The organism is Synechococcus sp. W55.1, from assembly GCF_047461655.1.
Lineage (GTDB): Bacteria > Cyanobacteriota > Cyanobacteriia > Thermostichales > Thermostichaceae > Thermostichus.
Map to the genome: position 1 here is coordinate 115,343 of NZ_JANSHN010000001.1, position 57,671 is coordinate 173,013.

The 57,671-nt window shown below is 58.3% G+C and carries 51 protein-coding genes (2 of these 51 running past the window's edge); 31 read left to right on the forward strand and 20 right to left on the reverse strand.

From position 1 onward, the window contains the following. The 4 genes from mutY to lpdA form a co-directional block, all read right to left on the reverse strand. Window positions 1–25, reverse strand: partial view of an A/G-specific adenine glycosylase gene (gene mutY / locus NW816_RS00475; RefSeq protein WP_414407956.1) — the start only. 1,049 nt of this gene lie to the left of the window's left edge; the window shows 25 of its 1,074 coding nt (coding positions 1–25); its start codon is at window positions 23–25; the stop codon falls past the left edge of the window. Window positions 26–110: 85 nt separating this feature from the next. After that, the gene (locus tag NW816_RS00480) at window positions 111–248 is read right to left on the reverse strand and encodes a hypothetical protein (RefSeq protein ID WP_011432392.1); all 138 of its coding nucleotides are present in this window, start codon (window positions 246–248) and stop codon (window positions 111–113) included. Between the two features lie 233 nt (window positions 249–481). Next, entirely contained in the window at window positions 482–1,810 is a 1,329-nt protein-coding gene (locus tag NW816_RS00485) for a class I SAM-dependent methyltransferase (RefSeq protein ID WP_414407862.1), read from the reverse strand. A 163-nt stretch (window positions 1,811–1,973) separates the two neighbouring features. Then, on the reverse strand, window positions 1,974–3,356 hold the full coding sequence (gene lpdA, locus NW816_RS00490; protein WP_414407957.1) for a dihydrolipoyl dehydrogenase: 1,383 nt from the start codon (window positions 3,354–3,356) through the stop codon (window positions 1,974–1,976). Window positions 3,357–3,475: 119 nt separating this feature from the next. Here lpdA and NW816_RS00495 point away from each other — a divergent pair, with 119 nt between their 5' ends. From NW816_RS00495 to NW816_RS00555, 13 genes are all read left to right on the forward strand, one after another. Continuing rightward, complete coding sequence (locus NW816_RS00495; RefSeq protein ID WP_414407863.1) at window positions 3,476–4,255, forward strand: HAD family hydrolase; 780 nt, start codon at window positions 3,476–3,478, stop codon at window positions 4,253–4,255. Then, a complete protein-coding gene (locus tag NW816_RS00500) occupies window positions 4,255–5,109 on the forward strand; it encodes a M28 family peptidase (protein ID WP_414407864.1) in 855 nt (284 codons plus the stop codon). Before NW816_RS00495 ends, NW816_RS00500 begins: the two co-directional genes overlap by 1 nt. 246 nt (window positions 5,110–5,355) lie before the next feature. After that, window positions 5,356–6,117 carry a ChaB family protein gene (locus NW816_RS00505; RefSeq protein WP_414407865.1) on the forward strand — a complete coding sequence of 254 codons (762 nt, stop codon included), beginning with the start codon at window positions 5,356–5,358 and terminating at the stop codon, window positions 6,115–6,117. Between the two features lie 153 nt (window positions 6,118–6,270). Then, the gene (locus tag NW816_RS00510; RefSeq protein WP_414406420.1) at window positions 6,271–7,206 is read left to right on the forward strand and encodes a DnaJ C-terminal domain-containing protein; all 936 of its coding nucleotides are present in this window, start codon (window positions 6,271–6,273) and stop codon (window positions 7,204–7,206) included. Continuing rightward, on the forward strand, window positions 7,203–7,484 hold the full coding sequence (locus NW816_RS00515; protein ID WP_011432385.1) for a chaperone modulator CbpM: 282 nt from the start codon (window positions 7,203–7,205) through the stop codon (window positions 7,482–7,484). Before NW816_RS00510 ends, NW816_RS00515 begins: the two co-directional genes overlap by 4 nt. A 36-nt stretch (window positions 7,485–7,520) precedes the next feature. Further along, a complete protein-coding gene (locus NW816_RS00520) occupies window positions 7,521–8,279 on the forward strand; it encodes a photosystem reaction center subunit H (protein ID WP_414349974.1) in 759 nt (252 codons plus the stop codon). 285 nt (window positions 8,280–8,564) lie between these two features. Continuing rightward, complete coding sequence (gene rplU, locus NW816_RS00525; protein ID WP_011432383.1) at window positions 8,565–8,990, forward strand: 50S ribosomal protein L21; 426 nt, start codon at window positions 8,565–8,567, stop codon at window positions 8,988–8,990. A gap of 76 nt (window positions 8,991–9,066) precedes the next feature. Then, window positions 9,067–9,336: a 50S ribosomal protein L27 gene (gene rpmA, locus NW816_RS00530; protein ID WP_011432382.1), complete on the forward strand. Its 270-nt coding sequence runs from the start codon at window positions 9,067–9,069 to the stop codon at window positions 9,334–9,336. Between the two features lie 226 nt (window positions 9,337–9,562). Then, complete coding sequence (locus NW816_RS00535; RefSeq protein WP_414407866.1) at window positions 9,563–11,065, forward strand: cellulose synthase; 1,503 nt, start codon at window positions 9,563–9,565, stop codon at window positions 11,063–11,065. Window positions 11,066–11,553: 488 nt separating this feature from the next. Continuing rightward, entirely contained in the window at window positions 11,554–13,365 is a 1,812-nt protein-coding gene (locus tag NW816_RS00540) for an MBL fold metallo-hydrolase (protein WP_414407867.1), read from the forward strand. A gap of 54 nt (window positions 13,366–13,419) precedes the next feature. After that, window positions 13,420–14,175, forward strand: a complete 756-nt coding sequence (locus NW816_RS00545; protein WP_414407868.1) for an ABC transporter ATP-binding protein — start codon at window positions 13,420–13,422, stop codon at window positions 14,173–14,175. Between the two features lie 196 nt (window positions 14,176–14,371). Next, entirely contained in the window at window positions 14,372–14,947 is a 576-nt protein-coding gene (locus NW816_RS00550; protein ID WP_414407869.1) for a TIGR04376 family protein, read from the forward strand. A gap of 191 nt (window positions 14,948–15,138) precedes the next feature. Then, a complete protein-coding gene (locus NW816_RS00555) occupies window positions 15,139–15,435 on the forward strand; it encodes a PipX family protein (protein ID WP_414407870.1) in 297 nt (98 codons plus the stop codon). Window positions 15,436–15,502: 67 nt separating this feature from the next. Here the strand turns inward: NW816_RS00555 and pheS are convergent, their stop codons facing one another. Continuing rightward, window positions 15,503–16,504: a phenylalanine--tRNA ligase subunit alpha gene (gene pheS / locus NW816_RS00560; protein WP_414407871.1), complete on the reverse strand. Its 1,002-nt coding sequence runs from the start codon at window positions 16,502–16,504 to the stop codon at window positions 15,503–15,505. A 128-nt stretch (window positions 16,505–16,632) separates the two neighbouring features. Then, a complete protein-coding gene (gene nrdJ / locus NW816_RS00565; RefSeq protein ID WP_414407958.1) occupies window positions 16,633–21,144 on the reverse strand; it encodes a ribonucleoside-triphosphate reductase, adenosylcobalamin-dependent in 4,512 nt (1,503 codons plus the stop codon). A gap of 638 nt (window positions 21,145–21,782) precedes the next feature. On the opposite strand from nrdJ, the gene NW816_RS00570 reads away from it, so the two are divergent. From NW816_RS00570 to NW816_RS00585, 4 genes are all read left to right on the forward strand, one after another. After that, window positions 21,783–22,997, forward strand: coding sequence for a site-2 protease family protein (locus NW816_RS00570; protein WP_414407872.1), 1,215 nt, complete (start codon window positions 21,783–21,785; stop codon window positions 22,995–22,997). 194 nt (window positions 22,998–23,191) lie between these two features. Further along, window positions 23,192–24,496 (forward strand): M16 family metallopeptidase, encoded by a 1,305-nt coding sequence (locus NW816_RS00575; protein WP_414407873.1) that lies wholly within the window; start codon window positions 23,192–23,194, stop codon window positions 24,494–24,496. Between the two features lie 60 nt (window positions 24,497–24,556). Continuing rightward, complete coding sequence (locus NW816_RS00580; protein WP_414407874.1) at window positions 24,557–25,867, forward strand: M16 family metallopeptidase; 1,311 nt, start codon at window positions 24,557–24,559, stop codon at window positions 25,865–25,867. 317 nt (window positions 25,868–26,184) lie between these two features. Next, entirely contained in the window at window positions 26,185–27,303 is a 1,119-nt protein-coding gene (locus tag NW816_RS00585) for an o-succinylbenzoate synthase (RefSeq protein WP_414407875.1), read from the forward strand. Here the strand turns inward: NW816_RS00585 and prfB are convergent. Further along, window positions 27,300–28,431 (reverse strand): peptide chain release factor 2 gene (gene prfB, locus NW816_RS00590; RefSeq protein ID WP_414407876.1). Its coding sequence is split into 2 segments (ribosomal slippage): window positions 27,300–28,358 and window positions 28,360–28,431, totalling 1,131 coding nucleotides; the frame shifts between segments, so codons are not numbered across the junction. The two genes, NW816_RS00585 and prfB, sit on opposite strands and share 4 nt — an antisense overlap. Before the next feature lie 245 nt (window positions 28,432–28,676). On the opposite strand from prfB, the gene NW816_RS00595 reads away from it, so the two are divergent. After that, window positions 28,677–29,078 (forward strand): DUF4359 domain-containing protein, encoded by a 402-nt coding sequence (locus NW816_RS00595; protein ID WP_414406723.1) that lies wholly within the window; start codon window positions 28,677–28,679, stop codon window positions 29,076–29,078. Between the two features lie 60 nt (window positions 29,079–29,138). On the opposite strand, the gene NW816_RS00600 is transcribed toward NW816_RS00595, so the two are convergent. Then, on the reverse strand, window positions 29,139–30,260 hold the full coding sequence (locus tag NW816_RS00600) for a methyl-accepting chemotaxis protein (RefSeq protein ID WP_414407877.1): 1,122 nt from the start codon (window positions 30,258–30,260) through the stop codon (window positions 29,139–29,141). A 282-nt stretch (window positions 30,261–30,542) separates the two neighbouring features. Further along, window positions 30,543–31,760 (reverse strand): HD domain-containing phosphohydrolase, encoded by a 1,218-nt coding sequence (locus tag NW816_RS00605; protein ID WP_414407878.1) that lies wholly within the window; start codon window positions 31,758–31,760, stop codon window positions 30,543–30,545. A gap of 187 nt (window positions 31,761–31,947) precedes the next feature. Between NW816_RS00605 and pth the strand changes: the two genes are divergently transcribed. After that, the gene (gene pth / locus NW816_RS00610) at window positions 31,948–32,622 is read left to right on the forward strand and encodes an aminoacyl-tRNA hydrolase (protein ID WP_414355608.1); all 675 of its coding nucleotides are present in this window, start codon (window positions 31,948–31,950) and stop codon (window positions 32,620–32,622) included. A gap of 307 nt (window positions 32,623–32,929) precedes the next feature. Continuing rightward, window positions 32,930–34,396, forward strand: a complete 1,467-nt coding sequence (locus tag NW816_RS00615) for a cation:proton antiporter (protein ID WP_414407959.1) — start codon at window positions 32,930–32,932, stop codon at window positions 34,394–34,396. Window position 34,397: 1 nt separating this feature from the next. On the opposite strand, the gene NW816_RS00620 is transcribed toward NW816_RS00615, so the two are convergent. Then, window positions 34,398–34,985, reverse strand: a complete 588-nt coding sequence (locus NW816_RS00620; RefSeq protein ID WP_414407879.1) for an FHA domain-containing protein — start codon at window positions 34,983–34,985, stop codon at window positions 34,398–34,400. A gap of 214 nt (window positions 34,986–35,199) precedes the next feature. On the opposite strand from NW816_RS00620, the gene NW816_RS00625 reads away from it, so the two are divergent. The 4 genes from NW816_RS00625 to NW816_RS00640 all read left to right on the forward strand — a co-directional run bounded on the left by NW816_RS00625 (window position 35,200) and on the right by NW816_RS00640 (window position 37,556). Further along, entirely contained in the window at window positions 35,200–35,424 is a 225-nt protein-coding gene (locus NW816_RS00625; protein ID WP_011432364.1) for an NAD(P)H dehydrogenase subunit NdhS, read from the forward strand. Window positions 35,425–35,458: 34 nt separating this feature from the next. Then, entirely contained in the window at window positions 35,459–36,202 is a 744-nt protein-coding gene (locus NW816_RS00630; protein WP_414407880.1) for a low-complexity tail membrane protein, read from the forward strand. A 108-nt stretch (window positions 36,203–36,310) separates the two neighbouring features. Further along, window positions 36,311–37,105, forward strand: coding sequence for a hypothetical protein (locus tag NW816_RS00635; RefSeq protein ID WP_414407881.1), 795 nt, complete (start codon window positions 36,311–36,313; stop codon window positions 37,103–37,105). Between the two features lie 193 nt (window positions 37,106–37,298). Further along, the gene (locus NW816_RS00640) at window positions 37,299–37,556 is read left to right on the forward strand and encodes a DUF2949 domain-containing protein (protein ID WP_011432361.1); all 258 of its coding nucleotides are present in this window, start codon (window positions 37,299–37,301) and stop codon (window positions 37,554–37,556) included. 63 nt (window positions 37,557–37,619) lie between these two features. Here the strand turns inward: NW816_RS00640 and NW816_RS00645 are convergent, their stop codons facing one another. Then, the gene (locus NW816_RS00645; protein WP_414407882.1) at window positions 37,620–40,829 is read right to left on the reverse strand and encodes an efflux RND transporter permease subunit; all 3,210 of its coding nucleotides are present in this window, start codon (window positions 40,827–40,829) and stop codon (window positions 37,620–37,622) included. A 118-nt stretch (window positions 40,830–40,947) separates the two neighbouring features. Beyond that, window positions 40,948–42,231: an efflux RND transporter periplasmic adaptor subunit gene (locus tag NW816_RS00650; RefSeq protein ID WP_414375006.1), complete on the reverse strand. Its 1,284-nt coding sequence runs from the start codon at window positions 42,229–42,231 to the stop codon at window positions 40,948–40,950. 688 nt (window positions 42,232–42,919) lie between these two features. Between NW816_RS00650 and NW816_RS00655 the strand changes: the two genes are divergently transcribed. After that, window positions 42,920–43,615, forward strand: coding sequence for a hypothetical protein (locus tag NW816_RS00655; RefSeq protein ID WP_414357768.1), 696 nt, complete (start codon window positions 42,920–42,922; stop codon window positions 43,613–43,615). A gap of 141 nt (window positions 43,616–43,756) precedes the next feature. On the opposite strand, the gene NW816_RS00660 is transcribed toward NW816_RS00655, so the two are convergent. The 7 genes from NW816_RS00660 to NW816_RS00690 form a co-directional block, all read right to left on the reverse strand. After that, a complete protein-coding gene (locus tag NW816_RS00660) occupies window positions 43,757–45,082 on the reverse strand; it encodes a class I SAM-dependent methyltransferase (protein ID WP_414407883.1) in 1,326 nt (441 codons plus the stop codon). Window positions 45,083–45,136: 54 nt separating this feature from the next. Continuing rightward, the gene (locus NW816_RS00665) at window positions 45,137–46,249 is read right to left on the reverse strand and encodes a glycosyl transferase (RefSeq protein ID WP_414407884.1); all 1,113 of its coding nucleotides are present in this window, start codon (window positions 46,247–46,249) and stop codon (window positions 45,137–45,139) included. A gap of 58 nt (window positions 46,250–46,307) precedes the next feature. Beyond that, entirely contained in the window at window positions 46,308–47,207 is a 900-nt protein-coding gene (locus NW816_RS00670) for a DMT family transporter (protein ID WP_414407885.1), read from the reverse strand. Beyond that, window positions 47,207–47,572, reverse strand: a complete 366-nt coding sequence (locus NW816_RS00675; protein ID WP_011432431.1) for a hypothetical protein — start codon at window positions 47,570–47,572, stop codon at window positions 47,207–47,209. Before NW816_RS00675 ends, NW816_RS00670 begins: the two co-directional genes overlap by 1 nt. A 59-nt stretch (window positions 47,573–47,631) precedes the next feature. Continuing rightward, complete coding sequence (locus NW816_RS00680) at window positions 47,632–47,910, reverse strand: hypothetical protein (RefSeq protein WP_414342915.1); 279 nt, start codon at window positions 47,908–47,910, stop codon at window positions 47,632–47,634. Between the two features lie 142 nt (window positions 47,911–48,052). Next, the gene (locus NW816_RS00685; protein WP_414407886.1) at window positions 48,053–49,123 is read right to left on the reverse strand and encodes a leishmanolysin-related zinc metalloendopeptidase; all 1,071 of its coding nucleotides are present in this window, start codon (window positions 49,121–49,123) and stop codon (window positions 48,053–48,055) included. 146 nt (window positions 49,124–49,269) lie between these two features. After that, window positions 49,270–49,740 (reverse strand): hypothetical protein, encoded by a 471-nt coding sequence (locus tag NW816_RS00690; RefSeq protein WP_414331929.1) that lies wholly within the window; start codon window positions 49,738–49,740, stop codon window positions 49,270–49,272. Between the two features lie 583 nt (window positions 49,741–50,323). Between NW816_RS00690 and NW816_RS00695 the strand changes: the two genes are divergently transcribed. The 6 genes from NW816_RS00695 (at window position 50,324) to NW816_RS00720 (ending at window position 57,219) form a co-directional block, all read left to right on the forward strand. Then, the gene (locus tag NW816_RS00695) at window positions 50,324–51,292 is read left to right on the forward strand and encodes an isopenicillin N synthase family dioxygenase (protein WP_414407887.1); all 969 of its coding nucleotides are present in this window, start codon (window positions 50,324–50,326) and stop codon (window positions 51,290–51,292) included. Between the two features lie 18 nt (window positions 51,293–51,310). Further along, window positions 51,311–51,985, forward strand: coding sequence for a cysteine hydrolase family protein (locus NW816_RS00700; protein WP_414407888.1), 675 nt, complete (start codon window positions 51,311–51,313; stop codon window positions 51,983–51,985). A gap of 34 nt (window positions 51,986–52,019) precedes the next feature. Then, window positions 52,020–54,227, forward strand: coding sequence for a phosphoketolase (locus NW816_RS00705; protein ID WP_414407889.1), 2,208 nt, complete (start codon window positions 52,020–52,022; stop codon window positions 54,225–54,227). Between the two features lie 85 nt (window positions 54,228–54,312). Next, on the forward strand, window positions 54,313–55,644 hold the full coding sequence (locus NW816_RS00710) for an AAA family ATPase (protein WP_414407890.1): 1,332 nt from the start codon (window positions 54,313–54,315) through the stop codon (window positions 55,642–55,644). Next, window positions 55,637–56,287 carry a Rho termination factor gene (locus NW816_RS00715; RefSeq protein ID WP_414407891.1) on the forward strand — a complete coding sequence of 217 codons (651 nt, stop codon included), beginning with the start codon at window positions 55,637–55,639 and terminating at the stop codon, window positions 56,285–56,287. The genes NW816_RS00710 and NW816_RS00715 overlap by 8 nt, the downstream gene beginning before the upstream one ends. 488 nt (window positions 56,288–56,775) lie before the next feature. Beyond that, window positions 56,776–57,219 carry a DUF29 domain-containing protein gene (locus tag NW816_RS00720; RefSeq protein WP_414407892.1) on the forward strand — a complete coding sequence of 148 codons (444 nt, stop codon included), beginning with the start codon at window positions 56,776–56,778 and terminating at the stop codon, window positions 57,217–57,219. 120 nt (window positions 57,220–57,339) lie between these two features. Here NW816_RS00720 and NW816_RS00725 read toward each other — a convergent pair whose 3' ends face one another. Further along, window positions 57,340–57,671, reverse strand: partial view of a restriction endonuclease gene (locus NW816_RS00725; protein ID WP_011432440.1) — the 3' portion only. Its footprint extends 598 nt past the window's final position; 332 of the gene's 930 nt are visible here — the last part of the coding sequence; its start codon lies off the right edge, out of view; its stop codon occupies window positions 57,340–57,342.

Here is a 57,671-nt window from a genome sequence, read left to right on the forward strand (position 1 = left end):
GAAGAGACTGCCGCAAGCGTTGCAAGAAAGCCTCGTCCCACTCCCCTCCTTTGCTCGGAAGGCTGGCAATGTAGGAAAAACTGACCTCGGCTTCTGATATGGGCTGAGACTCAAGCTGCGTAAGCAAAGTGCAAAGCCCACCAGATCAGGGCCGAAACCACACCGGCCACAATTCCTGCCGAGATCAAAACGACAATTGGGCTATCTGCCCCCTTGAACTTCATAATGCCGCGATTGTAGTCAGCCATCCTTGCCTCCTACCAGCTCTGGCGTTGGGGTTGTCAGGGATGTTGATCGGGATCCAGATCTGCCAGCTCTATTCACAGGGAAAGCTGTGGCGAAGATGTCCCAGTAGAGGTGCTCCGCACCGCCGGCGCAAACATGCCTGGGGAGAAGCACCGTCCTCGGTCATGCATGATACAACCTTAGCATGGAACAGACTTTGACCCTGGTGATTTGGACTGTTTGGAATAACCAGAAGCTAGGCAACCCGCAGGACTAACCGGTCTGCTTCCCACTGTCGAAATAGGTTGAGAAGGTGGTCGGCTCTCTCTTCATGGGCAGCCAGGATCTCAGCGCCAGAACGGGCTTGATTGGCCAAGGGCAGCAGCAGCTCCACCACTTGGTAGCGGGTAGAGGCCATCATCTTGCCAGGGATCCGGGCGATAGGCCAGAAAATATCCATCTTCTGGGTCAGGATCTGGGCCGGATCCAGCTTGCCCAACAGATCTGAAAAGGGGATTTTTTGATCCCAGTAGCGCACGCTGCCATAGCGGACGAACAAGGGGTTGAGTTGCCAGCGGGATCCCTTAAAAAATTCGACTGTAAAGGGATCCCAAGTTGTTATCTTTTGACCTTGATGGCAGCACCAAAAGAGATTTTGCGTGTGATATAGGGGCTCCAGATACTCGATGACCCGCAGTTGGTCGATGCGAGCGAGGGCCTCGTAGCGGCGGTGGAACTCCAGGTGGGTGGCGGCAATCAACGGCCTGGCGTTCCAATAGTCCAAGTAGGGGGCTACATCGATAAACTCCAGCCCGGCTTGGGCAAGCAAGTCGGGAATCTCGCCGATGTCGAAAGGAATATCATTGGCATGGAAGAAATTATCGACAATGTTTTCATCTTGTCCATAGTATTCTTGGTGAGCCTTGGCGTGCTTGGCCAAAAGGGAATTGGGGCTGGCTCCCTTCAGCAGTTGCCGCACAAATTCGATCTTTTCTGGGGTTGCAGGTGGGGTGATGCCCAACAACTCCAAGGCTCGCCGAATGCGGTACAGATGCCAACGGCCTGAACGGTTGTAGAGCATCAGCGCCATCACCCCATCGGGAGCCAACCGCGATGCCAGATTGCTCAAAGCCTTCACCGGATCTGCAGTGTGGTGAATCACGCCGTAGGAGCTGATCATGTCGAAGCTGCCTTCGGGCCAAGTAGAGGGATCCAGCAGATCCCCGTACTGCACAGAGCAGTTGCGTAGGCCGTGGTGCTTAATTCGCTTTTGGGCAATCTCTAGGGCCGGGCGGCTGATGTCGATCCCGACCACCGACCCATAGCCGGGGTTGCTGGCGGCAATGCCATGCACCTCCCAGCCGGTGCCACACCCTGCCACCAAAAACCTGGCTCCTGCGGGCTCTTGCAGCCTACGGGTGCGGGCGTACTGCGCCAAGGTGTAGCTGCCCAGACTGGAGAAGCCCTCAAAGGGTCGGTCGTAAGGAATAGGAGGGTAGGGGAACGTCTCGTACTGGGCCTGCACCGCCCGGGTAATCTCGGCTTCGCTCACCAAAAGCACTTCCTCCCACGCGTTCCCCCCCATCCTAAGGTCTTCTTGACGCTTTGAGCCGGGAGATCTTGCTGGGTTGCCCGTCTGAGAACCTGGCCCTTCACAGCCTGGTTGTAAACCCCGCCGGAGGCAGAGCGGGCGGGACGGAGTCCTCACAAAACCGAGTGAGGCAGGCGACCCTCTGCCGAGCCGTTGGCTAAGGCCCTGCCAGAGCGTGAGTTGCCCGCTTGTAGGCTTCCTCCAGCGTCTCTGCCAAGGTGGGGTGAACGTGCACCAAGCCGGCCAGTTCTCGCACCGTGGCCCGGCGAGCAATGGCCTGAGCTGCCTCGTGAATCAAATCCGCCGCATGGGGCCCGAAGATATGGGATCCCAGCAATAGGCCGGTGCTCTTGTCAAAGACCAGCTTGACCATGCCCTCTGTCTCTCCCGAAGCAATGGCCTTGGAGTTGCCGCCAAAGTAGGTGCGCACCGTGCCCACGCTGTAGCCTTCCTCCTTGGCCTGAGGTTCGGTCAGCCCCACAAAACCCATTTCCGGGTGGGTGAACACCGCGGCCGGGATGCTAAGGTAGTCCATGTAGGCAGTACGGCCACAGATGTTTTCCACGGCCACTCTCCCCTGAGCTGCCGCCGCGTGAGCCAACATCATTTTGCCTGTCACATCCCCAATGGCCCAGAGGTGAGGCAAATCGGTGGCCATGCGGCTATCGACGGGGATGAACCCCCGTTTGCCGGTGTCGATGCCCAGCTTGGCCAAGCCCAGCCCCTCTGAGACCGGGATCCGACCGGCAGCCACCAAGCAGCCATCCACCTGCAGCGTCTCGCCGTTGGAGAGGTGAATCGTTACTGGCTGGCCAGGGATCACCTGCTTGGCCGTGATCCCCACGTAGGTCTGGATTTGCCTGGGCTTAATCAGCACCCGCTGGGCCAGGCGGGCAATATCGGGGTCAAAGGCCGGCATCAGGGTCTCCAGGGCTTCGATGAGGATGAGCTGGGATCCCAAGGCAGTGTAGATGTCGGCAAACTCCTGGCCAATGTAGCCACTGCCGATAATCGCTAGGCGCTCCGGGATCCACTCCAGCCGCACCGCCTCGTCGCTGGTGAACACCGTCCGGCCATCCACCTCGATGCCAGGGGGCACAAAGGGGCGGGAGCCCGTAGCAAGAATAACATCCTGCGCCGTGTAGGTATAGGATCCCTTCTCTTCCTGGACTTCCACCTGCTGGGGTGCCACCAACTTGCCTCGCCCTCTCAGGATTGTTACCCCCAGCTTCTCCAGCGAGCGAGTCATGTCGGCGCGGATCTTCTCCACCACTTGGGCAGCATGATTGGCAATAGCCTCTCGGTTCACCTGAAGGGATCCCACTTGGATGCCCAGCCCAGAGCTATGTTGCAGTTCCCGCAGGCGTCCTGAGGCGGCCAGCAGAGCCTTGGAGGGGATGCAGCCGCGGTTGATGCAGGTGCCGCCCATTTCTGCACCTTCAACGATGGCGGTCTTCAGGCCAGATTCGACCGCATGTAAAGCAGCGCCGTGGCCGCCGACGCCGGCACCGATGATGATTACGTCAAAATCGAAGCTCATGGCGAGATTGGATAACCAGTGCCTCATTTTCTCACCTTGTTGGCCTTCCCAGAAACCTGGCTAGGGGCACCCAAGCCATGCAGTAGCATAGAGTCGCTTGTAGGCGGGTGGGGGTACACATGACACTCCAAGCTTTGATCTTCGATGTGGACGGCACGCTGGCGGACACGGAGCGGGATGGTCATCGCGTGGCCTTTAACGCTGCCTTTGCCGAGGCAGGGCTGGACTGGCACTGGTCGGTGGAGCTCTACGGCCAACTCCTGGCCATTACGGGGGGCAAAGAGCGCATTCGCCATTTCGTTGCAACCTGCCAGCCGCCGCTACCCCCTGGTGAAGATTTAAATGCCCTCATTGCCCGGCTGCACCAGGCCAAAACCCGCCACTACACTGCCCTATTGGCCCAAGGCGGGATCCCTTTGCGCCCCGGTGTCAAGCGGCTACTGCAGGAGGCCAGAGCTGCTGGGATCCGCTTGGCCATTGCCACCACCACCACGCCGGAAAATGTAACAGCCCTTTTGGAGCACACACTGCCGGAGAGCCTAAGCTGGTTTGAAGTGATCGCTGCCGGCGATATTGTCCCCGCCAAAAAGCCCGCCCCCGACATCTACTTCTACACCCTGGAACAGATGGGGCTGCCCCCCCAGGCCTGCCTGGCCTTTGAAGACTCGGAGAATGGGCTGCGCTCGGCCCAGCAGGCCGGTATTCCCACTGTGGTGACGGTAAACGACTATACCCGGGATCAGGATTTTTCCGGGGCGGCTCTGGTGCTGGATCACCTGGGGGAGCCTGAGGATCCGTTTCGGGTGTTGGCGGGAACGGTGGGATCCCACCGCTACTTCACCCTGGAGTTGGCCTGCCAAGTCCATGCCCAAGCCATTCCCTCTGAGGTGGGAAACTGATGTCAGCAGCAGAGCTCCCAGACCTGCAGCAGCGCCTAGAGGCCCATCTGCGCCAGGTGGCCCAGCCGCGGGATCCCGACTGGTCGCCCCTGGGCCATAGCCAAGTGGAGCGCTACATCCAAGAGCAGCTTTCTAAGTGGGGATCCCTGGAGTCCTTCCCCTTTGAGGCCGGTGGCCGCTTGCACCGCAACTGGATCTTGAAATTGCCGGGATCCCGTTCTGGCCGCCAACCCATCCTCATCGGAGCCCACTTTGACGCTGCCCCGGCAACCCCTGGAGCAGACGACAACGCCAGCGGCATAGCGGTGTTGCTGGAATTGGCCCGCCATTTTGCCGCCAACCCTGCCCCTTCCCCCCTGTGGCTGGTGGCTTTTGACCTGGAGGAGCGGGGGATGGTGGGCAGTGGGGCTTACGCCCAGTTTCTTCAACGTCAGAGGCAATCCCTACGGCTGATGCTGTCTTTGGAAATGCTGGGCTACCGGGATCCCACCCCCGGATCCCAACGCTACCCCGCTGGCCTTGAGAAGCTCTACCCCAACCGGGGAGATTACATTGGCCTTATTGGCAACTGGCCCACCTGGGGGGATCTGCTCAAGCTGCAGCATGATTTTCAGAAAGCGGGGATCCCTTGTTGCTGGCTGCTGGCCGGGCAGCGAGGCTTGATCCTACCTGCCACTCGCCTGAGCGATCACTCCCCCTTTTGGGATGCGGGCTACGCCGCCGTTATGGTTACCGACACCGCTTTCTTGCGCAACCCCCACTACCACAAGCTGAGCGATACCTTGGAAACCCTAGATCCAGATTTCCTGACGGGGGTCTGCCAGGGCTTGATGGCCGGGATCCGCTCGCTGTAGCTCTTCCAAACACCACAGTCGTTCAACAACAAGTAGCGTGCGTTAAGTCCTAACTCCCCTCTCTCTGGAAGGAGGCTGGGGGTAAGGGTAGAGTTGGCATCCTCAGTACGGAGATTTCTCCAGGGGGTTCGCGATTCTTCGACTGGATCCTTTGTTGATGAGGGGAGACAATGGATGAGAGTAGTAATGGGGAAAAGGTTAAAAAAACCTGCCTTGGCAGTGTGAAACTCAGCAGGAGCATTGTGTATGAGCACTTTTGCCCAAGCTCCCAAAAAGTGTGTTTCCGCCGCCTTCAAAGAAGAGGGCAAGCTGCAAGAGTGTATCCAGCGGCTTTTGAACCGTGGCATTCCCAACGATCGCATCTCCATTATTGGCCGCAACTTTCAAACCGAAGCCAAAATTACCGGGTTTATCACTCGCAAAGAGGTGGTTCTGGACGGTCTGACCAATGGGGCCATCTATGGATCCCTGTTCGGATCCCTGCTGGGGCTGCTCACTGGCGTGGGGGTGCTGTTCATTCCCTTTTTGGGGGCAGTGGTGGCCGCTGGGCCTCTGGGAGCCGCTTTGTTGGGGGCAACGGGCGGCGCTTTGTACGGAGCACTGGGAGCGGGCCTGGGATCCGCCCTGATTGCCTTGGGTATGCCGCAGGAGAAAGCCGCCATCTACCAAACCCGGGTACAGGCGGGCGAGTTCTTGTTGGTGGTGCAAGTACCGGAAGAGAAGTCGGGCGAAATTTACTGGCTGCTGCAGAGTGCTGGCGGAGAGGAAGTTTCCATTGCCGACTTGAACTTGCCCGGTGAGCCAGAGGGAGACTTAACCCCAGAGAGCATCTCGCCGGAAATCCGCGCTGACCTCTCGGAAGAAGCGCAGCAAACCTTTGTGGAAGCCTACAACCAAGCCAAACAAGAGAGCAATAACTCCACCCATGCACTCCTCAAAGCTTGGGAAAAGGTCAAGCAAATTTTCACACGAGATGAGAAAGGGATCTTCTCCAAACGCAAGCCCTAGCCCAAAAAGTTTCCGAAGTAGCGAGAGCACAGTAAAGCGCCATCTCGCCGCTCTGCCTGTACGTGTTCTGGGTCTGCTCCAATTTTTTAGCTGCAACCTTATATCCTGAGAATAGCCCGAAAAACTCTAACCTAACCTTGCAGGGGTGAGCCTATGGCTGCGAGTGACTTCAAGGATTATTACAAGATCCTGGGCGTCAGCAGAGATGCCTCTGCCGAGGAAATCAAGCGCGTCTATCGCAAGCTGGCCCGCCAGTATCACCCCGATGTCAACCCTGGGAATAAGGCGGCAGAAGAGCGCTTCAAGGAGATCAACGAAGCCTACGAGGTGCTCTCAGATCCGGAAAAGCGGCGGCGCTACGACCAGTTTGGGCAGTACTGGCAGCGGGTGGGTACTGGTTCTGCTGCTGGAATGCCGGGCATGGAGGGCTTCGCCCAGTACACCAGCTTCGAGGAGTTTATCAACGAGCTGTTGGGCCGTATGGGATCCCGCCGCAGCGGGTTCCAGGGCTTCGCCGGCGGCTTTGGGCCGTTTGTTTCGGTGGATTTGCCGGGGCAGGATGTGGAGGGCACCCTGGGTCTCAGTTGGGCAGAAGCTTTCCACGGCACCCAGAAACGGCTGAACCTAGATGGAGAAACGCTAACCATCCGCATTCCCCCCGGCGCTAAGCCGGGCAGTCGCATCCGCGTCAAGGGCAAAGGCCAGGTCAGCCCCTTTGGCGGGCCAAGAGGGGATCTCTACCTCACTTTGGAGCTGCCCCCCCATCCCTTCTTCCGCTTTGACGGAGACAACCTGCTCTGCGAGCTGCCCATTACTCCTGACGAGGCGGCTTTGGGAGGGACGGCGGAAGTTCCCACCCCTACGGGTCGCGTGCAACTGAGGATCCCTGCCGGGGTAGACAGCGGCCAAACCCTGCGGCTGCGGGGCCAAGGCTGGCGGGATCCCCAAGGCCAGCGGAGCGACCTGCTGGTGCGGCTGAAGGTGGTGGCACCCAAATCCCTTTCCCAGACCGAGCGGGATCTCTACGAAAAGCTGCGCCAAAGCCGTAGCTGGGATCCCCGCGCCCACTTGCAGGAGGTGAGTCTATGAGTTTGGCCATTGTGCGGGTAGAAGAACGGCTCTATACCTTCGAGCAGGCCACGGAACTGCTGGGGATCCCTCCCCACCTGCTGGAATGGCTGCTGGCCCAAGGCTTAGTGGAGGCCGAGAGCAGCTACCTGACCCCCCAACAGCTCAGGCGGTTGTTGCAAATGAGCCGCCTACACCGAGACTTGGGGCTTAACTGGACGGGGGCAGCGATGGTCTTGGACATGGCTCAGGAAATTGCCCGGCTCAGGGGGCAACTGCGCCACTACCGCGGATTTTGAGGCTGCCCAGCTAACCCATCAAGGAGATAAACTTCGATGAACCCTATGGAACAGATCATCCGACGTAGCCAAGTGGTGGGCCTGCTGGCCCTCGATGGCAGCACTGCTACCGCATTGGGTACCGTAGAAGAAATCTGGGTTGACCCAACAGGGCGGGTATGCTACTTCACCAGCCAGCAGGGGTACACCCCCCTGGAGCAGATTTCTCTCATCGGGCCAGACGCGCTGCTGACCTACTCTACCGTTTTTGCTACCCCCCTAACCCCCATCAGCTCTCTTTACCGCCGCACAGTGCGCATTGGGAATCGAGAGGTCGGCTGGATTGAGGATTTTCTCTTTGACTGGGAGACTGGAGCGATTGCCGCTTATATTCTGGGTGGCAGCATTGCCGAGCCTTGGGGGGGGCGCGCCGTTCTCCTGCCTGAGGACGTGGAAGCCATTGATGTGGACGCGGTGGTGGTTAAGGAGGATGCTCCGCAACGGCTGAAATCGGAAGCGGAAGGCTTAAAGAACTTTTGGAGCGAAAAATCTCGGCAGGTGAAACAGCTTATCCAGCGCATGGGGGATCGCCTCAAGGCGTTGGTTGGCCCACAGGATCCGCCGGAGGTGGTGCGCGTTAAGGTGAAGCAGGTGCGGGACGAGCTGGCCAAAGGGGGCAAGTTCGATCTCTCCCTACTGGACGAGGCGGCAGAGTTTCTGCAACACAAGTGGGAAACCTGGCAACATCGCCTCAGCCGCGCCGCTCAGCGCATGCAGGCTGCCCTTCAGGCTGCTTGGGAGAAGCTGACCGAATAGCAAAGAATGACTCTGCAACCTCTGGCCTGCGGTCGCCTCAGATGCTGCACATTTGCTTCCCAACTGCTTCCCAACTCCCCTCTTCCTCTGGGAAAGGGGCTGGGGGGCAACAGCATGAGGTGCTTGGGGAGTCCGTCCCACTGCTCGACCGGAACTGTTGCAAGCCAGTCCTCGACCAAACCCAGCTGACGGACGGCGGCTTTTTCGGCTACGATTTAAGATCGCTGTCAATGCTCGGATCAGGTTTCAAGACCCCCGCAGGGCACCTGTACGGCAGGGAGAAAGATGACTTACGCAATTGTGGAAACCGGCGGTAAGCAGCTTTGGGTGGAGCCGGGGCGTTTTTACGAGGTCGATCGCCTGGCGGAAGTGGAGGAGAACAGCCCCTTCGATTTGTCTCGTGTGCTGTTGATCAACCACGAGGGACAAATCACGTTGGGGCATCCCTACGTTTCGGAGGCGGTCGTCAGGGCACGGGTTTTACAGCATCGGCGCGGCGATAAAATCATCGTTTACAAGATGAGGCCAAAGAAAAAGACCCGCAAAAAGAGGGGTCATCGGCAACCGCTGACCCGTCTGCTGATCGAGTCTATTGAACTCAATGGGGTGCCCCTAGCCACGGCACCATCCCGTACGGAAGCGGCTCCAGAGTCTAACCCAGAGGCAGCCCCTTCGGCAGCGGCGACAGGGATCCCTGCGGATGAGGAATAAACTCTGAACTCAGGTGTCCTGAATCCCGATTTTTTTATCTCGTTTCTGTTGATCACGCAGTTGCATAGGAGGCGTTATGGCTCATAAGAAGGGAACGGGCAGCACTCGCAACGGTCGAGATTCCAATGCCAAGCGGCTGGGGGTGAAGCGCTATGGGGGCGAGCTGGTGCATCCCGGCCACATTCTGGTCAGGCAGCGGGGCACCAAGTTTCACCCAGGGGTGAACGTGCGCATCGGCGGCGACGACACCTTGTATTCTGTGGTCACCGGCATTGTGACTTTTGAGCGCTATGGCAAGTGGCGGCAAAAGGTGAGTGTCTACCCAGCTGAGGTGGCTGCCCAGTAGGGAAAGGCCCAGCTTTGAAACTGCCTGGGAGAGTTTCTTCCGCAAGAGAAGATTCTCGCTTCTGTCGACCAAGCTGCTTGCCGGGCTGAAAACTGTCTGCTCCAGAGCAGACAGGGTTTTGCTGTTGCTGATTCCTGAACTTTTTTCGTTCTTGAGGATTGGGGCCAGCCGGAAGAGAAGAGGAGCTAGGGATCCCTGACCACTTAGGGGCGAAAATGGCAAAAGCGTGGAAGGCAGAAAGCTGATGCGGGTGTATTTGTTTCGCTGGGCAGGGTTGCTTCACCTCATTGCCGGGGTGATGTACCTCTACTGGCGACTGACAGCCGGGTTGATGGATTTGGGATCCCTTTTGTTTTGGGGGGCAGAGCTGTATGTTTGGCTGGCGGCGGTGGGCTTTACCCTCAGCCGCTATCCCCAGGTGCCGAGAGAGACGATCCCATCCCCAGAGGTCCTGCGGCGGTCGTTTTTCCAATTGCCGCGGGTGGATGTACTGGTGCTGCGCCAGTGGGATTCTCTGGAGGCAACCCGGCAAACAGTGCTTTCGGCTCTGCACCTCGACTACCCTTGGGAGCGGTTGTTTGTCCACATTGTGGATCGGGTAGAGGATGAGGAGATGGCCAAGGCGGCCCGGGCCATTCCCTGCGAATACTGGGCCTGCCCTAGCCCCACAGCCGACCCCCTGGCTTACGCGATGGGATCCCCTCACATCCAAGGGGAGTATCTGCTCCTGGTGCAGCCGGGCCATTTTCTCGAGCCGGACTTCCTGTGGCAGACCTTGCCCCGCTTTTACGACTCGCCGGAGCGGGCTCCCATCGCCAATCGTATCGGGTTTGTGCAGGCGATGCTGCGCACCCTAGGCCAGCCCAGAGCCGTTCACCCCCTGCAACAGCTTTTGGCGGTGGGATCCGAAGGGTATCAGGCGGCACCCCTGTTGGGTTCTGGCTGTCTCATCCGGCGCAAGGCTTTGGAAGGGATCCCGCGGATCGACATTCGTCGCCCTGTGCAGTTGGGGTGTCAGATGCACTGCCGCGGCTGGCAGTCTCAATTGGTTCGCCAAACCCAGGTTACGGGTGTTTTGTTGCCCTTGCGCAACCGCCGCGTTGCTTTGCTGGCTTTGTTTTCGGCCTTGAGGGAAAATCCCTTCTGGGGCAAGCCGACCACGCAGCAGCAGCGCTTTCAATACCTGTGGCTGGCCCTCTGGGCTGCCGGTGGGATGGCGGAGCTGGTCTACTTGGCGGTGCCGATGGTCTTTCTCTGCACGGGGTGGATGCCGGTGCCGGCCTTTGACCGGGTCTTCTTCGCGTGGTTTTTGCCTTATGCTCTCCTAGGGCGCATCAGTTGGCTCTTGGCCTTTCCCCCGCATTTGTGGGGGGCAGCTTGGCAGTCGGAACGGCAGACGGGCAGCCAGTTTTTCCAGTCCATCCAGGCGCTGGTGCAAGGTCTGCAGGGGGCGCTCCCCTATCCCGAACAGCCTTCCCAGCTCTCCTTGGGGCCTCAGGCTCTGGCTATTGTGCTGACTTTTCTGGCTATGGGGGTGGGATCCCTGCGTTCTGCCGGCAGTTGGGATCCCCCTTGGTCTGAGCTGATCTTTGGTTTGGTCTGGGCTTTCTACAACTTGATGATCCTGACGGCTCGCCCCGACGATCACGATTTTGCCGGCCTTGCCCTGCTCAACAACCGCACCGCCGAGTGGGCAGAGGAGAATTACGGTCATCTGGATTCAAACTAAGGCACTGCGCTCACACCTGAAACATGGGTCGCGTCAACGTTGCGGAGCAATAATGCACCGGGTCAGAAGGTTTTTCTCAGTAGTCCGGGTGTCTCACCCCAGACTGAAGCGACTGTAAGGGCTTCGCACCGCTGGCACGAGCGGAGATTCTTAGGGGTGCAGAGCCAAGACAGCCCGCGTCCAAACTGACGATCTGCTCCTGAGCTGGCAACCCTCTCCGGAACCTGGCTGTTGGGATTCTATCTCTCTGCTATGTGGAAAGGGTTGGATGGCAAAAGCTATGCTGGAATCTAGATTGGTATCTTAGCTTGACCTAGAATCGGGACTCATTAGGACTGTAGAGACCCAGAACATAAAACGACGCCGAGTTGATTTGCTAGAAAAGAGAGTGCGTTAGTAAGCGCTGGGGGGAGTCCCTGTCTGAGTTCCCAACCGTTTTTTCAGGCTTTAAGTGGTCTTGTAGGCTTGTAGGTAAAAACGACGCAACTGTGGAGTCAGAGAGACCGCCCCTGCGACTGCTACCCCTGGGTACGGATCCCCGTCAACAGGGCTGTGCCTATTGGGTGGAGATCGGATGCCACCGCTTGCTTCTCGATTGTGGGTTGCCCGCTCCTGCTCTCTTTAAGGCTCTGCCAGGGATCCCGGATGCGGTGATCTGCAGCCATGCCCATTTCGACCATGTGCAGGGGCTGCCTGCCTTTCATCGCCGTTATCCTCAGGTACCTCTCTACGCCACGCCGGTGACCGCCCATTTGGCCGCTGGTCTGTGGGAGCGCGGTATTTGGCCGGGCTACGACCGGGACATTCGCTTTCCCCCCTTTCGGGCGCTGCCTTTGGGCCGGGCGCGAGAGATTTTGCCCCATCTGATGCTCACTTTCTTTGCGGCTGGGCATCTGCCAGGGGCGGCGGCGACCCTGCTGCAAAATACCCAAACCTCTCCGGCCCAAACCTGTGTGTACACGGGCGACTGTTCGCTGGCCTCAACTCGCTTTGCCCCCGGCTTGGATCTCGCCGCTTTGCGTCACTGGCAGCCGGATGTGCTGCTTATGGAAGCCTCGCTGGGATCCACCCGTCATCCGGCCCGTCGTCACCTGGAAAATCGCCTGGTGGAGCGGTTGCTCAGCGCCCTGGAAGCAGGGCAAACGGTGCTGTTTCCGCTGCCGGTGCTGGGGTTGGGGCAGGAGCTGATCTTTCTCCTCAAAGCCCACCATCGCTTTACCCAGTCTCCCCAAGTGCTGTCCGCGAAAGCGTTGCGCGGCGATAAGGTGTGGGTGGCGCCAGGGTTGGCGGCAGGCTGCGATCTCTATGAGCGTTTGCTTCCCCACCTGCCGGAGGCGGTGCGCAATTTCGCCACCTATCAGCCTTTGTTCTGGGAAGACCGCCTACACCCCCAGGTGCAGCCCCTTACCGAGGCGGATCCTCTGCCCCAAGGCTTGCTGCTGTGCGATGCCGATGCTGGGCCTGAGGCTTGGGATCCCATCTGGTCGAGATTGCTGGCCCAACCGCAGCGCTCCTGTCTGCTGGTGCGGCTGCCGGAGGTGGAACTGGCTACCCCGTTTGAGCGTTGGCCGGCGCCGCTGCGCTCCCGCATTGCCGTTGAATGGATAACCTGGCACAGCCACAACGATGTCGGGCATCTCACCCAGATCATCCACACCTTTCGCCCCCAGCATTTGGTCTTGGTTCACGCCGACCCCAAGCAGGCTCAGGATCTGGCGGATCTGCCGGAGCTGTGCAATCGCTACCATGTCCACTGCCCTCAGCCTGGGCATTGGCTGGAGTTGCCCGATGGGCACCTACAAACCCCAGTTAGGCTCGCGGAGCTGAAGGCCGGTTCCCCCGCCGAGATCAGGGATCCCCCTTTGCGCTATGAGGGGGAGGTGGAAGAAGTTTGGCAGGAGCAGGGGTCGCCGCGGACTTTGGCGGGGGTACAGGTGCGTCTGCCGCCCCAGATCACCCAGGATCCCCGTTGGCTGGCCTGGGCCGATACCGGCCTGGTGGAAGCCCGCTGGCAGGGATCCGAACTGGTGCTGCGCGGCCTTTCTCCACGGGAGCTGATCCGCCCGGCAGAGGCTGCCCCTTCTCCAGCAGGGATCGTGCCGCGTCCAAAACAGCCTTCTGTATCCAGTCATCACGGTGGCAAAAAGTGCCAAAATTGTCGCTTTGCCCGCCAGATCTTGACTTCCCAAGCCCAAGCCTTTCGCTGCGATCAGGAACGCTCTCCCCTCTACCGCCTCAGGGTGGATCCCCAGGGGAGCTGCCCCTACCATCAGCCGCAGGAGATCCGCTCTTCCGGTTAGCCGTCAAGCCAGGGAAGCCCAAAGGCTAGAATGGGGCAAGTCGCGGTGCCAACCATGCTTGAGCAAGATTCCTGGGCAAATCATCGCCGTGGGCCGGTCGGATCCCTGGAGCGCCCAGCCGAGGCCTTGGCTGCGGCCAGCCCGCCCGTAGTGCAGATGGTTGGGGTGAACAAAGTCTATCCACTGCCGGAGGGCAGTTTTCAGGCCCTCTACGATATCGACTTGGCGATCCAGCCGGGAGAGTATTGCGCCATTATGGGGCCCTCTGGATCCGGCAAATCCACCCTGATGAACCTCATCGGCTGCTTGGATCGGCCCAGCTCAGGGCGCTACTGGCTGGATGGGGTGGAAGTTTCCACCCTGACCGATCGCGATTTGGCCCACATTCGCAACCAAAAAATCGGCTTTGTCTTCCAGCAGTTCCATCTCCTGCCCGTCCTGACAGCGCTGGAGAACGTCATGCTGCCCTTGGCCTATGCTGGGATCCCGGAGCCGGAGCAACGCCGGCGGGCCAAGCAAGCCCTAGAACAAGTGGGCTTGGGGAGCAAACTGCAGCAGCGTCCGGCCCAACTCTCCGGCGGCCAGCAGCAGCGGGTGGCGATTGCTCGTGCCATTGTCAACCGACCCCAACTGTTGCTGGCTGATGAGCCGACTGGGGCTCTGGATAGCCATACCGGCCAGGAAGTGCTGAACCTTTTTGCGGAGCTCCACCGGCAGGGCATCACCCTGGTCGTGGTCACCCATGACCTTAAAGTAGCCCAGGCCGCCCAGCGCATTATCCGGGTTGGAGATGGCCGTTTGCTGGATTGAGAGGGATCCGCCTGGGGGCAGTTGGGTTCAGGAGAGTTCCCAGTTGCGGTGAACTGGCGTGCCGGATGGATCCCTGGCCTCACTTTGGGTGAAGGTCGAAGGGAATGTCTTAAACGGGCATGGGATAACCCTATCTAGGATGGCCCAGCTTGGGCTACTCTAAACGCAACTGAGGGCTTGGGAAGAGGATCCGTCCATGAAACTGATCGAAGATATCATCCGGTTTTTGGAAACCCGCCTGGAAGAATTTCTCAGGGCCCACCCTGAGATCGAGCTGCAAGCCCTCGATGAGCAGTTGCGCCAGCAGGAATCCGATACCCTGCGGCTGTTGCAGGAAAGCCGCGCCCAAGAGGAAGCTCTCCAAAAAAGCATTCTCAACTTGGCTGAGGAGATCAAAACCTGGCACTTTCGCATTGAGAAGGCGCAGCGGGCCAATCGCCCCGACCTAGCCGAAGGAGCGCGACGCCGGGAAGCTGAGCTGTTGGAGAGGGGCAGCCAGCTATGGAGTCAAATGAAGGCCCAAAAGGAGAAAATCCAACAAATGGAAGCGCTGCTGCCGCAAATTCGCCAGCGCCGCCAAGAGGTGAAGACCAAGCTGCAGGAGGTAAAAGCCGCACAAGCCAAAGGCGTTGACAGCCCGGACTTGGGTTTCAGCCCTTGGGGAAAACCTTTCGAGGCTTGGGATGAATTGGAAGAGCAATTTCGTCAGCTAGAGGTGGAAAACGAATTGAATGACACGAAGAGGAAGGTGCGGGAACAGCAGCGGCGGTAACAGCCTGACCCAAAATCTTGTTAGTTTGCTAATGTTGAATCCAGTCGCAACAGCCAAAATCGAGCTGGGCGGAACTTGTGATTTAAGCCCTTGGTCTCAAGAGCCATAGCCACATCATTTCCAGAACTTTCTCTGGCACCGACCGGGAAGAAAAGTCTCTCCTCTCCCCCAAGAGTGATACGCTATTGGGCATGAATGAGTTGTATCTGAATCACCCCACATTTGGTCTGCTCTACAGCCTGTGTCAGGTCGGCGAAAATCAGGCTCTCTTCACCACTCTCTACGCCCAAAGGCTCTTTTTTCGGGTTTACTTCAGGCCGCCGGATAACAGCGGGGATCCTGCTGCCATGGAGGAGTTGGTCTTCGATCCGATTAGCCGTAATGAGGCTCGCCAGCTCATCGAAGAGCAAATGCGCCTGCTGCGCCGTGCTGCCCGCCAAGATGAGCTAGAACAATTGCAGTTGATCTACAAGCAAACCTTTTCCTGAAAGAGGGTTTTCTGAAGGTCTTGCAGGGCTCAGGACGAGGGTTTTGTTCCTCAGATAAGATAGCCACCTAAAACTGAGACAGAAAGCGCAGGTCGCTGGTATAAAACAGGCGGATATCCTGAATGCCGTGGAGGAGCATGGCCATCCGCTCAATGCCGATCCCTGCCGCAAATCCGGTGTAGCGCTCCGGGTCGTAGCCCACCGCTTGAAATACATTGGGATCCACCATGCCGCAGCCGAAGATTTCCAGCCATTTCGAGCCAAAGCGCACGTCCATCTCAGCAGAAGGCTCGGTAAAGGGAAAATAGCTGGGCCGAAAGCGGGTTTCTCGCTTGCCCAATAGGCGGGTGATGAACGTGTTGAGGGTGCCCTTCAGGTCGGAAAAGGTGAGGTTCTCGCCCACCGCCAAAATTTCCATCTGGTGAAACACGGCGGAGTGGGTGGCATCCACGGTATCGCGGCGCATTACCCGACCGGCATGCACAATGCGTAGCGGCGGCTGGTGTTGCTCCATGTAGCGCACTTGAACCGAGGAGGTTTGGGTACGCATCAGATAGCCGTCGGCCAGGTAGAGGGTATCCTGCATATCCCGCGCCGGATGGTCGGCAGGGGTGTTGAGGGCCTCGAAGTTGTAGTACTCCGTCTCGAGCTCAGGCCCATGCACCACGGTGTAGCCCATTCCCACAAAGATATCGAGCATGCGGTCGATGGTGGCCTGCAGCGGATGGATTCGCCCCAGAGGCCGACGGGGCCCGGGCATGGTGACATCTAGGCGCTCTGCTTCTAGGCGGGCCAGCAGTTGAGCTTCGCCAAGGGCCTGTTTGCGCTGCTCCAGGCTGGATTGGAGAGCTTCTTTGAAGGTGTTGGCCAAAGCGCCAATGGCAGGCCGTTCTTCTGGGGGCAGCTTCCCCATTCCCCCCAAGATTTTGGAGAGCTTACCTTTCTTGCCCAGGTAGTCGATGCGGATCTGTTCCAGAGCCTCCAGACCGTCAGCTTGTTCCACTTGGGCGAGGGCCTCGCTTTGCAGGGTGAGAAGCTGTTGGCGAAGCGTGTCTTTTTCGTCTTGCATGGGGCCGATTCCAAGGGCAGAAGGGATCCCTGGGGGTTGAGGGAATCCCTATAAAAGTATCACAGGAGGGAGCCTGACTGTGCTTTCCCAGCCAGTGGGGATGGCCAGCAGCGGGGAGAATTTGGGGGTTAGCTCTGAGGCGCCGAATCTGGCAGCAGACACCCCAAAGCATCACACCCCGCCGGCCCCTCTGCTGTCAGGGTCAGGTTGCGGTCGTGGCGGGCCAGGGCCGCGAAGAAGTTATCTGTCCGCCGTCTCTGCTTGACCTCGGCCACCAGCCGCTCATAGGTGGGCTTGTCAATTTTCTCAAAGGGCAGACGGGGGAAGGGCGCATCGAAGCGGGCCAGCAGCGCTGCGCTGATGTATCCCTCGTCATCGCGGATGGCTTCGTAAATGCGGGATCCCAGGGCTTCCACCTCGTCTTCCCGCAGCTCGATGGTGGCGGAGGTGTTGTGGGTGGTGTAGTACCTCTGAACCTGCATATAAAAGTCAAACTGGGCCAGGGCCGAGAATTGCTCGATCTCGATCTGGTCAGCACCGGGCAGGTTGGCCCATTCCACTTCCACAGGCAGTTCCACCAGCCATTCGGTACAGCGGGGATCAAAGGGGTCGTTGAGCAAGTTTCCGTTTTCATCTTTGTCTGCCTGGGCAGGCACCACCGAATAGCCATAGTCCAGACAGGCCAGCGCCACCGGGTCATTTTTGGCGAAGGTAATGCGGCGGATATAGCGTTGGGCCTTGGGCGGGTGCCAACCGGGAGAGGCGTTGGTGAGCAGAGACTTGGTGCCGGCGGGCTGAACCGTGGTGCAGCGGTTGGGGCGGCGCAGGCCGTGGCGATCGCAGTAGTCCCACACCACGCGGTGGACAATCTCCTTCCAGCGGCTGAGGTATTCCCGCTCCTGCTGCTTGAATTCCTTCCCGGCGGGCGTATCCGGTCTCCCTTCCTGCCACCAGCGCAGCCACTCTACCCCAAAGGCTTTGACGCAGAAATCGAACAGCCCTGTGAACGAGACGCCGACGATGGGATCCCATTCCCGCGAACGCTGAAAGCGGGGTTCCACAAAGCGGTGGTGGAGTAGGGCTGCCACCGTGAGGGCTCCCGCCGTGAAGGCTTCCTCTTGCTCTTGCCGGTTGTGGGGATCCAAACGGTTGAGGTGGATCTCGGCCAAGTTGCATTGCCCGGTCAGTGTGCCGCCGAAGACGCCCTTGTGGAACTCCGGCTCATTGAAGCAGAAGCTGTCGTGCAGATCTGGGAGCGGCTCCACAGAACGAATTACCTGCCACTTTGCCTTGGCTTGGGGTACATGGCCTCTGGATGTGTCCACTCGCTGACAGGGAATGGCGGCACAGTCTGTAATTTGCAGATACCACAGATCCTTTCGTCGCCTGCCCAGGTTGGTCTCGCTCCCGGCCTTGGCCGCTAGGTTAATGGAGGAGCGAATGCCGCACTTCAGCAGCAGCAGGTACAGGCGATAGGCCCGATCATAGCCAGAGACATAGAGCCGCACTCCACCAGAGGAAGTTGCCGAACCGTCCGCATCAATCAGCCCGGCAATGAAGTGCAGGATGCCCTCACGGTTCCACGCTGCCAGTTTTTCCAGGGCTTGGGCTTCTGTCTTAAGGGCCCGTACCTGTTCGGGATCAAATTCGTGAAAGCCCGTATAGAGCAAGCAGGGGATTGAGGACTCTGCCCTTGTAGCATAGTACCGGAGTTGACCGGAAGTCCGACCGGCCAAAGTCAGATTGCGGTAGCTCTTGGCTCCGTAAAGATGTAGCTGTAGCTGCGGCCTACCGTTGGACTTGCACAGGGATCCATCTCCCACCAGTTGACCCAGAGTGTAGGCCCAGATGGGATCGACTAGCTCGCCGTCGCGGTAGTCAATTTGGAACGGCTCGGTGTGCAGGGCGTAAGGATGCCTGGCAAGGTGCTCTCTCAGTTCCTCCGTGGTGAGTTCGGTGTAGGTACTGCTGAACCGATCGCTCACGAAGAAGCGGTGCTGTCCCGTCACGTCCAGCCAGGTGCCATCGGCAAAGATCACGCGATACATCTGACGGTTGCGCCCCGTACATACAGGCACCACCCAACTCCAGCGGCGACCGTTCCAAATTTCCACCGGCTTCCCTACAAGGGACTGAATCGGGTGCAAGCCATCACGGGTGATCAGTAGGGTGGAGCCAGCTACACAGTGGAAGTTATGGCCGACGACTTCACCGCAGGGGTTCAGCCCATAGCGCCACAGGCGATCCTGAAGTTCCTCTTCCCCTAGGGAGGGATCCCGTCCCTTTAGCCATTCTCGGGCCGTTCCTGCCTCATAGGCTTTGAGAAAGTCGGGTTTTAGGTCGGGTGGGATAAGGTCGCAATTGGCCCGTGCTACGGCTTCCCCGGCCCACTGGATGGCCCCCTCGCCTGAGTAAAACTGCTTCCGCACGGCCTCAACACATTCTTCCCGCGTCGGCTTGCGGTGAAACACCCGCGTGTGGTTGGCCATGCGCAGGGCATCTCGCTCGGGGTCAATTCTCCAGTTGCCGTTTTCGTCCTGCTGCCACAAGTTGTCTTTGGCGGTGGATCCCAGCTCGTCGTCGGCAGCAAATTGGCGCATACCGGCACTGTTGTGGGTGAGATAGCCATTGCAGTAAAAGCAATGGGCCTCTTCGACTTCAATGTCGTAGGTTTGTATCCAGTCGTGGCTGCCTAAGCCCTTGAATGTCACAGGGATATCCAGATCCACCTCTGACTCAGCCAGGTAACGTTCATAGTTAGCTTCCACCGACCGAGCTCCTTGGAAACCCATGCCGCGCATCTCGGTGTAGCTGTACACTTCCCGCAGCATGGAACCCGGAATTGTGAAGCCATACATCTTCAGCCCCTGGGGCAACTTCCCTTTGGCTGAGTAGGGAGCCACCAAGGCGTTGTACCGATCCTTGAATGCCGGCAGGGTGAGACTGTATTTAACCTGCCAGTTCTCCTGATGGGGGCAGATAATTTTGAGTCGGCCTGCAATACCCAGGCTAGACAGAACAGCCGCCACTTGAAGGGCAAAGGAACGGTGAACGGTTGTTGCTAATTGGGGCGGGCGACTGCAGATCGACCCATCGCTGTCGATAAGGCCCGCCAGGTAAGCTGACCGTACCTCAACGGTGCCGCGCAGGATAAAGTCGGGAACTTGCAGGGGCTGCTTCGGTTTCTTGATGTGCCGCTGGAAATACTCCGCCAGCCGGATGGAGGAACACACGAACTTTGCGGTGTTCTCCCCTTGCAAGTAGCTGCAAGTGGCTGTCAGCCCAAACGCAGCTAGTCCCTGCTCCAGCTTGGCTTGGAGACGGGAAAGCAGCTCCGGATCCAGAGCATTCGCACTCCACTCTACCCGACCGTAGGGCTTGCCGTAGCGGTTGCGTCCCAGCGCAACATACCCATCCCCGTGGGTGAACCCAATCAACCAGGCCACTTCTGGAGTCAGGGGCGGGATGGTCAGGGGTTTTGCGGTATGACTTTGTTTTGGACGAGATCCCGTAAAGTCCTCAGGCAGATGGGTAATCGTGCCGGGGAGAACTTGGGTGTTGTGCAGCAGGCGGTCGCCCTCAGCCAATTCGTGGGTACTTTTCCATTCGATGTTCCCCTGAGCGTCTGCCAAAACCGCATGGCGATGGTTCGGGGTTGAGAAGAAAGGAATGGCGTTGGTCTCTATTTCGTAAACTTCTTGGATCCCTTGGTCAAACTTGTTGACCACCCGACGAAACCCAAGGGGGGTCTGAACCCAATCTCCTACCTGCACGTCCTTGATGGGCACCAAACCTTGTGAGGTGTGCACCAAGGCATTTTCAGGTAAGCACCGCCGAATGTTCCCCGCCACAACCGTCACCGCCGCCTCGTCAATGAGCAGGCAGCATTCCACGGAGTTCAACTGCCGCCCTACTGCCCTGTTGAGAATGGCGGCACAGCGCTCGTACAAGCCGGGCAGCTTAATGGGGTTGGCCACGCCCCCAAATCCCTTCAGCCTCTCGCCGGCAGGGCGGATATCGCTCAGATCTACCGTCACGTCCACCTGACCGCCAAAGCCGGGATCCGAGGCCAGCTCCAGCAGCGCTTGGTACGAATCCACCCAGCCGCGGCGACTGTCTCCCACCTGGATGTGCACCTGGGATCCCTGCCGGTGGATGCGGGTGTGTTCCTGCCGCTCTTCGGGAGGGGTGGCGCCGATGGATCCCTTGACGTGAACCTGAAGGCGGTTGAGGATGGGAGGCAAGCGGTTGATGAATTGGGGTTCCAGCACCGCTCCTGTGCCGCAGCCCATCATGGCCAAATCCATCATCAGGCCAAAAGCCTGCCAGTCCACCACGGTGGTGCTGGTGCAGTTGTAGGCGCCGGAGAAGTTTTCCGGCTTCTGGATCCAGTCGGTGCCCATCACCCACAAGGCTCGACCGGAGATCAACGCCTTCAACTGCCGCTGCAGACGTTCTACCAACTGCCGCTCCTGAGGGGTGAAGCGCCCCAACCGGGCAATATCGGCCAAGGTGCGATCGCAAACCTCGCTCCAAGTCTCGCGGCTGCCATCTGGGCGGCGACGGCTGTAGGTGCGGTAGAACACCGGGCTGGCCGCCGGGGCTGTGGCCGGAAACTCGCCTGGAGGCGCGGCTCCCATCGTCTGGGCGGGATCAAGTCCCTGCACTTCTTCGCTCTGTTCGCCTGAGTGGGACGAAGTCCACACCATAGCCACACCCCTCCTGCAAAGCTCCCCTGCTAAAGCTCGGTCGTTCCAACTTTTGAGTGCTGGTTGGCCCCGCCGACCCAATGCCCAACCACGTTATCACAATCTTCGGGGGTCTGGTGTTGTAGGTAGTGTTGTGCTCCGAGGAGATCCTCAAGATCCTCTAGGGATAGGGCAGGGCCCGCTGTCTGCCGGGGGGAAGCCTCAAGGAAACGGAGGGCCCGGCAGAGGGGCTACACTGGAGGAGAGGGATCCCAAGTTGAGGGGCTGCTTGCCGTCTTCAATGGAACCTACCTGGGCAGTTGGGGGCTTTGGGTAGCCCTAGAGCCGGTTGCCTAACCGCGGGCCTCTGGGCTGGTTTACAAGGCAGCCCTGCAAGCGCTCCGTGCCGCTGAGCCAACGCCGGTTACCAGCGCCCTCAAAGCCGTTTCTGGTGTCTGCCTATCCATAACATACGCAAACATACGCAACTGGAACTGGTAGTTTAGATGGGCGCTTTCTCCCCAGGCATAAGTACCGGAGCATCCGCGCCGTAGAGTCTCGGTGAGAGCTGTGTAAGGAGTTGTATCGTCATGACCAGTCGCCTGCGCATCGGTAGCTTGTGGGGGATCCCCTTTTTCGTCGACTACACCTGGTTCCCAGCGGCCCTCTTGCTGGTGCTCTCCTACGGGCTGTTGACGGCGGTGGGGTTGTTTCTTTCTCTGCTGGCTCATGAGTTGGCCCACAGCTTGGTGGCCCGCGCCTATGGAGTACGGGTTAACTCCATCACCCTGTTTATTTTTGGGGGTATGGCGGCGATTGAGCGGGAAGTTCCCCGCCCCCTTGGCGCTTTTTGCGTGGCCGTGGCAGGCCCTCTCCTCAGCTTGGGTCTGTTTGTGCTCTTCAGCATGGCCCGGGCTTGGGCTGTGCCGGAGTCGATGCTGGCCTCAACCCTTGCCAGCTTGGCTGCCATCAACCTGACGATTGCCCTGTTTAACCTGCTGCCGGGCTTGCCTCTGGATGGGGGGCAAATGCTCAAGGCGGCCATCTGGGGTTGGACAGGGGATCGACAACAGGGCATGATTTGGGCAGCTCGGGCCGGGCAATTTGTCGGCTTTGGCCTGCTGGGGCTGGGGTTGCTGGTGGTGTTTGCCGGCAGCCTGAATGGCCTGTGGCTGGGGTTGATCGGGCTGTTTATTTTGAACACCGCCCGCCGCTACAGCCAGTACGCGCAACTGCAGCAGGTGCTGGCCCGCCTGAAAGCTGCCGATGTGATGACCCGCCAGTTTCGGGTTTTGGATGCGAACATGAGCCTGCGGGAGTTTGTGGATCGCTATCTGGTGCCTTCTTCTCTCAGGCCGGAAGCTCCAACTCAGCCAGCGGAGGTTTATTTTGCCGAGGAAGATGGCCGTTATCGCGGGTTGGTCAGGCCAGAATTGCTCAACGACATCGAGCGCAGCCAGTGGGATCGCCTCACCCTGAAAGCCATTCTCAAGCCGATGGAGCAACTGCAGGGGGTACGAGAAGAGACCCCCATTCCCCAGGTGATTCAGATGATGCGCCAGGCGGAACCGCGCCGCATTTTGGTTTTCACGCCCACCGGTGCCATTGCCGGCTTGATCGATCGCGGGGATGTGGTGGCCATGGCTGCCCGGCAGTTGGGGGTGACGCTGCCCCAGGAGGTGGTGCAACGGGTTCGAGACAGCCAAGAGTGGCCCCCTGGATTTCAGGTGGAGGACAATCTGGCAAGCGAGGGATCCCGCAGTCTGTCTTGGCCGGGATCCCCGGATTTCCATCAAGAGCCTTAGTTGGGGAGATGGGTGGACAGGGGGCGGCCCAAGGCGCCTAGGTTCTTCCTCTTCCACAAAAGGTTCCCCAAAAGGGGCGGAGCGTTTTGCCTCCGCAAGCCGGGGAGAGAAGACCAAGAAAAGTAGTCTCAGATACTATTTCCGGGAGACCCTCTCCATCTACAATTAAGACTGTTCTCCATCAATTAAGAATTTTGAACCGCTCTCCTCGTCTTTTGCCCGCCTACACCCACCGACTGAGCAACGGGTTAGGCGTTATCCTTCATCCCATCCCCATTGCCGATTCTGTAACCGTTGATGTCTGGGTACGGACAGGCGGACGCCATGAGCCGCCGGAGTGGCTGGGCCTATCCCATTTTCTGGAACACATGGTGTTTAAGGGTAGCGAGCGGCTGGCTCCTGGTGAGCTGGATTGGGCCGTCGAAGGACGGGGAGGAGTTACCAATGCTGCCACCGGCCAAGACTACACCCATTACTACATTACGGTGGCTGCTGCCGACCTGGCGGATACCCTGCCCTACCTGGCAGAGGTGGTTTTGCGGGCCGGGATCCCAGATCTGGAGTTTGAGCGGGAGCGGCAGGTGGTTCTGGAGGAAATTCGCCGCGCTGCCGACAACCCGGACTACACGGCCTATCAGCTCTTGATGGAGACCGCCTATGGGGAGCATCCCTATGGACGACCGGTGTTGGGCACACCGGAGAGCCTGATGCAACTGACCCCTGAACTGATGCGCGCCTACCACCGCGCTTGGTATCGCCCTGAATCCATGACGGTGGTGGTGACGGGTGGCATCGATCCTGAGCAGGCGTTGGCCTTGGTGGAGGAGCAGTTTGGCGGCCCTGCCGCCGGGCCAGCACCGGTCAGCCCCCCCATTCCGCCCCAGCCTCGTCCCCAAGGGATCCTGCGCCGGGAGAGCGACCATGCCCGCTTGGAGCAAGCCCGCCTGAAGTTGGCCTGGCCTACTGTTGGCATTGACGATTGGCAGCAAGCCTGTGGCCTGGAGATGTTGGCTTCTGTGCTGGGAGATGGCCGTACTTCGCGGCTGGTGCATCTGCTGCGGGAACAGCGGGGCTGGGTGAGGGCCATTGGCTGTTCTTCGCTGGTGCTGAAGGAGGGGGGACTGTTTTGTATTGGGGCTCAACTGGAGCCGGAGGATGTGGCGCGGGTGGAGGCGACGATTCTGCACGAGATCGAAAAGCTGCAGCAGGATGGCATTGGCCAAGCAGAGTTGGATCGCACCCGGCGTATGCTCATCCATGAGTTTCTGTTCTCCGCCGAGTCCCCCAGCCAATTGGCGGGCATCTATGGCTACTACGAGACGTTGGGCGGGGTGCAACGCATTCAAGAGTACCTGGAGCTGGTGCAATCCTTTACTCCGGCTCAGATCCGGGAGTTGGCCCAGCAGTACTTGTCTCCGGAGGCTTATGTAGTCACCGTTCTCAAGCCGACTGCCCTCGATCCAGCAATGGCCTCGGAGCTGCAACTGGCCTGTCGGTGAGCGCTGCCTCGACGCTCTGGACTCTTGACTTTCGGATTTTGGACGGGATCCCTTGCCTGCATGAACTCTGCTCTGCTTGCCACCCAACGTGGCCGTTTACAGCGCGTCCTTTTGGCCAATGGCATCACGCTGTTGCTGGGCCAGAACCCAACGGTGGAGATCTTGGCTGCCCACTGTTTTTTCCGCGGCGGCAGCCGGGCAGAGCAACCGCAACAGGCGGGGGTGAGCCACTTGATGGCGGCTGTCCTCACCAAAGGCACGCATCGGCGCAACTCCCAGGCCATTGCTGCTGGGGTGGAATCGCTGGGGGCCTCGCTATCGGTGGACAGCTCTGCCGACTCTTTCGAGGTGAGCCTGCGCTGTGTGTCTGCCGATTTCCCGGAGCTGCTGGATTTGCTGGCGGAGATATTACGGGATCCCAGTTTTCCTGAAGAGGAGGTGGCGCGAGAGCAGGGGTTGATGCTGCAAGCCATTCGCGCCCAGCAGGAACGGCCTTTCAGCCTGGCTTTCGATCAGGTGCGACAGGCCCTCTATGGGGATCATCCCTACGCCCTGCCGGGGTTGGGACGGCTGGAGACGGTGGGATCCCTGACCCGCGAGGATTTGGTGGCCTATCACGCGGCCTACTGTCGTCCCAATGGAATGGTGATGGTGGTGATCGGCCCAGAGCCGCCGGAGCAAATGGCTGCCCAGGTGGAAGCGGCTTTGGGGGACTGGGTTGTTCCCGGCCCCTCTCCAGAGGATCGGGATGTTCCCCTACCCCCTCTGAGGGATCCCCAACTGCTGAGGTTGCCCCAGCCCACTCAGCAGACGACGATCTTGATCGGGTTTCGCGGATCCCCTGCTGCTTCTGCGGATTATCCGGCCCTGAAGTTGCTGGCCACCTACTTGGGGAGCGGTCTGTCCAGCCGTCTGTTCGTGGAACTGCGGGAGCGCTGTGGCCTGGCCTATGAGGTCTCGGCTTTTTTTGCCACCCGTCGGGATCCCGCCCCTTTTGGGGTTTACATGGGCACTGCGGCAGAGAATACTCAGGTGGCCCTGGAGCGCCTACAAGCAGAAATCCACCGTCTGCAGGCCAATCCCCTCGATCCGGCGGAGGTGGAAATGGCGCAGCGCAAACTTCTGGGCCAATACGCCCTCAGCAAACAAACCAATGCCCAGGTGGCCCAACTGGTGGGCTGGTACGAGATTTTGGGCTTGGGCATGGAGTTTGACCAGCAGTATTTGCAGAGGGTCAGGCAACTCACCCCAGAGCAGCTCCATCAAGCCGCAAAAACCTACCTGACCAACTCGGCCATTGCTCTGGTGGGGCCGGAAGCTGCCTTGGCAGAAGTTGAGCCGGTGTTTTATGGTCGTTTCGATTCAAACTAGGACACTGCACCCACACCTAAAACGTTGGTTGCGTCGTCGCGTCAGCGTTGCGGAGCAATAATGCATAATGCATTGTGCCAGAAGGCTTTTTTCAGTAGCCCAGGTGTCTCACCCTGACCTGAAGTGACCAGAACTTTGGATTGAGGTCATTATTATAAATAAATACTATTATAAATATTAAATATTATTATGAGCCATTATGAGTCAATCTCAGGGTGTTAAAGAAAGCGACGGGGATCGTTTTTGATCTGAAGAGCAGACCTCTGAGAAAGCCGGAGTTTTTCCCTTCTTTATCTATCTATCCTGCTTGGTTTTTTGTGGTTGGTAGGCACAGTAGATCACCCGCAGGGGATACCCAGAAAGAGGAGTCTGCACCGCTCAGGCGGCTGGAAGAGCGGTTTTCCTTTGCGTTTTGCTCCTATCGGCGTCCCTTTCGGCAGCCCCTGCGCACCCACCACGGCCTGTGGTCTATCCGGGAAGGGATCCTGATCCGGCTTACGGATCGGGAGACAGGCTGTCAAGGATATGGGGAAATTGCTCCCATCCCTTGGTTTGGCAGCGAAACCCTGGAGCAGGCTCTGGAGTTTTGTCGGCAGTTGCCCCCTCTTTTGTCGGAGGCGCATATTTTGGGGATCCCAGAAGCACTGCCGGCCTGCCGGTTTGGGTTGGAAGGCGCTTGGCTGGCCTGTCGGGATCCCGATGGGTTGAATAGGGATCTCTCTTTGCTCTCTTTCTGTGAACTTTTGGGGGAGACCATCCCGTCGGAATCTTACAAGGACTCCTACAAGGACTCCGTCCCACTCACGCGGTCGGTGTACAAGCTCAAGGTGGGGAGGGATCCCATGCAGCAGGAGTTGGAGAAGCTGGAGCAATGGCTGGAGCGGTTGCCGCCGGGATCCCGTCTGCGTTTGGATGCCAATGGGGGACTAGGGCTTGCGGAGGCCCACCGGTGGCTGATGGTTTGTGATCGGCTCAACCAGGCCTCGCCGGTCAAGATCGAGTTTTTGGAGCAGCCTCTGCCGCCGAATCAGCACGCCCATTTGGTGGAGCTCAGCCGCCAGTACCAAACCCCCGTTGCTTTGGATGAATCGGTGGCCTGCCTGGAGCAGTTGCAAGCGATCCATCGGTCAGGATGGAAAGGGATCCTGGTGGTGAAGCCGTCTCTGGTGGGCTCCTGCATTGCGCTGCGGGAGTATCTCAGCCGACATCCCGGCCTGGATCTGGTTTTTTCTTCTGCGCTGGAGACTCCCATCGGCGCCTGGCACGGGTTGGCTTGGGCGGGATCCCTGCAAGCCAAAACCGCCTCTCCCCGGGCCGTGGGATGGGGGGTAGGGGAGTTTTTCCAGGAAGGGGATCCCCTGACCTTGACCCAGCTCTCAGCCCAGGAGCGGGCTGCCCTCATGCAGGCGGTGTGGGAGCGCTACAGCCGGCCCTAGACTGCGGCGGCCTGTTGTTTGGCGTATTCCTGCCGCAGATAGGCCTGGATAAAATGCATCAGCTCCTCCGGCTCGCCGTTCATAAAGGCCTCGACATTGTAGGTTTCGGCGTTGGTGCGGTGATCTTTGATCAGCTTGTAGGGATCGAAGGTGTAGGTGCGAATACGCCCCCCAAAGCCCTGAGTCACCATCTCGCCGCGAATCTCGGCCAGCTTTTGTCTGCGTTTTTCTTCTTCCATCTCGATCAGCTTGGCCTTCAAGATCTGGATGGCCCGCTCTTTGTTTTGCAGTTGGGAGCGCTCTTCGGTACAGCGCACAGCAATGCCGGTGGGCTTGTGGATCACCCGCACTGCTGTTTCCACTTTGTTCACGTTTTGGCCACCTGCTCCACCCGAGCGGGAGGTCTCGAACTCCAGATCTTCCATCTTCAGCTCATACTCGCTTTCCTCTTCCAGAATCGGCATCACCTCTACGCCAGCAAAGCTGGTTTGCCGTTTGCCGTTGGCGTTGAAGGGGCTGATGCGCTCCATGCGGTGGTTGCCCTTCTCGGCAGAAAGATACCCATAGGCGTAGGGGCCTTCGATCAGCAGGGTGGCGGACTTGATACCGGCTTCGGCGCCTTCGGAGTATTCCGAGAGGCTGACCTTGTAGCCCTGGTTTTGTGCCCAGCGGGTGTACATTTTCAAGAGCATTTCCGCCCAGTCCTGGGCATCGGTTCCCCCTGCACCGGCGGTGATGGTGAGGATGGCACCGTTTTGGTCGTAGGGGCCGGAGAGCAGTTGCTGCAGCTCCCATTGGCTCAACTCCCGCTCCACCGCTGCCAGGGATCCTGCTGTCTCGGCTAGGAGTTCTGGATCGGGCTCTTCTTGGAGCAGCTCGAGGGCGCTGGCGGCATCTTCCAGGCGATCCTTCCAGCGGTGCACCTGATCCCAGGAGGCCTTGAGGCTGTTGAGCTTTTGCAGGTGGCGGCGGGCTGCCTCTACATCATTCCAAAACTGCGGCTGCGAGGCTTCTTGCTCTAGGATGGCAATCTGTTGCTCCAAGTGGGGCAGGTCAAAGATAGTCCTGAGCGTTGCTCAGGCGCAAGGTGAGCGATTCTAGGGTGCGTCTTAGATCGGCAAGTTCCATAGAGAGCAGCAAGCTGTTTGCGCGTCGGATCCCATCCTAACCTGTGGGCCGGCAACTCAATCAAGGGATGGAGCCCTTCTGTGGGGCAGTTCCTGGCGGTTCCCATTGCAACAGCATTGCGATCCCTTGTCCATAGCAACAACCCCGCCAGAGGCAGGACGGAGTCCTTTGGCTTCTGCCGAAAGATCCCTGTTGAGGTGGCTCAAGCCTATAGCAGAATAAAGAATTCGGTTTCGGAGGCTGCGATGCTGAAGGTCTTTTCCTTGCTTTCCGGGCTGGTTTTGGCGGGAGGAGTGGCTGCTTTGGCCATCACCAATCCCACCTTAGAAGAGTACAGAACCCATGCAGGGCAACAACTGGCCGCCTACGCTACGCGAGAATACTGCGCTCAGATCCCGTCTTTCTTGGTCACTTTGATTGAGGAATGTCATGCCCTTGTCCGAGAGCTCCAGCCCGAACTAGAAGCTCTGTTCATGCGCCAAACCCGCCGGCAGAATTTTATCCTTTTCAGCCTCTACACCACCGATTTGTCGTTGCTCAACTTTGGCCCACTGGGGATCTCCTTGCCCACCTACCACTTTGAAACCCTTGCCGTGGCTGGGCAATTTTATACTTATGAGATTCGAGAGGGGAAAGTTGACCCCTAGCCACTATGGCAACCTTAGGGATCAGACAGATCCAAAAGAATCTCAAACCCAAAAGGGAGGCTAGATCTGGGCCTGTTCCAACAGGGTTTGCAGCTCCTCTAGGGCCAACTGAGCCGACTGGGCCTGCTGGTAAAGGGATTGCACCACCTCAGCGCTGCTTTGGGCCGATTGCAGTGTGGATTGGCTTTGTCGCTGGATGCGATCTGCCAAGCTGCGAATACGGTTGCTGGCCTCAGTGGTTCGCCCGGCCAATTTGCGGATCTCCTGGGCAATGGCTCCAAAGCCACCGGCACCACCGCTGCGGTTGGCCTCTACAGCCGCATTGAAAGAGAGCAGGCGAATGTATCCTGCCACCTCTACGATCAAATCCACGATGGTGTTGATCTCCTTGAGCTCCCGCGACAACTCCTGGCTGTTGTCGGCAATTTCCTGAACTAGGCCGCGTACGGCTTCCACGCCTTCAAAGGTAGCGGCAAAGGTGGATTTGCCTCTCTCAGAGAGCACAGAACTGATTTCAATGATGCGGGCGTTAAGGCGAGCCAACTCCTCGGAGCGCTGTTGGGCCCGGCGACGTTCCATGTCTAAGGCCAGGTTTTGGTTGAGGATCTCGGCTTTTTGTCGCTCCAGATCCCGGGCATACTGGAGGCTGCGGTTTTTTTCCTGCTCCAGCTCTGCCAAGATCCTTTTCATCTCTTCCTGCTGCTCCTGTAGCTTGCGCTGGGTGGCCAGATGCACCTGGGCCTGGGCCACCAACAACACCGGCACATCGAGAAGGCGGTAGTCCTGGGATCCCAGTTGAACCACCACGGGGTCATAGATGGTCTCTTCGGGCCGTTGGAAAGCTCGGTCGGCTGCTTGGATGACATCGCAGTCGCCGGGGAGCAAGAGAAAATCCCGGCTATGGAACTCTACCATGGAGCTGATGGGCCGCTTCAAAAACACATCCAGGCCGTAGGGCTTGCTAAGCATCCACTCCAGAATGGCGCGGCGGGTCAACATTCCCCGCACCTGTGACCGCTCGTCCAGCACGATGACTCCTGAAAGGCTGCTGTCATCTTCTAGGCGGCGCACCACGTTCTCACAAGGGGTGGACTCGCTCACCTGAAACTCCACCAAGGCCAAATCGCGCAGCTTGGTGTTGATCGATAGGGTAGGAGTGGGTGGATTTGTCAGGGTAGCCATCACAGGGATCCTCGGCACACGTTGGGTACAGATGGGTTGGATGCTAATGTGTAGAGCAACACAAAAAGTCGGCCCTAAATCGGCCTTTGATGGGGTAATTCCTGCAGAAAATCGACCACCTTCAGTTTGCCCTGGGATCCCATCTCCTGCCCATAGGATTTTGCAGAATTGTGCGGAAAGGATGGCCTGGGATCCCTTCTTTGCAGTTTGCGGGGATGGATCCCTTTGGAGCTGAATGTTCTGGGTTGGTATCTTGGATCCCTGATTGATCTGGAGCTGGATTTAGCGGGTTTCTTGATAGCGGTGGTAGATTTCCAGAATTTCGCTGCGTCCTCGGTTAAAGGCGGCCACCACTTGCGGGTCGAAATGGCTGCCGCTGTTGTCTTCTACAAACTGAAAGACCTCATTCAAAGCCCAGGCTTCTTTGTAGGGGCGACGGCTGGCCAAGGCATCGAATACATCGGCCAAGGCCACAATCCGTCCCTCTAGAGGGATCCCTTCTCCTTTGAGGCCGCGCGGATACCCACTGCCGTCGAACTTCTCGTGGTGGGTCAGAGCGATGATGGCGCTCTTTTTCATCAGCTCGGAGTCGGACTTGCTGAGGATCTCATAACCAATCTCAGGGTGACGGTTCATGATCTGCCGTTCTTCTGGGGTCAGGCGCCCCGGCTTTTGCAAGATGGCATCGGGGATCCCGATTTTGCCCACATCGTGCATGGGACTGGCGTAGAAGATCAGCTCTTGCTCATGGCTGGATAGGCCCAAGTGCTTGGCGATGATGCGAGAGTAGTTGCTCATCCGCTTCAGGTGAAAGGAGGTATCTTGATCCCGGTATTCTGCGGCCAGAGACAGACAGAAGATGGTCTCGAAGTGGGCAGATTTGAGCTCTTCCCGCAATTGGACGTTTTGATAGGCAACCGCCGCCTGGGAGGCTAGGGCTTCTGCCACGCTGACTTCCAGCTCAGAAAAAGGTTGGCTCCACTCAGCCACCTGGTCAGGAGCTAGGGGGGTGGGGTGATCCGGCTTTAGGCGGTTCAACAGTTGCAGGGCGCCAAGGATCTTGCCTGAGGGATCCCGCATCGGCACGGTGAGCAAGGAGCGGGTGCGATAGCCGGTTTGCCGATCCACCTGTGGGTTAAAGGCATAGGGCCGGTCGGCGGGCAGGCGGTAGACATCCGGCAAATTCAAGCTTTCCCCGGTGAGCACCACGTAGCCCACAATGCTGGAAGGGCTGAGGGGCAAGCGCAGATCCCGCAGCTCCTCATGGCGGTTGACCACGAAAAACCGCAATTCTTCTCCCTCTCGGACAAAGAGGCTGGCCCCATCACAGTGGGTCAGTTCTCGGGCTTGAGCAACGATCAACTCCAGCAGCCGCCCCAGATCTGTTTCTGAGGAGAGGGCGATCCCCACTTGAATCAGACGCTGGCTGAGGCGCAGGGCATCCGAGGCATCGAATTCGGTTGTGCTGGGGTGAAGACCGAAGGGGGTGGGCAGGCTCATAGCAGGGTTGGTCAGAAGCGTTCACATTAAGCGTTCACAATAAACAATGGCGGAGTCATTCGCCCCCAAGAGTTCTCCTGCCGCCGGCTGGGTATCCGAACCTCCGGGGCGATCAGCAGCCCGAAAACACGCCAACACCACTCAAAGCAGCGATGCCTTACTTTAGCTCGAGGAGGCGAGAAACGTTGTGACCCAGGTCAAGCCCAAGGGAACCGATGAGATTTCCCTGCAGCTCGTTGTGGGCCTGGGCAATCCCGGCCCTCAATACGCCAATACCCGCCACAATTGCGGCTTTATGGTGGTGGATCGGCTGGCGCAGCGCTGGGGGATCCCGTTGGTTTTGGAGAAGCGATTCCAAGGTAGCTACGGAGAAGGGTTTGCCCTGGGAGGAAAGCGACGATTGCTCAAGCCGGAAACCTACATGAACCGTTCCGGCCAATCGGTGCGGGCGGTGCTGGATTGGTACAAGTTAGATCTCGCCTCTGTGCTGGTGGTGTACGACGATATGGATCTGCCGCTGGGTCGTCTGCGCCTGCGGGGATCCGGTTCTGCCGGTGGGCACAACGGCATGAAGTCCATCATTCAGCACTTGGGGAGCGAGGCGTTTCCACGGCTGCGTTTGGGGGTGGGCAAACCCAAGGGCAGCCAAGATGTGGTCGGGCATGTGTTGGGTGGATTCGCCCCTGCAGAACAAGAGGTGCTGGAGCGGGTGTTGGATGTGGCGGTAGAGGCCGTGGAGTGCTGCTGGCAAGAGGGACTGATGACGGCCATGAACCGGTTTAATCCTCTGGATCTGTCTGGGCCACCGTCCGATCCGGATGGATCCAATCCTGCACCGGGCCAAGGCGAGGCTTCCTCCTAAGGAGCAGCTTGTCCTGGATTGCCGGCTCCGAGGGGTCTTCCAGGAGAGGGCGCAATAAACGCTTCGTCCTGCTCAGGGGAGCGGCTGTGAAGATGATAGTCCAGATAAGTGTCAATTATCTGGAGTATAAGAGTGCCTACCTGGGCGTTGCCAACAGTTCCCAAGGGAGGTTAGCTTCTGTAACAGTCTTCCAGCAGAAGGGCGAAAGGAATGGGAACGGCAGCGTTCCCACCAGGGCCGGCCCGAGACAAAAAGCTGTTCATCATTTGAGGGTGAGATCTTGCTGTTGAACAACCTAGATTCAGTGTTGCTTGCTGTTGAAGCCGCTGCCCCCCTTGAACCGGAAGGGGCTGCCAATCTTTTACCCCTGATCTTGGCGGCGGTGCTGATGGCTCTGGTGGTCATCTATCTGGCCAGCCGTATTGCCGGAGAAATCGCCGTTCGCCTCGGCTTTCCGCCGGTGCTGGGAGAATTGCTGGGGGGCGTTACGGTGGGAACCTCCGCTCTGGGGTTGTTGGTCTTCCCAGAAGGACAAGTTTCCGGCCAAGAGCTGCACACCTTGGCTCAATCCTCAGCACTGATGCAATTTCTGCAAGCCACTGCCGGACTCGACGAGGGATCCCTGGTGCAGGTGTTTTCCTCCCAAAGCGAGATCGTCGACATCCTCTCCGAGATCGGGGTGATCGTCCTTTTGTTTGAAATCGGCCTCGAGTCGGATCTGGCCGAGCTGTTGCGGGTCGGCCCTCAAGCCGCAGCCGTAGCCGTCATCGGGGTCGCTGTGCCTTTCCTGGCCGGAACCCTGGGCTTGCTCTACCTGTTTCATGTGCCCGTTATCCCCGCCATATTTGCCGGCGCTGCCCTCACAGCAACCAGCATCGGCATCACCGCCCGCGTCTTGGCCGAGCTGCAAAAACTCACCTCCCCAGAAGGACAGGTGATCATCGGCGCCGCCGTCTTGGATGACGTGTTGGGCATCATCATCTTGGCCGTGGTGGCGGGCTTGGCCAAAAACGGAGAAGTCAACCTTTCCGATATCGGCATCATCATCCTCAGTGCCATCGTCTTCTTGGTCGGCTCTATTGTTCTGGGGCGCCTTCTCAGCTCCTACTTTGTGGCCCTTCTCAACAGCCTGAAGACCCGAGGTAACCCCCTTCTGCCCGCCCTCGTGCTGGCCTTTCTGCTGGCTTATGTGGGGCAAATCATTCATCTAGAAGCGATTTTGGGCGCCTTTGCCGCTGGCTTAATCTTGGCCGAAACCGAGAAACGGCAAGAGCTGGAAGAACAGATCAAGCCCATTTCCGACCTATTGGTGCCCATCTTCTTCGTCTGCGTTGGGGCCAAAACCAACCTTGCCGTACTCAACCCCACCCTCCCCGTCAACCGAGAGGGGCTGATCATTGCCGTCTTCTTGATCGGAGTTGCCATTGTGGGCAAGCTAGCAGCGGGCTTGGGGGCCTTTGGCAAGCCGGGCATCAACCGCTACGCCATCGGAGTGGGCATGATTCCCCGGGGTGAGGTGGGCCTGGTGTTTGCCGGTGTGGGGGCCGCCAGTGGGGTTCTCTCCGATGCCCTCGATGTCAGCATTATCGTCATGGTGATTGCCACCACCTTTGTCGCTCCCCTCTGGCTGCGGGGAGTGTTGATTGGGGAAGCCAACTCCCCCTCCCTCCTGGACTTGCAGGCAGAAGCGTCAGAGCAAGAGCGCAAAGGCGGCGCCGACGAGACCGCGTCATCGCTCCCAGACTCAGAACGGGTGGGCATTCCTGAGGGCTAAATTATCTCAGCTTCCCCCTCAAACGCCCCCAGAGCGTCTGCAACAGCAGCTGCAGCGGATTGCGGCGTTGAGGCTTCACGTCAATTCTCTCCGTCGTCTCCTCTTGGGGCAAAATTGCCTGCATCGAGGGCGGATCAAACCGCTGCATGGTTGTGGAGCGCCGATCCACCACCTCCGCCTTCACGCTGCGAAAGCTTACAGACTGGAGATACCGCTGAAAATCTTCGTCTGACAACTGGCGAATGCAGTACTGCATCCGCACCTGATTCCCCAACAGGATCTGATCCCCATCCTTGAGATCCCAGCTCAAACATCTCTGCCCATTCACCGAGACGCCGTTGGTGCTGCGCTTGCCCTCGATATTGCCGTCCAGCAGCCGGTAGGTATACTGGCCATCTTTTTGGGGTAGCCGCAGCAGCAGCGCGTGTTGCCGGGAAACCGCCGCCGAATCGATGACAATTGCATTGCTGGGATCCCTGCCGATGGAATAGGTGGCAGCGCTGAGGGCCACAGCCCGCCGTCCTTGTTCATCATCGATCACCAACACATGCCAGATTTGGGAGGGGGAAGACTGTGCGCCGGTAGCCATGGTCTGGGGCCTTGAGGGGGAGCTGGGTTGACCGTCGAAGTTGCAGTACAGGCTCCTTTCCCGTTAGCGGGCTGGCAGCCACACCTCAGCCATTGCCCAACCCTCGGCGAACCGCTGTGGGAAGAAGCTCAACGAGGGGGAGACTCGGCAAGAGAGGGGCTTTCCCCCATAATAGTAAGGCAGAGCTTCTGCAAAAAAAGAGGATAGCTGAAACGTGAACACGACTCCAACCCCAACCCTCCTCGAAGCCCTTCCCCCGATCTACCCCGGCGTTGCCGTGCGGGTCATCAACCCCAACGACACCTACTACTGCTTTGAGGGCCAGGTACAGCGGGTTACCGACAACCATGCCGCTGTCCTCTTTGAAGGCGGCAACTGGGACAAATTAGTCACCTTCCGCCTCACAGAATTGGAAGTGGTGGACAAATCCCGCCCCTAGCCCTGCTCTCCCCTGTCCCTCTTGGAACTTCCCCATGCGCAGCCATTGGCAGGAACCTTTCCTCTGGATCCATGCCGCCGGCATCCTCCTCTTCCCCTTGTGGGTGGGGCTGACCCTGATCGGGCTGGCCACAGGGGATCCCCTCCTGCCGGTGGGGGCGGAGCAGGCCTGGGTGGCCGTGGTGGGCATTGGGCCGGTCTTTGCTATGCAGTGGCGCAAACCGTTTGACATCTTTAGCGTGTGGGTGGCTTCTGTCCCCCCAGAAGAACTCACCCTCGAGCAGCGCCGCATCTTGGCCGCCTTCCTCAGCGCCGAACATAAGATTTTGACGCTGTTGGCGGCAATCCTAATGCTGGAAGTCGGTGAGCGCCTCTACGACTTTGCCCCCCTCTTTGCCCCGCTCACCCCTGGCAACGGCACCCGTCTGGCAGGCCTAGCCATAGCTGCCTTTGGATTTTGGGGATCCAACCTATTCTTGCAGATCCCCATTGCAACGATACGGGTACTCCTCCTCAGCGAGCCGGAGCTGGCCCAAATGGATCCCGTCCCCGTCGAGGAGATTGAAAGCCGCTTCTCCGTCCTCGGCAATCGCCGCAGCCCACTCCTGCAACGGCTGCTGCGCCGCATCTCCGGCCAGGATTCAGAAGGCACCTCGAAAGACCAAAAAGACAAGGTTAAAAACAGAGCGGCAGAAAACCCCCAGCCGGAATCCGAGAAGCGGGATCCCTCTGGGGAAGTTGCCATGCCGGCCCCTGAAACTCCCCCCGATCCCACCTAAGGCAAGCTTCCGCAAAAGCTGTAGCTCAATGTTAGATTGGAAGCAATCCAAGCCCTGTGAAATCCAACCATCGGCATTCCCCTGATCTTCGAGGCTACCGCACCGGCAATGGCGAGCAACTTTTCTTTCCGCTTCAAGCAATTTACCCAACGCCTCAGAGAAACCACCCAACTTCCCCAGTTTTTCACCGATCAAGCCACCAGTGAAACCCAAAACCTCGCTCGGGAGTTGGCTTTGGTTGGGGAATACGCCACTCAGCTTAGCCAAGTGGTGATGGAGGTGGACTTTCTCAACCAGCTCTACACCCGTCTTTTGAACGAGCGGGAAGTGTTGCAGCAGGAAAAAGATCACTTGGAAGCCCGAGTCTTTGAGTTGCAGCAGGAACGCAACGAGACGGAGCCCCAGGTGATGTATTTGCGAGAGCAGCTCAGCCAGGCCAGCTTTCAACTGGAACAAACTCAAAACCGCGAACGCAGCCTCAGCGAGCGAGAACGACAGTTGTCGGAAATCGTAGCGCAACTGGAGCGACGGCGGGCTGTACTCAACCAAGCCATCGAAAACCTCACCAACCAAGAGGCCGATTACACCGTCCGCACCAAGGAACTGGAGGCGGTCGTCCAGGAAAACGAAAAGAAAGCCAAGCAGTACCTAGAAGCTGCCAACCACTACCGTGCCTACCTGGAAGAGCTCAACGCTCAGGTGCAAGAAGCGCAAGCCAAGCTGAGAAGCCTTGGTGTTGAGCCCAAGCCCGCCGACCTGCCCCGACTTGAGGATCTGGAAAAACCCACCCCCATCCCAACACCGCCTCCTGCTTACACGCCGCCCCTTCCCCAACAGCCCCCTCCACCCCAGCAGAGTGGCTATTGGTCAGATAGTCCCTTCGACGACGACCCCTGGGGATAGACCGTCCTGCCAGGATCTATAAGCCAGCTTTGCGACAAAGCTCAGTCCTCTCTGCCCTAACCGGCCTTGGGAGGGCCTGGGTGGTCACATACCCTGGAAGAAACCTGTTGCAAGGGATCCGCAAGAAGATCCCCAGAATCAGTACGAGGATCCCGATCCTCGACATTCAATCCTTTCCTGCCCGGCCAAACCTATGGAACCGACCCTGCCGGATTTACAAGCCCTTAGCCAATGGGATCGACAGTTCTGCCAGTTTGCTGAGCAGCAACAGCTCCTCAAGCCCAAACAACTGGCTTTGGCCCTGAAGATCCAGCGGCAGCAGCACGGCCCTCTAGCCTTGATCCTCTGGCAGTTGGGCTTTGTGGGCCTGCAACACCTGGCTCAGTTCTGGGAAAAAATGCCCAGCGAAGCCGAGTCCGAACTGCTCGAGGACAGGGCCTGCGGTGGATGAAAGGTGCCCCCTTCCCCCACTCGCTTTTCCGCCAGAAGAGAAGAAGCAAGCAGATCCCTCTTGCTACCCAACGCTGTCGCCACCAGGCAGCAGATCCTTGGGATCCTCCGGTGGGGGCAGATGCGCCAGATCCACAGGCGAAGGGGATCCCCCCAAAATCTGCGCCTGGATCCCTTTGATCACGACATAGAGCACCGGCACAATCAGCAAGCTGAGCACCGTTGAAACGAGCATACCGCCGATCACCGCCGTGCCCAGCGACTGACGGCTGGCTGCCCCTGCGCCCGTGGCCGCTGCCAGAGGGAAAATACCCAGGATAGTGCTCAGGGCGGTCATCAGAATGGCGCGGAAGCGCGTCTCGGCTGCTTGGGTGGCAGCTTTGAGCAGTGGGATCCCTTGGGCAACCAACTGGTTGGCAAACTCCACAATCAAGATAGAGTTTTTGCTGGCCAGCCCGATCAACATCACCAACCCGACTTGGCAGAAGATGTCGTTGGCCAAGCCCCGCAGCAGTTGCGCCAAAAGAGCCCCAAAAACCGCCAGCGGCACCGCCAGCAAAATGATCAAGGGATCCACATAGCTCTCAAATTGCGCCGCCAGCACCAGGAAAACGAACACCAGGCCCAAAGCAAAGATCAGCGGCGCCTGTCCTCCCGACTCGATTTCTTCCAGGGAAAGGCCCGACCACTCGAAGCCGAACCCCTGGGGCAGCAACTGGGCGGCCAGCGTTTCCATTGCCCGAATCGCTTGCCCTGAGCTGAAGCCCGGCAGGGGGCTACCTTGAATTTCGGCAGAACGGAAAAGGTTGAAGTGGTTAATGATGGCCGGGCCGGTGGTCTCCTCCACCTGCACCAAAGTGCTCAGCGGAACCAATTGCCCCTGGCCCCCGCGCACGTAGAACTGGCCGATGCTCTCTGGGTTGGCCCGGAAGATCTGATCTGCCTGCACGTAGACCCGGTAATTGCGGTTGAACAGGTCGAAATCATTGACGTAGGTGCCCCCCAACAGCGTTTGCAGCGTGCCGAAGACATCCGACAGAGGGATCCCCAGCAACTGGGCCAGATCCCGATCCACCTGTACTTCTAGCTGCGGCGAATTGGCGTTGAAAGTGGGCGGGTTAACCCGCAGGCCCAAGGGAGGTTGGCCCGGCTGGGGCGGCGAGTTGCCCACAAAAAACAGGGTGTTGGCCGTCTGCTCCAACAGATTGAAATCGTTGACCCCCCGATCCTGAAGTTGGAAGGTAAACCCACCGGTAACCCCCAAATCCGGAATGGCCGGCGGCAAGATCGGGATCACCAACGAGCGGCTGATCCCACCCAAAAAAGGCCCAAATAGCCTGTCAACAATCGCTTGGGCCGATTGCTCCGGTCGCCGTCGCTCTTCCCAAGGTTTGAGGGTGGCAAAGATCAGCCCATTCCCCGGCGAGGGCCCGGTAAAGCTGAAGCCCCCCACCACCGCCACATCCTCGATCTCCGGGATCCCCTCCAAAACGGCTGTGGCTTGCCGAATCACCCCGTCGGTGTAGTGAAGGGAGACCCCCGGCGGCCCCTGAACAATGGTGATGAAAAAGCCCTGATCCTCATCCGGCACAAACCCCGTCGGCACAACCTGGAACAGCCAGTAGGTGAGGCCCAAACAGGCGACAAATCCAGCCACCACCAGCAGCCGCAGCCTCACCACCAGCTCCAGCAGGCGGCGGTAGACCGCTCGGATCCCTTCCACCAACCGGTCAAACCAGCGCAACAGCCAAAACATCTCTCCTGAGCGCGGACGAATCAGCAGTGCCGACAACGCCGGGGCCAAAGTAATGGCATTGAACGTGGACAGAGAGACCGCCACCGCAATGGTGACGGCAAACTGCTGATAGATGCGACCGCTGGTGCCGGGAAAAAAGGCAATCGGCAGGAATAACCCCAACAGCACCAACGTAGTGGCAATCACCGCCCCCAACACCTCATTCATCCCCGCCGAGGCCCCCTGCAGAGGCCGCATGCCGCGATCACGGATATAGCGGGAGATATTTTCCACCACCACGATGGTATCGTCCACCACCAGACCGGTGGCCAGAGTCAGGCCAAACATGGTCAGAGTGTTGATGGAAAAGCCAAACAGGCGCACAAAAGCAAAAGTACCCAGCAGCGCTACCGGGATGGTGATGGTGGGAATGAGGGTGATGCGCCAATCCTGCAAAAAGATAAACAGCACCAACACCACCAGGCCAATCGCCTGCAACAGAGTGAAAATCACCTCCTGCACCGACTCGGTAATGAACAGGGTGGCATCGAAGGGGATCTCGTAGATCAAGCCGGGCGGAAAGTTGCGGGAGAGCTCCTCCAACGTCTGCTCCACCTGCCGCGAGACCTCCAAGGCATTCGCATCCGGCTGCTTGGTAATGGCGATCCCCACCGCCTCCTGTCCCCCGATGCGGAAGAACGTATCATAGCTTTGCGCTCCCAGCTCCACCCGACCCACATCGGCAATGCGTACCAAACTGCCATCGGGGTTGGCCCTGAGGACAATCTGGGCGAACTCCTCCGGCTGTGAGAGCCGCCCCGTTGCCTGGACGCTGATCTGAAACTCCTGATCCGGCGGGCTGGGCTGGCTGCCAATTTGGCCGGCAGGCACCTGGATATTCTGCTGGCGCACCGCGTTCACCACATCCAGAGCCGTTAGCCCGTAGCCGGCCAAGCGTGTCGGATCCAGCCAAATGCGCATGGCGTAGGTGCGCTCTCCAAAGATGATGACATCGCTCACGCCCCGGATGCGCCGCAAAGCATCCCGCACAAACAGCTCTGCGTAGTTGCTCAAAAACAGCTCATCATATTCCCCTGCCTGCGAACGCAGCGCCACCACCTGCACGAAAGCACTGTCGCCGGCTTTTTGGACGCTGACGCCATTTTGGATCACCTCTGCCGGCAGCCGCGCCTGAACTCGGGCAACTCGGTTCTGCACATCCACAGCCGCTATGTCCAGATCCCGATCGGGGCTGAAGGTGACCGTGATTTGGCTGGTACCGTTGCTGCTGCTCACCGAAGAGATGTAGCGTATGCCCTCGACGCCGTTGATCTCCTGCTCCAGCACGTTGGTCACCGTCGTCTCCACCGTCTCGGCATTGGCCCCAGGGTAAACGGCTGTCACAGTTACGGCTGGCGGCGCCACCTGAGGGTAGTAGTCCACCGGCAGTAGGGGAATGCTCACCGCCCCCACCAGCACAATGATGATGGAGCAGACGGTAGCGAAAACAGGACGGCGAATGAAAAAGTCAACGAACATAAGTCTAAGGATCCGCTGCGATGAGATACCGGTTGAGCTGGTCGCCCTTCAAGTTGAAGCTTGGATGACTGGGCCAAAACTGGGGCAAATAAGAATTGCTGAGAATGCACAGCCTCTTCTAGGGCGGGGATCCCCCCTCTCCACCTTGTTGCTGCCCCCTCTGCTGAAGGATCACCTCATCAATAATCGGTGCGCCATCGCGGATTTTTTGCAGGCCAGTGAGCACAATTGGCTCATTGGCCTCTAGGCCCTCCAGCACCTCATAGCTGTTCCCGTGGATGGATCCCAGCCGTACCGGCCTTTGCACCGCCACCGCCCCCGGGGGCATGCCCTCTGCTGGCGGCTCCGTCGTTTGCACTGTGTAGACAAAGGTTTGCGCTCCCAAGCGGGCCACCGCTGTCACCGGAATCAGCAAGGCCGGTCGCTCCTCCCAGATGACACGAGCCCGCACAAACTGCGCCGAGCGCAACTGCCCGGCTGGATTCTCCAGAAGGGCCTTGGCCAAAACCGACTGCGTGCTGGCTTCCGCCTCGGGAGCAATAAAGGAGATCTGGCTGGTGCCGATCACCTCGCCGCGGCTGTCCAGGAGCTGCACTGGGGTGCCGATGCGCAGTTGCGGGGCCCGCTGCAGGGGGATATTGAGGTTGATCTCCAGTGCCTGGTTTTGGGTCAGGGTAGTCAAAACCGTTTGCGGTGTCACGTAGTCTCCCTGCCTCACCAAAACATCCCCCACAATGCCCGCAAAGGGAGCCGTGACCTGGAAAAACTGCAATTGCACCTGCTGCCGCTCCGCCTCTGCCTGGGCCCGCTGCACCTCTCGCTCTGCCCGCAAAATCGCTGCCTCCTGGGCGCGGATCTGCTCCTGTTGCGCTGCCAAAGCCGCCTCCGCCTGGCGCAGATCGCGGCTGGACTGATCCACCTGCAACTGGCTGATGGCCCCCTCCGCCAATAGGCGCAGGTTACGTTCGTGCAGATCCCGGGCAAACTCCGCCGCTGCCTCTAGGCGCATCCGATCCGCCCGCAACTGGCTGAGCAGAGCACGGCTGCTCTCCAGGTTGGCTTGGGCCGCGGCAATCCCCGCCGTTTGGCCGGCCACCGCCGCCTGTTGCTGACGGCTGTCGATCTCAAACAGAGGTGCCCCAGCAGCCACCTGGGATCCCAACTGCACCAACACCCGAGTCACCTGTCCGCTCACCTGGGGCCGGATGCTGGCCACCTGCTGGGATCCGAGGCTGGCGATAAATTCCGACGCCTCCTCAATCATCCGTTCTTCCACCACTCCTATTCCCACTGGCGTGGGGGGTTGGCCGTCCCCCTCCATCTCCTGGGGCGGCCTTCCAGCTCGGCAGGCAGTTAACAGCAAAGAAAGACACAGCAGCGGCAAGGCCGTTCGCGCTCGCATCGTCAAGTTGCTCCCACAATAGGCATAGGGACAGGTAGGTGGACAAAGGGATCCCACCCCTGCACTTGCTTAACCAACCAAGGTAATGAACGAGAGCCTCCCCAAACCTGTGCAAAAGCGCTTGAAATCTTCCCAGTCCGGAACTAAGGTGTATGCTTAACAAAAACTTTCGCCGCGCTTCGCCCCACCCCAGTGAGACTTCGTCCTGCTAACGCGATAAGGATACCCTTTGAGGGCACGCCACTCCTGGCTAGACTGTTCCCAGATCAGCAGGAAAGGAGTTCAGGCTTCCACCCCCTGCCGGAGAGCATGCCTCTAACCCCCAAAACCCTGAACTTTGCTGAATTTACTGAGCTTTAGGCGGTTTGGCAAAAGTCATTGAGAGGGATATAGTAGACCAAGTTTCCCCCTGATCCTTGAGTCCACCGCAACGGTTGCCGGGAAGTGAAGGGGGAAAGCGCTCGGGGGGTATTCCTCAGGGCTTTGCGGGATACCGCCTTCCTGCTCAGAGATAGGCAGGATGCGATCGCTTCTTTCCTGAACCATGTTCAGGAGAGTTCAGCGTGAATGTATCAGACAGGCAACTGCCCTTGAAAAGGCTTGAATGAGAACTACAGCCATCACTTGCTCTCGCCCGCCGCAGCTTAATTTTCCTCCCCAGCGCTGGCTGTGGAGTTGCTTCGGGGCCATGGCCATAACAGCTCTCACGGCTGTTGCAGCTTGGGCCCGGCCTGTGTTGGAAGTACGCATGACCCTGGGTTTGCCCATCAGCCCCAACTACTGGTACGTGGTGGCCCTCAGCCGGGCCGGTAGCCCCGGTCCCACCGCCAACTTGGTGGATCCCAACGTCCGTGTGGGGCCCAACGAGTACACCTTTGTGCGGGACTGGGATTACCTCATTCGGGTTACCCCCCTCAACGAAGAGTCGGTCTTGCAGGCCACCATCCAGCGGTTTGGAGAGCCGGAACGAGAGTTTGCGGTCGGCTTTAACCAGGTACGGGTCAATCGCCTCACCCGCGACCGCGATACCCTCAACTTCCAGATCGATATCTCCGAGCTGCAGGGTCTCGATGGGCGGGATCAAGATATTCAGGTGGCTCTGCTCACCGCTCGCGCCCCCTTCCGTGTGGCCCCCGAAGAGACCAATCTGGCCATTGATGCCACCCGGGGAGATTTGCCCAACTTCTATCGCCTCAGCCTGTCCAATCAGCGGCAGGTGGTTGTGGATGATCCCCAGCGACAAGAGACGGTGCGCCGCAGCCGCGAATTGATCCAACAAAGTGGCTCCGGAGCTGCCCTCACTCGCGACCTTATCGAGGGCGGGGCTTTGGAGATTTTGGCCGCCAACATCCTCACCTTCGAGCTGCGCCTGGTGGATCGCTAGAGAGGGATCTCTTCCCATCTGACATCTGCCCAAGACCGTTCTTGCAGCCCGGCAGAGCCTCAATCCCTCAATAGTCGTTCCAAGTTGCCGTGAACCGGCCCATTGGCTTCCCTCTACCCTTGGGAGAAAGGCTCGGGGATCTCAAGCGATTGGAAAAACTCCTTCTCCTGGAACGGGTGCAGGATCCAACATCACAAACAAAAACGACTCCAGCCCTGCCAGGTAGGTGAGCACCTCCTCCTGGGCCGCTTCCGGCTCTAACGTGTTGACCTGAGCTGCCTGCTCAATCATGGCCTTCACCGGCGTTGGCCCCTGCAACAGGGATCCCAGCCAGGCCATCTGAGGAGCTGGAATGGTTAGGCGTCCATAGCTAGCCCCCGGCCAATTCATGGCAAACTCCAGCTTCTTCTCGTAGGCTTTGGCGAAGTTTTGGCGAAATTCGACGTTGTCGGTCAGGATGGGGTTAAGCTGCACCCTGCCCCCCAGCCAATCGGCGTCGCTCCAGGGCAAGACCAAGGAAGAGCCGGGGTGTTCCGCCCAAAAGTCAATGAGGCGATGGTTGGGGTAGATCAGCTCATAAAAGTGATTTTGATCCGCAGGCGAGAGCTTGTCCAACTCAGCTTGCAACCAGGGGGGCATGGCCCTCTCCTTGAACAAAAGCGCCGGATCCCAGTCGGCATAGTCCACCAGACAAACCAGGCCCAGCTCAGCTTCCTCGAGCATGCGCATCAGGTCGGGGATCAGGAAGCCCTTGTCTCCTGGCAAGAGGTAGTTGGCCCGGATGTTGGTGTCGTCTTTGTAGATCTCAGGGTTCCAGCGCAGGGCTGCCCGCATTTCGTCCGAGGCCAAACTGGCCATGAATTCCCGTACCCGCTGACAGGCCTCAGGAGTGGGTAGATCAAACAGCCCCAGCAGCCGAAACGCCTCTTGTAGGCGAAAGATCACCTCCCGCTGGTAGGCGTGGTGCAGGTTGGCCCGCAGGATCCCGTCAGGTTTTAGAACCCGCTTAAGCGCCTTTAGCCCCGCCACCGGATCGTCCAGCAGATAGAGCACATCGTTAAGGCTGATGAAGTCAAATTCCAACCCCAACTGTTCGATATCCAACAGGTCGAGAACATACAACTCCACCTCTCCAAAACCGTGGTAGCGCAAGCGTCGCTCCGTCACCCGTACCGACTCTGCCGACAGGTCGCACACCACCAGCCGCGCCCCCGGATTGGCCTCCGCCAAGATCAACGTTTCCCAGCCCGAGCCGCAGCCGGCATTCAAAATCAGAGCACCCTCGCTGGGCACAATGGCGCGGGTGCGGGCGTATTGGGCGGTGGTCAAACTTAGGCGGTACAACCCGTCAATGGCGTTGCGGCCCGAGGCCTCAATCGCCACATTGGGGTAGGGCAATTCTTCGTACAGTTGCCGCAAAGATTCCGCAGTGCTCCGCACCGCTGACCCGAACGAGCTGCTGGCCATAGGGCTCCACACCGCTACCGTGAAGGGATCCGCTGCAGAAAGCTGCCCCCTATCCTACCCGCGATCCCTCCCCCGCAGGAATGCCTCTAAGGCCGCAGCCAGGGTTTCATTCCCCTGGAGATCCAACCCATCCGGCCTCTGGGGCGGGTGGGCGGGATCCTGCAAAAAGTCCCAGGATCCCTGAAAGAACTCCTCTGGGGAGAGGATGCGATGCCAGCCGTAGCGCTGCAGACCCTCAACCAGCAACGGCGACTCAGCAAACCCAGAGCGGACGACACAGGCCATGGACGTGCGGCTGCGCAGGGCCTCCGCCAAAGTGCCATAGCCCGGCTTGGACACCACCCAGCGGCAGAGGGGCATCACATCCACCGGTCGCCACACCCGCCCATCCAAAACCCGCAAGTTGGGCAAGGGGGGAGCTTCCGGATCAAAGGTGAGAAACTGCCAGTCGGGAAAATCTTGGAGCCGCTCGTAAGGAAACCCCCGTACCCCTAGCCCGCCAAAGGTGAACAAAGCCCTGGGTTGATCCGGGTGTAACCCCAACTGGGCGGCGACCTCTTCTGGTGGGTAGCGGGGATCCGATCCCGTCAGCCCCACCTCCCGCTGATGCGGGAAGGCGCTAGTGCTCCGCACCGCTGACGCGACCATGCTCTCGCTAAAGGGCAGGCGAAACAGAAGGTCACATTGCCCATAGAGCTCCCGAACCCAGGCCACAAACGGTTGAAACTCAGGGCCGTATTCTTGGTAGATGAAATCCCAGCCAAAATTACTGGCCATCCAGCAGGGGATCCCAGCAGCCTGGGCAATCGCCGCAGCAATGGGCGGCACATCCGCCAACACCAAAGGCACCCCCTGGGCTCGAATGAAATCCGCTTCTTCTCGAACAAGCTCCGCAGCGCTGGCTTTAAACGCCTTGAGGGCGGCCAACGTAGCCGGCAGATCCGCTTGCAGCCCATCCGGCTGCACCACCCCCACATCCAACGCCCGCGGCCGATGGAGAAACTTCCCCTCCACGTAACGCTTCAGGAGCCAGCGGGGAGCCGGCGTAACAAAGATGGGCAGAACATGGGGATCCCGCCGCAGCAAAGCATTCACGACCGCCGCCAGACGGGTAACGTGCCCAAACCCGTGAGCTGTTGCCGCCACATACAGAGGAACGGGATTCATTGTGCTCTGCACCGCTAACGCGATAGGACTCCGTCCCGCTGGCGCGAACGCAACCGCCTCAGGACAGAACAGGATCCGCGGGGGGCTTTTCCCTATGGGATCCCCACAGGTTACTCGCCAAGATCAAGCCCAGGCCCAGCACGGATCCCAGCGCAATCGTCTCGCCCAACAGCACCGCAATCAACCCCAACGACAAAAAGGGCGTCACATACACCCAGTTGGCCAGGGATCCCCGGTGGCCCGCCAACTCCAAAGCCCGCAGCCAAAACACAAAAGTTAAGCCCATCTCCGCCAGACCAATGTAAGCCGCCCAACCCAGCCCCGCAACTGTCCAAGAGACCTCCTGAAACGGCAGCAGTAGCAGGCCATAGAGGCTGCCGAAGAGAAACCCCATAAACAGCTTCAGCACCGCATCTCGCCCATCCCGCACATTGAGCAGCCAGTAGAGCGCCCAGATTCCAGAGCTGCCCACCGCCAGCAGGACCCCCCAGGGATCCCCCGCCTGCAAGGTGCCCCAGGATCCCCCCGTAGCCACCAGCACCACCCCCAGCAGGCTCACCCCCAAGGCCAACACCAGCCGCCAACGGAAGCGCTCTCCCAGCAGCGGCACCGCCAGAAGAGCCAGCACCAGCGGCCAAGTGTAATTCAGAGCCATCGCCGCCTGAGCCGACAGACGGTCATAAGCCTGGAACAACACCCCATAGTAGCCGAAGGGGTTGAGCAGCCCCTGAAGGGCCGACAGGCGGATTTGGGATCCCCTCTGCTTGCCGAGGAACCCTGCCCGCCCTGTAACCACCAAAACGATCCCCAGGATCAAGCAAGAGCTCAATGCCGAAAAAATCAGCAAGACCGTCGGCGACAGGTGCTGCAACCCAAACTTAAAAGCGCTGGCAGCCGTAGCCCAGCCCAAGATGGCCGCCGCCAGGTAAGCATATGCTCGCCAGGGATCCCTGCCCATCAAAAGCTGTCGAGATGGTGCTCCGCACCGCTACCGCCGTCCTCTGGCTTCGACTTAGCTCCGGTGGGAAGGCCCAGCCGCGGTGCCACCACCCAGGCGTAGAGCAGGTAGCCCAACCCCGCCACCACCGCCCACCTGAGAACAGTGCCGAAAACCCGGAAGAACAGCCCAACCAGAAGAATACAGCCCAGAATGGCGAAGACCGTCACCAGTGGACGCCCCCAAGTCTCAATCCAAGCTCGAACGGCACTTTTCCCCCGAGACGCAACGGATGTTCCCGACTCCCGAGAGGCTGCAGCCGCCTGCTCCAGTTCACGCTCAAGCTGTTTCAGCCGTTCTTGTTCTGAGAAAGAGAGATCGGACATAGAGAGCAGTCTCCAGCGTTTCACCTCCATCTTACGGGCTGCTCCCGAAGATGGGCAGACTAAGCTCGCGCCGAAGGGATCTCCTGAACCATAGCCCGGAACACATCCAAAGCCGGGCCAGGGCGACGGTTAGGACGCGGAGCCGAGATCTCATTGGGCACAAAAGGCTTCTCCACCACCACCTTGGGCTTGTTGGCAGGAACAGCTGTAGCCACCGGAGCAGAGCTGGGGGAAGCCGGTGCAGGACGAAAAGGCCCGGTAACAAAATCCACCAAGCCGCCGAAGAGAATGCCGAAGAAGGAGAACAGGCCGCCGAAAAGCTTTTTGAGGATACCCATAGCTAATTGCAAAGAGATGAGGTGAGAACTTGTCGATGTTGAGAACTTGTCGATGTTATGTCGATGTTGTGAAGTTATACAACTCGACCTTCATTATTGTTAAGAAGCAGCATCTTGGCCATGAGTAAATATGCTCTTTTTCTCAGGGATCCCCCACCCGCCTGCCCTCGGCGTCAAATCGCTGTAGGGGTAGGGTCAACTCCAGCTCTTGCAGCTCCAAAGGTTGAGAGACCCCCCTGCCGCGCCCCAAAGCAAAGCCATCCGCCGCTGCCGGGTTCACGTCATAGCCGATATCTGCCATTGCTTCGACGGTGAGAATGCTTAAGGGGTTGGCTACCCCCCGGTCGATGCGGCTGGTCATCAGCTCGCGGCCCAAGACATTCTCCCGCCAATGGGAATCTCGGGATCCCTCCCCAAACTGGTTCTCCAAGGGCACAGAGGGCGCGTTTCCTCCCAGCGTGGCGAAGGCGCTGACCGCCCTGGGGCCGATAAAGCGGGGATCATAGCCAGGGGGCGTAGGCTGATCCCGTCCCACCAAGCCCACCGTTAGCCCCTTGGGATCCCAGACGCTGGGCAAAAAGCCCAAGGCATGGCCCAACTCGTGCAGGGCGGTAATGGGCAGATCCCCTCGTTCTTCTAGGGCAGATAGATTTTGACTGTTGAACAGAACTACGGAGTAAAAAGGCAGACCATTAGAGGCCCGTACAAAACAGGGAGCAGCTTTCCCCAAAATTCGCTCGTCGCCGAGATTTCTGGCCCGCACCTCCACCAACAGATCGTCGATGGGGAAATTGAGTGGCGTGCTGGGAAACCCTCGATCACATTCGTCGGCCCGAATGGTGGTGGGGGGCAGATCCGGCTGGTCGCCAACGATGATCTGTTGCCAGCGCAGAGCAGCACTGCGGATGATCGACTGCTGGGTAGGAGTGAGACTGTTGTCGGGAAAGCGAACGTCAATGGTGAACTGGGAAACAGGGGCAGCCGTCGGCAAGGGCAAAGAGGTAGGAACGACAGTCGGAGTAGGGGTGAGAACGACAGTTGGAGTAGAAGTGGGAATGACGGTTGGAATGGGAGTGGGAATGACACTCACAGAAGAGGAGCCACCACTTCCCCCGCAGGCCTTGAGCGCCAGTACCAGAAGCACAGCCACCAGGGATCCAAGCAGGCGCAGGCCCCACACTCTGCCCAAAAGCAGTCGCTGCCTTGAATTCACACCACCTCCCAAAAAGCCCCATGACCCAAGTGGATCATACCGGCTGCAACCATCCTCCCGAGCATGATTTGCGTCACACCGCACCGGTCAACTTCAAGGCCAGGAAGAGATGGGTTTGGAGGTCTATATTTTCAGGTCAGGATCTCTCAATCTGAGGAGTCGGAAGAGTTTTCCTCTTCTATGCCCCAGCCCGCAGCCAAAACATCCACCGCCGCCCGCAGCGCCTGGTTATCCCCCAAGAGCTCCTCGGGATCCGAACGCGGCTCCACCAGGGGAACCAAGCGCAGAATACGTCCGTCCTGAACCAAGTCGATAACCACGCCCGGCTGCTCCTTGCCCAGGTTGGCAATCTCTTCTTCGGAAGCGGGATCCCGCAGACAGGCATAGTCAAAGCTGTTCACATTTAAGTAGAGGCTACGGTTTACCACCAGTGTGGCAGCAGTGGGATCCTGAAAAACATCCACCACGCAGCCTTCCCCTTGCTTCCGCACTGAGCCATCGACAATATCGAAGTAGCGAACACGGGCCAAATCGGATAGGAGTCGGTAAATATCCCGCTTATTGACCAGAGTTCCCGTATTCACAATACAGGGGGCACAGGGATGAGTGTCTGTCATAGAGCAGTCGGTCTCGAAAGGTCAACAGATTGAGAGTAGGCAAAAGGAAAGCAACATCAACAGTGTCTGCAAACTATCTCCGAAAACATCAGTCCTCGGCAATTCTAGGCGCGGTTATGGTTGACAAGCAACAGGGATCCGTAACTTTACAAAAACTTTAATCAGCTAAAAAAGAGAGAAGTAGCCTGCCCTGCTTTATCCAGTTAACCCAGTGCAACAACAGAACAACTCGCTCCATTCCGCCTACCCAGGGCTCAGACTGCTCTCAAGGCAAAATCAATCCATAGCTTTGCTTCTATCGACTTTATCACAGCCTTCCAAAAAGGGCACAGGCCACTACAAGGTGCAATCTCCAGACAAAAGGGACAGAGGCTGTCCGGCAGGATTCTACCTGCATCTTGTGGGAAGGCAAGTAGCTGAGCAGCTTTAGACTCTAGATATTGTAGATAGATATTGTAGATGAACCCCGAACAGACCGTCTTCGATTCAGAACTCTCCCCTTGGCTTCTTAGGAAGGATAGCATAGGGTACCAAGCCCGCTGCCTGAGAAAGTGTTGACTTTCCACCAGAGACGACTTCTGCCATGGCAACCACTCCCCAACGCCAGACCCTGCCAGTTGTCGATTTCGCCGCCTTTCAAAACGGAACGTCAGGTGAGCGGGAGCAGTTTGTCCGCCAGGTGGGGGAAGCGCTGCAACAGATTGGCTTTTTTGCCTTGGTTAACCATGGCCTATCGCCGGAATTGATCCGGGAAGCCTATGAAGCCGCAGAAGCCGTTTTTCTTTTGCCAGAGCCAACCAAGAGAGCCTATGAGGATCCGGCGCTGCTGGGGCAACGAGGGTACACCCCCTTTGGCAAAGAACACGCCAAAGATCATCCCTATCCTGACATGAAAGAGTTTTGGCACATCGGGCGCGAAGGGGATCCCCACCTTCCTGCCAACATCTGGCCTCGGGAGGTGCCCCAATTTCGCAGGGTGATGGTAGAGCTGTTCGCCCAACTGGAAACCTGTGCCCAGGGCCTGTTGCAGGCGGTCTCTCTGTATCTGGGGGAGCCTGCCGAATACTTGCCCAAAGCGGTGGAAGGAGGAGCCAATCTCTTGCGGGTGATTCACTATCCGCCCCTTCCCGCTGAAGCCCCTCCCCAGAGTTTACGAGCTGCAGCCCATGAAGACATCAACTTGATCACGCTCTTGTGTGAAGCCACCGCGCCAGGGCTAGAGCTTCTGCAACGAGATGGATCTTGGCTGCCCATTTCGGCCCTCCCTGGTCAGATCATTGTCGATGCTGGGGATATGCTGCAAAACCTCACCAATGGCCTGTTGCGCAGCACCACCCATCGGGTGACCAACCCCGACAACCCTCAAGAATGCCGCTTTTCCATTCCCTTCTTTGTGCATCCGCGGCCAGAGGTGGATCTCACGCCCTTGCCGACTTGTGTGGCCCGCACCGGCGGGATCCCTCGGTTCCCTTCCCTGACTGCCGGAGAATACTTGGCCCAGCGGTTGAGGGAAATCGGCCTGGCCGAGGCAGGATCCCCGCCCCAGCATTGATCCCAACTGGGGGTCTCTATGTTTCGGATCCCGGCCTTGCCCTACGAGTATGAAGTTCCCGGCCTGTCTCAGTTGGCCCTGGTGATCATCGATATGCAGCGAGATTTCCTGGAGCCGGGCGGCTTTGGGGAAATGTTGGGCAACGATGTCACCCAACTGGGATCCATTGTGCCCACCCTGGAGGAACTGCTGGACTTCTGTCGTCAGAAGGGCCTAACCATCATCCACACCCTGGAGGGTCACCAGCCAGATCTCTCCGATTGCCCGCCCAGCAAGCGCAAACGCGGCAAGGGATCCCTGACCATTGGGGACGAAGGCCCTATGGGGCGGATTTTGATTCGGGGAGAGCCGGGCAACGCCATCATCCCTGAGCTTGCCCCGATTGCGGGAGAGATCGTCATTCCCAAACCCGGCAAGGGGGCTTTCTACGCCACCGAGCTGCAAGCAATCTTGCAAAAGCGCGGCATCACCCACCTGCTGTTCACCGGGGTAACCACAGAAGTCTGCGTGCAAACCACAATGCGCGAGGCCAATGACCGCGGCTATGAGTGCCTGCTGGTGGAAGATTGCACCGCCAGCTACTTCCCAGAGTTCAAGCAAGCCACCCTGGAGATGATCCGGGCGCAAGGGGGCATCGTCGGCTGGACGAGTTCTGCTCAGAACATCCAAAAAGCGTTATCGGGTTTACAGTGAGTGTGAATAACCCAACAAGCGTGAGGCTGAACCGATGACACTGGCTCAGGAGGCAACTGCCCAAGTCCCCGCCTTTTGCGAAGGGATCCAGTACTTCGGGGATCCCTGGCCGGAATTTGACCGCCTGGGCCAGGCCCCTGCAGTGGATGCCGGCACCGGGAAACTGAGGGATCCCGGCAGTCGCATGGCCGCCTACCAAACCTTGCTCTATGCCGATGCCTTGCGCTACCTCACCCTGCAAATGACCGCCAGTAAAGCCTCAGGCCATCCGGGCGGATTTGCCAGCCAAGCAGAAGCCTATGCAGCTCTGGTGTACCTGGGCCAGAAGAACATCCCCACCGAAGTCGGGCACCACGCGCCGGGCTTTTACGCGGCCATGTTTTTGGATGGATCCCTGGCCGAGATGGGCATCCACACCGTCGCCGACCTGCGGGCCCGTTTTCGAGAGCGGGAAGGGCTGTTGGGTCACCTCTCTGGCTACATTCCCGGACTGCTGGCGCCGGCTGGGCCGCTGGGGCAGGGGCAGCACTTTGCCATGGCGGGGGCATTACTCTACCCGGATCGCCTCTTCCCGGTCACGATTGGGGATGGCGGCCTGGGGGAGCCCTATGTGATGAGCTCCATGATTCACTTCCACACGGCTTTCCCGCAGCGCACCAACTTCCTGCCGGTGCTGGTCTGGAACGGCTACAGCCAAGAGCACCACAGCATGATCTCCACCGCCAGCAACGCCCAGATGGCCGAGTATTGGCGGGGCAACGGCTTTGAGAAAGTGATTCTGGTGGACGCCAAAGACTTCGACGATGCCCAGCAGCCCGGCCCCTATGTCGATAGCACCCAGTTTTCCCTGGAAGCCCGCCTTGCCTTTGCCCAAAGGGTGCTGATCGAAATGGAGCGAGCCATCCAATCAGCCCTGAGCGGACAATTAACGGTTTTCATCCTCAAGCAACTGAAGGGGGCTGGGGTACATGCCAAGGGATCCAAGTCCCACAACCTCTACGGCCACCACACTCTGGATCACCCGGACATTGTGGCGGCTCTGCGGGCGCGGGCTTTACACCCGGCAGCTTGGGCCCTGGTGCGACAGAACTGCCAACGGGCAGCCGGGGGGCCAGCCGCCAAGGTGGCGGTTACAGAGTTCGTTCGGCCTTTGCCGCCTTTGGGATCCCTGAACCTGACGGAGTTTCCCCTGGGGGACAAGCAGGTTTCTACCACGGCCATCGGATCCCTGGTGGTGCAGGTGGGGCAGAAGGATCCCGACTTTTTGGTGGCCAATGCCGACGGCAACGAAGCTTCCGGCATCGCCAATGTGAACCAAGGTCTCAAGGTGATTCACCCCACGGTGGATCCCTTATACAACCAACAGCCCCAAGGCCAGGTCTACGAACCCCTGAGCGAAGATGCCTGCGCGGGGCTAACGGCGGGCCTAGCCCTCTTCGGCGGACGCTCCCTGTGGTGCTCCTACGAGTCCTTTGCCGTCAACGGCCTACCCATCTGGCAGACGGTAACCCAAGCCATGGCGGAGCTGCGCCGGCCCACCCCCTCGGCCATTGCCCTCTTCACTGCCGGCGCTTTGGAACAGGGGCGCAACGGCTGGACCCACCAACGCCCGGAAATTGAGGCCTACCTGGCAGCCATGATGCGCAACGGCAACATCTTTCCCCTCTTCCCGCCGGATGCCAACTGTGCCCAAGCTGCCTACGAATGGGCCCTATCCACCTGCAACAAAGGGATCCCTATCATCGCCAGCAAAACTCCCCTGCCCATCCGCACCACCCTAGAACAAGCCCGCCAAGCAGTAGAGCAAGGCTGCACCGTCCTTCAGGAACTTCCTGGATCCCGCACCGTGGTCTTTGCCGTGGTGGGGGATATGATTCTCCTGCCCGTGTTCGAGGCGGCTGAGCAGCTCCAAGCCCAAGGAATCGGCTGCAAAATCGTCTCGGTGATTAACCCCCGCCGTCTGTATCGCCCCGGCGACGTGGCTTGGTCCACCTGTGCTCAGCCAGATGGGGAATTCATGTCCGACCAAGAATTTGCCGCTTGGTTTGCCGGCGAGGCCCTCATTGGGGTAACAGGCGGATCTAGCCTGATGCTCGAACCCTTGATGTTGCGCTATGCCGGCCCGCGGGATTTCTTCGCTTGGAAACGCGGCGAAACCACCGCCACCCCCGCCGAATTGATGGACTACAACGGCCTGACAGCTCAGGCACTGTCAGAACGAGCCAAGCAACTGCTATGCTGAGGGCGAGCTTTTAGCTTGGTTAGCATTGTCCACCTTATTTTTTCCTATGACTGCGGCTAGATATCTCCGAGAGAAGCTTGAGAGGATGTCTCCCACCGAGAGGGTAGAGCGAGTTGTTGTCCAACACTTTGCTTCTCCTCTCCTGCAGGCGCTTGGCTTTGACGAGTCGGAAATTAGAGAAGAATTCGAGACAGGTTGCGGCCAGGTCGATCTCGCAGCAAGAAAGAACGGAGATCCTGAAGATACTTTCTTTAGATCCCCGAAGAATCCCTACTTGCTTTTGGAGGCAAAATCTAGAGCAGTTAATCTCAGAGAAGGATCTTACTATAGAGATGCAGTTTGTCAGATAGAAAGTTACTTGCTTGCCAAGAACTGCAAATCTGCAAAATGGGGAATTATCACCAATGCAAATAACATCCAGCTTTGGAGGAAGCACGGAAAAGTCGTTCACCCTGCTACAGCAAACTTCTCCATTAATCCAGATAACATTGAGACCATAGTACGTGATTTGCGAAACAAGCTAGAAAACTATGAGCGTGCCTTGACTATATGTGTGTACAATAACAAAGGAGGCGTAGGCAAGACAACGACTGTCATCAACTTGGCAGCAGCACTTGCAGCAAAGGGAAAAAGAGTCTTAGCTGTTGATTTTGATTCTCAGGGAGACTTGACAAGAAGTTTTGGCCTTTCTCCTGGAGAGATTACGCTAACACAATGCTTGAAAGATCCAAAGATAGATGTTCATAGTATTATTCAATCGCGTAGCTATTCAATTAAAAATGCCAAGAATAAGTTCCCCTATATCTTTGACTCAACTCTCGACATTAGCTTTGACATTATCCCAAGAGACCCTGAGCTGGAGACGTTGACCGACAGCCAGTCGCTAGCATATATCCAAAAGGGAACCCGACGCCTTCGAGATCTGATTGCCCCTCTTCGCAATGAGTATGATTACATCCTAATCGACTGCCCAACTCAATGGCTTTACTTCAGCCAAAGTGGTGTTTTTGCTGCCGATGTTATTTTGATACCTACCCGCCCCGACGATCCGTCTTCCCTGAATAATGCTGTTAGAGTAATCACCAAGTTTATTCCAGAAACTGCTAGGTCACGACAGGATGGTGGCCCTATTGCTTTGCCTACCTTTTTCAACGGCGTCTCTTCGAGAAGTGAATACACTATTAGACTAGCTCACGAAGAGATACGGAAGCTTATCGACCAGGAGAAAAGTGTAGATCTACTTCCATATTTCTGGCCGCATTTTAAGAAAGGTAATGAAAACAAAAGCATTTTTAGGATACCTGACTATGCAGTGATATCCTCTGCAAAGTTTGATCGAATTCCTGCCGTCTTTAACGACAGGAGAGTTTTAGAATACTACCAGAGTCTTGCCCGTGAGTACTTTATCGATGAGTGAGTTTTCAGATCTAGGTAGGTTGGTTAACTTACCCCTTGAGAGCATTACGCCCGCCGATGGGTTTTCTGCTCCCTCCTTCCTTGTTACAGCAGCCGCAAATCAGCTAAGGGCAACAGGAGGACACAACTGGGTTCCTCTGCTGGTGGCCGAGTCTGGCGACTATCAGTACAAGGCCATTGGTAACCATTTTGTCTATGCAGTTGCTCAAGAAGCGGGACTGGAAAGGCTATGGTGTATCGTTGTCGATCCTGATCCAGAGCAGGTTAAGCAGGCCCAGATTCTCGCCAAAGAAATTGTTCCGAAGGTAAATTTGACCAATACATCGAGAGAGACTATCTTGGCTGCGCTAAGATACCTAGCCGAGCGACCCAGCAGTCCCCTCAAGGGAGTCGATGTAACCATTGCAGCTGCCCGGATTGCAGAGGCGGATAGAAGTTGGTGGCAGGACTTAACCCCCATAACCAAGCTTGGGTGCAAAATTACGCGAGGCAAAAAACTGGATGCCCTATCGGAAGTATTTTTCGTAACTCCTACAGCGTTGCCCCCTACTCTGAAGAAATCATCCAAGAGATCTGCGGCATCCGCTGGCGCGAAGAAAGCGACCTCAACTCGCTCGCGGAAAAAAACAGAGGGAGAGAGCTGAAAGGGATCCCTTCAAAAACATATTCTCCTCTCCACATCACCGAGGCCCGACTCCGCTTGCTGTGGGATGCCTGCCTCAAGCCTCCCTTTGAATGGCTACTGCCACCCAAACAGCCTTGGCCGCTCTCAACAACAGCCTCCATGGCAGGTATGCTCTGCTTACCTAGGACGACCGGATCCATCTGGAGCTCATGCACAGGATGATCACCAGCATCTTGGAGATCGACCTGACCCAAACCGTCCGGTATTATCTTGACCACAGGGATCCCCTCCTTATCGCCTGGATCCTGGGCCGTGATCAAGCGCTCCAGACCTGTTGAAACCTCATATTGTTCAGGGTCAGGCCCCATTGGGATCCAACGCTGCCACAGATCCGAGGCTTTGTAGCTACAGAGTTTGAGGACTCGATAAACTTATGAGGTCGAAGCTCAACGGCTGGAACCGGTAGGATTGACTTATCTTTGGCCGGTGTCCTGTTAGGAATGGATCATGGCGCTTTACGACCGCGATTTTTATGCCTGGACACAAGAACAAGCCGCGCTGCTGAAATCGGGGCAATGGGATCAATTGGATATTCCCAACTTGGTGGAGGAAATTGAGGCTTTGGGCAGGCAAGAACGCCGCGAACTGGTGAATCGACTGGGGATCCTGGTGGGCCATTTGCTAAAGTGGCGGTTTCAGCCCCAACAACGAAGCAAAAGTAGGATAGCCACAATTATCGAACAGCGGCAAGAAATCCAGGAGTTAATTGCGGATAATCCCAGCCTTAAATCTTATCTGGTTGAAGCAATAGAAAAAGCTTATCAAAAGGGCATACTGCTGGTGGCTAAAGAAACGCCTCTATCTCTGGACGATCTGCCTGCCCAGTGTCCCTACATATTGGATCAGGTGATGGATCCCAACTTTTACCCCGAACAGGAGAATTCCCAGTGACGCTAGACCTCGATACTTATGCCCATACTTAAGAAGGCGATGGCACTACATGAACTTTGCTAGCTTTGCTCCTTGTGTTAACTCTGCTGGCCCTAGCAGCTCAATTTTCTCACTCCGATGTTAGATGCTCTCTTCAAAATAATCACTATCAATCTTCTTTACCGGATACAATGAAACTGTAGATACGCCAACATCGTGCTCAATCATTAGATTTGTTAGTTGTTCGCCGTCAATCAAAACAATCTTACTGCCGATCTGCGAAACGTAGCTGCTAGCGTCTTCAGTAAACCTGGAGGTAGTGATAAAAATACCCTTGTTTGCTCTTTGAGCCTGTAAAGCACCCACAAACTGCATGACATCAGGACGACCTACCGGATTGCTATCCCAACGCTTTGCCTGAATATACACAACATCAAGACCGAGTTTGTCCTCTTTTATGATCCCATCAATTC

Bases quoted from the DNA above. Each gene is read 5' to 3' on its own strand.
- NW816_RS00545 (WP_414407868.1), top strand. From the start codon at position 13,420: ATGCTTGAGCAAGATTCCTGGGCAAATCATCGCCGTGGGCCGGTCGGA.
- NW816_RS00595 (WP_414406723.1), top strand. From the start codon at position 28,677: ATGCTGAAGGTCTTTTCCTTGCTTTCCGGGCTGGTTTTGGCGGGAGGA.
- NW816_RS00655 (WP_414357768.1), top strand. From the start codon at position 42,920: ATGGCCATAACAGCTCTCACGGCTGTTGCAGCTTGGGCCCGGCCTGTG.
- NW816_RS00675 (WP_011432431.1), bottom strand. From the start codon at position 47,572: ATGTCCGATCTCTCTTTCTCAGAACAAGAACGGCTGAAACAGCTTGAG.
- NW816_RS00480 (WP_011432392.1), bottom strand. From the start codon at position 248: ATGGCTGACTACAATCGCGGCATTATGAAGTTCAAGGGGGCAGATAGC.
- NW816_RS00555 (WP_414407870.1), top strand. From the start codon at position 15,139: ATGAATGAGTTGTATCTGAATCACCCCACATTTGGTCTGCTCTACAGC.
- NW816_RS00510 (WP_414406420.1), top strand. From the start codon at position 6,271: ATGGCTGCGAGTGACTTCAAGGATTATTACAAGATCCTGGGCGTCAGC.
- lpdA (WP_414407957.1), bottom strand. From the start codon at position 3,356: ATGAGCTTCGATTTTGACGTAATCATCATCGGTGCCGGCGTCGGCGGC.
- NW816_RS00570 (WP_414407872.1), top strand. From the start codon at position 21,783: ATGACCAGTCGCCTGCGCATCGGTAGCTTGTGGGGGATCCCCTTTTTC.
- NW816_RS00635 (WP_414407881.1), top strand. From the start codon at position 36,311: ATGGCGAGCAACTTTTCTTTCCGCTTCAAGCAATTTACCCAACGCCTC.
- NW816_RS00485 (WP_414407862.1), bottom strand. From the start codon at position 1,810: ATGGGGGGGAACGCGTGGGAGGAAGTGCTTTTGGTGAGCGAAGCCGAG.
- NW816_RS00660 (WP_414407883.1), bottom strand. From the start codon at position 45,082: ATGGCCAGCAGCTCGTTCGGGTCAGCGGTGCGGAGCACTGCGGAATCT.
- NW816_RS00580 (WP_414407874.1), top strand. From the start codon at position 24,557: ATGAACTCTGCTCTGCTTGCCACCCAACGTGGCCGTTTACAGCGCGTC.
- NW816_RS00695 (WP_414407887.1), top strand. From the start codon at position 50,324: ATGGCAACCACTCCCCAACGCCAGACCCTGCCAGTTGTCGATTTCGCC.
- NW816_RS00515 (WP_011432385.1), top strand. From the start codon at position 7,203: ATGAGTTTGGCCATTGTGCGGGTAGAAGAACGGCTCTATACCTTCGAG.
- NW816_RS00715 (WP_414407891.1), top strand. From the start codon at position 55,637: ATGAGTGAGTTTTCAGATCTAGGTAGGTTGGTTAACTTACCCCTTGAG.
- NW816_RS00640 (WP_011432361.1), top strand. From the start codon at position 37,299: ATGGAACCGACCCTGCCGGATTTACAAGCCCTTAGCCAATGGGATCGA.
- NW816_RS00550 (WP_414407869.1), top strand. From the start codon at position 14,372: ATGAAACTGATCGAAGATATCATCCGGTTTTTGGAAACCCGCCTGGAA.
- rplU (WP_011432383.1), top strand. From the start codon at position 8,565: ATGACTTACGCAATTGTGGAAACCGGCGGTAAGCAGCTTTGGGTGGAG.
- pheS (WP_414407871.1), bottom strand. From the start codon at position 16,504: ATGCAAGACGAAAAAGACACGCTTCGCCAACAGCTTCTCACCCTGCAA.
- rpmA (WP_011432382.1), top strand. From the start codon at position 9,067: ATGGCTCATAAGAAGGGAACGGGCAGCACTCGCAACGGTCGAGATTCC.
- NW816_RS00665 (WP_414407884.1), bottom strand. From the start codon at position 46,249: ATGAATCCCGTTCCTCTGTATGTGGCGGCAACAGCTCACGGGTTTGGG.
- NW816_RS00720 (WP_414407892.1), top strand. From the start codon at position 56,776: ATGGCGCTTTACGACCGCGATTTTTATGCCTGGACACAAGAACAAGCC.
- NW816_RS00630 (WP_414407880.1), top strand. From the start codon at position 35,459: ATGCGCAGCCATTGGCAGGAACCTTTCCTCTGGATCCATGCCGCCGGC.
- NW816_RS00605 (WP_414407878.1), bottom strand. From the start codon at position 31,760: ATGAGCCTGCCCACCCCCTTCGGTCTTCACCCCAGCACAACCGAATTC.
- NW816_RS00520 (WP_414349974.1), top strand. From the start codon at position 7,521: ATGAACCCTATGGAACAGATCATCCGACGTAGCCAAGTGGTGGGCCTG.
- NW816_RS00700 (WP_414407888.1), top strand. From the start codon at position 51,311: ATGTTTCGGATCCCGGCCTTGCCCTACGAGTATGAAGTTCCCGGCCTG.
- NW816_RS00680 (WP_414342915.1), bottom strand. From the start codon at position 47,910: ATGGGTATCCTCAAAAAGCTTTTCGGCGGCCTGTTCTCCTTCTTCGGC.
- NW816_RS00645 (WP_414407882.1), bottom strand. From the start codon at position 40,829: ATGTTCGTTGACTTTTTCATTCGCCGTCCTGTTTTCGCTACCGTCTGC.
- NW816_RS00705 (WP_414407889.1), top strand. From the start codon at position 52,020: ATGACACTGGCTCAGGAGGCAACTGCCCAAGTCCCCGCCTTTTGCGAA.
- NW816_RS00500 (WP_414407864.1), top strand. From the start codon at position 4,255: ATGTCAGCAGCAGAGCTCCCAGACCTGCAGCAGCGCCTAGAGGCCCAT.
- NW816_RS00670 (WP_414407885.1), bottom strand. From the start codon at position 47,207: ATGGGCAGGGATCCCTGGCGAGCATATGCTTACCTGGCGGCGGCCATC.
- NW816_RS00600 (WP_414407877.1), bottom strand. From the start codon at position 30,260: ATGGCTACCCTGACAAATCCACCCACTCCTACCCTATCGATCAACACC.
- NW816_RS00650 (WP_414375006.1), bottom strand. From the start codon at position 42,231: ATGCGAGCGCGAACGGCCTTGCCGCTGCTGTGTCTTTCTTTGCTGTTA.
- NW816_RS00505 (WP_414407865.1), top strand. From the start codon at position 5,356: ATGAGCACTTTTGCCCAAGCTCCCAAAAAGTGTGTTTCCGCCGCCTTC.
- NW816_RS00710 (WP_414407890.1), top strand. From the start codon at position 54,313: ATGTCTCCCACCGAGAGGGTAGAGCGAGTTGTTGTCCAACACTTTGCT.
- NW816_RS00620 (WP_414407879.1), bottom strand. From the start codon at position 34,985: ATGGCTACCGGCGCACAGTCTTCCCCCTCCCAAATCTGGCATGTGTTG.
- NW816_RS00495 (WP_414407863.1), top strand. From the start codon at position 3,476: ATGACACTCCAAGCTTTGATCTTCGATGTGGACGGCACGCTGGCGGAC.
- NW816_RS00690 (WP_414331929.1), bottom strand. From the start codon at position 49,740: ATGACAGACACTCATCCCTGTGCCCCCTGTATTGTGAATACGGGAACT.
- nrdJ (WP_414407958.1), bottom strand. From the start codon at position 21,144: ATGGGAGCCGCGCCTCCAGGCGAGTTTCCGGCCACAGCCCCGGCGGCC.